Below are 57,671 nucleotides of genomic sequence, written 5' to 3' on the forward strand. Positions count from 1 at the left end.
GCGGCGCGGCGGGCCGGCTCTGCGGCGCCGCCGCCACCTGGGCCGGCTGGGTCGTGCGCAGCTCGGCCGGGTCGAGCAGGAAGGTGTATTCGCGCACCAGGCGGCCGTTATTCCAGGTCAGCTCCAGCAGCATGTCGACGAAGGGCTCGTTGAGCGGCTGGGTCGAGCTGACCCGGATCACCTGGCGTCCGCCGCGCTCTTCGACCGCGAAGCGCAGCGACAGCAGGGCCGGGTTGAATTCGATGTTCGCGGCGCGGAAGGCTTCGGGCGAAGCCAGCTTGACCGCCATGCTTGCCGGGTCTTCGCCGGCGCCGGCCGTCAGCTCGATCTCGGCGCGCAGCGGCTGGCCAAGCGCCGACAGCACCGTCAATTTCCCCAGCCCGGCTGCGTTGGCGGCGGAAGTCAGGAACACTGCACTGGCGACGGCGGCGGTGATCGATTTCAGCGCGGTTGCCACGAGCGGAGATTGGTGCGAAGAATGCATAGTTAGCAGCGGAATGAGTTGGCCGAGGGAAAGGCGGTTTCCCGGAGTCTCAACATAACATCATGCTCTGGAGCACGCAAGGTCTCGACGCACCCGGACGACCGGAGTATGCGCCTTCTGTAAAACAAATGCCCCGCTAGCGGGGCATTCGATACTCGGATTGCATGTCAGTTGCCATCAAGGCAACAGGAAAGATTATCGCTCGAGCACGATGCGCAGCATGCGGCGCAGCGGTTCGGCGGCGCCCCACAGCAGCTGGTCGCCGACCGTGAAGGCCGACAGGTAGTTGTCGCCCATCGACATCTTGCGCAGGCGGCCGACCGGGATGCCCAGGCCGCCGGTGACGGCTGCCGGCGACAGGTCGCGCATCGACGCTTCGCGGGTGTTCGGCACTACCTTCACCCACCCGTTGTGCTGCGCGATGATGTCGTTGATCTCGTCCAGCGGCACATCCTTGGTGAGCTTGATGGTCAATGCCTGCGAGTGGCAGCGCATCGCGCCGATGCGCACGCACAGGCCGTCGACCGGGATTGCCTTGGTGTCGAAGCCCGCGCCGCGGCCCAGGATCTTGTTGGTCTCGGCGCCCGCCTTCCACTCTTCTTTCGACTGGCCGTTGCCCAGGTCCTTGTCGATCCACGGGATCAGGTTGCCGGCCAGCGGCACGCCGAACTGCTTCGTCTCGTCGGCCGAGAGACCATGCTGGGTCGCCAGCACGGTGCGGTCGATCTCGAGAATGGCCGAGGCCGGATCGTCGAGCAGCGACTTCACCGAATTGTTGATCGTGCCGAACTGGGTCAGCAGTTCGCGCATGTGCTGGGCGCCGCCGCCCGATGCCGCCTGATAGGTCATGGAGGTCATCCACTCGACCAGGCCCTGCTCGAACAGGCCGCCCAAGCCGATCAGCATGCACGACACGGTGCAGTTGCCGCCGATGTAGTTTTTCACGCCTTTCGCCAGCGCGGCGTCGATCACGCTGCGATTGACCGGATCCAGCACGATGACGGCGTCATCGTTCATGCGCAAGGTCGACGCGGCGTCGATCCAGTAGCCGTTCCAGCCGGCCGCGCGCAGTTGCGGGAACACCTCGCTCGTATAGTCGCCACCCTGGCAGGAGATGATGATCTCGCATTTCGACAGTTCAGTAATGTCGGTCGCGCTTTTCAGGGTGGTTTCGTTTTTCGCCATCTTCGGCGCGGCGCCGCCCGGATTCGAGGTGGTGAAGAACACCGGCTCGATGTGGTCGAAATCGCCTTCCTCTTGCATGCGCTGCATGAGGACCGAGCCGACCATGCCGCGCCAACCTACCAGACCAACTAATTTCATCATCTTCTTTCAGGGTTAACTAAACGTTATGCGAGCGCCGCGACCACCGCGTTGCCCATCTCTTCGGTGCCCACTTTCGTGGAACCTGCTTCGAAAATATCCGGCGTACGCAGCCCTTGTGCCAGTACGCGCTTGACGGCGTTCTCGATGCGGTCCGCCTGGTCGAGCAGGCCGAGCGAGAAGCGAAGCATCATCGCCGCCGACAGGATCGTCGCCAATGGATTGGCCACGCCCTGCCCCGCGATGTCGGGCGCCGAGCCGTGCGACGGTTCGTACAGGCCCTTGTTGTTGGCGTCGAGCGAGGCCGACGGCAGCATGCCGATCGAACCGGTGAGCATCGCCGCGGCATCCGACAGGATATCGCCGAACATATTACCAGTAACGATGACATCGAACTTTTTCGGGGCGCGAACGAGCTGCATGGCCGCGTTATCGACATACATGTGTTCGAGCGCGACGTCCTGGTATTCCTGGTGCACCTCGGTGACGATGTCGCGCCAGAACTGGAAGGTTTCCAGCACATTGGCCTTGTCGACGCTGGTCACGCGCTTGTCGCGCTTGCGGGCGGCCTGGAAGGCGACGTGGGCGATGCGGCGGATCTCGCCTTCGGCGTAGCGCATGGTGTCGAAGCCTTCGCGCTGGCCCTTGAATGGACCGTCCGGGCACTCGCGCACGCCGCGCGGCTTGCCGAAATAAATGTCGCCCGTCAGTTCGCGGATGATCAGGATGTCGAGGCCAGAGACGACTTCGGGCTTCAGGGTCGAGGCGCCGGCCAGTTCCGGATACAGGATCGCCGGACGCAGGTTGGCGAACAGGTTCAACTCGCGGCGCAGGCCGAGGATGGCCTGTTCCGGACGCAGCGCGCGCTCGAGCGTGTCGTACTTGTAGTCGCCGACGGCGCCGAACAGCACCGCATCGGCCTGTTTCGCCAGCTTCAGGGTGCCTTCCGGCAGCGGATGGCCGTGGGCCGCATAGCCGGCGCCGCCGACTTCCGCGCTTTCCATCTCGAACGATTCGCCGAGGGCGTTCAATACCTTCACTGCTTGCGCGGTGATCTCCGGGCCGATGCCGTCACCCGGCAGGATCGCGATTTTCATTCAGCTGCTTTCTATCAGATGGTGTTGGCGAGCCACGGCTGGGCCGCGACGTGGCGCTGCTCGAAGGCGCGGATCTCGTCGGCATGGCGCAGGGTCAGGCCGATGTCGTCCAGGCCGTTGAGCAGGCAGTACTTACGGAACTCGTCGATGGCGAAAGCGAACGACAGGCTGCCGTCCTGGGTGCCGATCAGCTGCTGCTCCAGGTCGATCACGAGCTGGAAACCTTCATTGCTTTCCACCGCCTGGAACAGCGCCTCGACTTCTTCTTCGGAGAGCGCGATCGGCAGCAGGCCGATCTTGAAGCAGTTGTTGAAGAAGATGTCGGCGAAGCTCGGCGCGACCACGGCGCGGAAACCATACTGCTGCAGCGCCCACGGCGCGTGCTCGCGCGAGGAACCGCAGCCGAAGTTCTTGCGCGCCAGCAGGATCGAGGCGCCGGCGTAGCGCGGCTGGTTCAGCACGAAGTCCGGGTTGACCGGACGCGTGCTGCAATCCTGGCCCGGCTCGCCGTGGTCCAGGTAGCGCCACTCGTCGAACAGGTTCGGGCCGAAGCCGGTGCGGCGGATCGATTTCAGGAACTGCTTCGGGATGATGGCGTCGGTATCGACATTGGCGCGGTCGAGCGGCGCCACCAGGCCCTGGTGTACGGTGAATTTATCCATCTGAACGCTTACTTTCCGCCGGCGCTGGTGACGACCTGGCCCACTTTCGACACGTCGCGGCCAATGCCCGAGATGGTGTTGCAGCCGGCCAGCAGAACAGTGATGAGGGACAGTGCGAGTGCTTTTTTCATGATCTTCCTGTTACTTGATATACGGTCGTGTCCGGTTAACGCATCAGAGCGCGCGCACGTCGACAAAGCGGCCGGCGATGCCCGCCGCCGCCGCCATCGCTGGCGACACCAGGTGGGTGCGTCCGCCCTGGCCCTGGCGGCCTTCGAAGTTGCGGTTCGAGGTCGAGGCGCAGCGCTCGCCCGGCTCCAGGCGGTCGGCGTTCATCGCCAGGCACATCGAGCAGCCCGGCTCGCGCCATTCGAAGCCGGCATCGACGAAGATGCGGTCCAGCCCTTCGCGCTCGGCCTGCTCCTTGACCAGGCCCGAACCCGGCACCACCATGGCCAGCTTGACGTTCGGCGCGCGGTGCCGGCCGCGCACCACCTCGGCGGCGGCGCGCAGGTCTTCGATGCGCGAATTGGTGCACGAGCCGATGAATACCTTGTCGATCGCGATGGCGTCGATCGGTGTGTTCGGCGCCAGGTCCATATAGGCCAGCGCCTTTTCGATGGCGCCGCGGCGCACCGGGTCGGGCTCACTTTGTGGATCGGGCACGCGGCCGTCGATCGCGGTGACCATCTCGGGCGAGGTGCCCCAGGTGACCTGCGGCCGGATGTCCTTGGCGTCGAGTTCGACCACGGTGTCGAACACCGCGCCCTCGTCCGTGTGCAGGGTGCGCCAGTAGGCGACGGCCTGGCTCCACTGCTCGCCCTTGGGCGAGAACGGACGGTCCTTGACGTAGGCGATCGTGGTGTCGTCGACCGCCACCATGCCGGCGCGCGCGCCCGCTTCGATCGCCATATTACAGACCGTCATGCGGCCTTCCATCGACAGCGCGCGGATGGTCGAACCGCCGAATTCGATGGCGTAACCGGTGCCGCCGGCCGTGCCGATCCTGCCGATCACGGCCAGCACGATGTCCTTGGCGGTCACGCCGGGATTGAGTTCGCCCTCGACCTTGACCAGCATCGATTTCGATTTCTTGGCCAGCAGGGTCTGCGTGGCCAGCACGTGCTCGACTTCCGAGGTGCCGATGCCGTGCGCCAGGCAGCCGAAGGCGCCGTGGGTCGAGGTATGCGAATCGCCGCAGACGACGGTCATGCCCGGCAGGGTCGCGCCCTGCTCCGGCCCGATCACGTGCACGATGCCCTGGCGCTTGTCGTTCATGTCGAAGTACGTGAGGCCGAACGCTTTGGTGTTGGCGTCGAGCGTCTCGACCTGCAGGCGCGAGGTCGGATCCGCGATGCCCTGGGCGCGGTCGGTGGTCGGCACGTTGTGGTCGGCCACGGCCAGGTTCGCGGACACGCGCCATAGTCCACGCCCCGCCTCGCGCAGGCCGTCGAAGGCTTGCGGGCTGGTGACTTCGTGCACCAGGTGGCGGTCGATATAGAGGACTGTGGTGCCATCGGCGTCGGCACGCACGACATGGGAATCCCAGAGTTTGTCGTAGAGCGTTTTTTGCATGGTCGATCCAGTGTTGCGGTGAAGTGAAGCGCGGCCCGCCATCGTGCGACAGGCGGGACGGTTTTCGATTATGCCATAGTTGTGCAGTGCCGCACCAAGGCGGGGCAGCGCCAGTTTATGCCAACGACCTTACCACGCAGCAAATAATATTTGCAAGGGGTTTGCTGGATGCAAATAAAAAAAGCCTGTGTCGAGGACACAGGCTTTTGTCTGCGCTTTTGGCGCGGATCGCGATATTGCGAATTACCTCAGGCTGCGAGCCTGACGCTGCTGCGGCAGCCATCCATCAGGAACGACAGGCCAACGACCAGCACCAGCTCGCCCTCGGCCGAGCGCGCGGTGCCGGTGATGCCTTCGACCGTCAGCGCGGTCATCGGCTTGATCACCAGGTCGGCGGTGCCGTCCACCGCTTCCATCGCCAGGATGTAAGGCTGCGGCGCGTTGATGACGATGCCGACCTTCTCGGAAGCGGCCTCGTAGCCCAGCGCCAGCGCCAGCGAACGCACCGGCAGCGGGCGGCCCTGGTCCTTCAGCACCGGGGCGCCGCCGACGCAGGCGAAATCGTCCGGCAGCTCGACCACGCGCTCGACGACGGCCATCGGCAGCGCCAGTTGCGCGCCCGAGGTCGACACCAGCATGGTCGGCACGATCGACAGCTCGATCGGCAGGCGGATCGCGAAGCGCGTGCCCTTGCCCAGCGAGGATTCGATACGGATCGCGCCGCGGTTCTTCTCGACCGCGGTCTTGACCACGTCCATGCCCACGCCGCGGCCCGACACCGAGGAAGCCACTTCCTTGGTCGAGAAGCCCGGCAGGAACACGAGCTGGTAGGCGTCTTCGTCGCTCTGGGCGCCGTTCTCGCCGATCAGGCCCTTGTCGACCGCCTTCTTGCGCAGCTTGACCGGATCCATGCCCTTGCCGTCGTCCTGCAGCACGATCATGACGCTGTTGGCCTCTTGCCAGGCTTTCAGCAGGATGAAGGCCTTGGCCGGCTTGCCGGCGGCGACGCGTTCCTCGGGCGATTCGACGCCGTGGTCGAGCGCGTTACGCAGCATGTGCACCAGCGGATCGTACAGGCTGTCCACCACCACGCGGTCGACTTCGGTCTCGGCGCCTTCGATGGTCAGCTCGACGTCCTTGCCCAGGTCTTTCGCCAGCTCGCGCACGAGGCGCGGGAATTTCTGGAACAGGCGGCCCACCGGCTGCATGCGGGTCGCCAGCGTGGCGCGCTGCAGCTCGGCCGAGTAGCGCGAGGCGCGCTCCAGGGTTTCGGTGAGCGTGGCGATCAGCACGGCAGCCTGGCCTTCGAACTTGAACTGCTGCAGGCGTTCCAGCAGCACGGCGGCCTGGTTGGCGGCCTGCACCGACTCGCCTGCCACTTCGAGCAGCGCGTCGAGCTTGACCGCGTCGATACGGATGCTTTCGTCCTTGGCCGGCGCGGCGGCGGCGGGCTTGGTGTCGGTGCGGCGCTCGACGCCGTCCCAATTCTTGGCGGGCGCGGCAGCGGCAGGGGCGGCAACCGGGGCGGCGACGGCAACCGCGGCAGCAGCGGGGGCGGCAGCAGGGACAGCCGCGGTTGCGGCGCTTGCATCGATCGCGTTCGCGGCCGGGACCACGGCGTTGTACATGCCGGTCCAGTCCAGGCCATCCTCGCCGGCGGCAGCGGGCGCAACCGGAGTGGCCTGGGCAACCTCGGCCGCCACCGCGACGACCGGCGCCGGCGCAGCTGCGGGCGCCGGCGCGGCAGCCGCCGGGGCGCTGTCCTTGCCTTCGATCGCATCCATCAGGATGCGTTCGAGGTCGCCCGGCATCTGCGCCAGGCCTTCCGGCGGCGTGCCGTTGTTCAGGTCGCCCAGCTGGTCGGCCACGAAGCCCGACGCCTGCAGCGCGGCCTCGACCGCGAGCGGCGTCACCGGCGCGGCGCCGGTGCGCAGCGCGTCGAACAGGTTCTCGGTCAGGTGGCAGGCCGCGACCAGCGCGGGCAGGCCCATGAAGCCAGCGCCGCCCTTGATCGTGTGGAACGACCGGAACACCGCGTTCAGCGTTTCCTTGTTATCGGGGTCGCGTTCGAGGCGCAGCAGGTGCTCTTCTACGTTTACCGCCAGATCCATCGCCTCGACGACGAAATCCTTCAGCATATCGTCCATTAGAATCCCAGATCGGCAAGAAGATCGTCAACACTATCCTGGTTCAGCGCCGCTTCGGGCACCGACGGGCCTTGCATCAGCGGCGCGGGAGCTGCTGGCTGTTCCTTCTTGGCCAGCTTTTCCTTGATGTCCGGAGGCGCATTGTCGCGCAGCAGCTGGGCCAGTTCGCTCTCGACGGTCTGCGTGATCTTGACCACCTTCTTGATCAGCTGGCCGGTGATGTCCTGGAAGTCCTGGGCCATCATGATCTCGAGCAGGCGCGCGCGCTCGGCTTCGGTCGCTTCGTTGACGAGCGCGGCGAACTGGCGCGAATCGCCGGCCAGGGCCTTGAATTCGTCCAGGCTCAGCTTGCCCTCGAACAGGTCGGCCCAGCGGGTTTCCATGTCCTTGGCCTGCTTTTGCAGCTTGTCTTGCGCCGGCATGCCCTCGTCCAGGGTGTTGAGCACCTTGTTGGCGGCCTGTTCGGTCAGCGTGGCGACGTATTCCAGCCGGTCCTGGGCATCGACGATCTGCGACGACGCCTCGGTCAGCGCCTTGTCGTAGCCCAGCTCGCGCAGCGAGTCGTGCAGCAGGCGGACGATGCCGCCCAGGCGTTCGAACATGCCGTGTTCCTGGCCATCTTCGGCATGGGTGCCGGTCGCTGGCGCAGCGGCCGGCGCCACGGTGGCGACGGCGGCAGTGGCGGCCACGGCGGCGGCGGCCGGCGCGGCGGTGGCGGAAACCTGATCGAACAGGGATTCCAGGTCGTCCTCGTCATTGCTGGCCGCGGCTGGGGCCGGCTCGGCCGCAGGACCGGGCGGTGCGCTGGTGCGCTGCGCCGCCACTTCCTCGAATAGTGCGTCGAAATCGTCAGCGGCGTCGGTCATAATCCCTGCTTCTCCATAATGTATAAATGTGCAATCAGCTCTGCAATCCGGGGGTTCTGCTGCATCCACCGGGCCGGTTCGGCCGTAAAAAGTGCGGTGGAGTAATTGAAGCGAGTGTAGCAGTGTGGTTGCCGTAGGTAAATCTCAGAGAAGGCAATGCAACAAAATGGACAGGGAAACTTAATTCCGCGACAATTAAAACCGGGTGTTCCTGATGCTTTTCATAAGCATGGTGTTGTATTTTGTAATCGTAGGTCGGTTTTCCCGTCGCAGCGCAGCAGTGTTTGTTCATTTGATAGACCTCAACTGTTTGCGTCTCAGAAATCGCCATCCTGCACTGAGTCGTCAGAATGGGCGTGGCAAGGAGGAGGAAACATCATGTACCGCAAGATCCTGATCACCACCGACGGTTCGGCCGTGTCGCAGCACACCGCCTGCGCCGGCGTCAAATTCGCGCAGCAGATGGGCGCCGAGGTGCTGGCCCTGTTCGTCGCTCCCGAGTACCAGTACCCCGTCTACGTCGAGATCATCCCGCCCTCCTATCCCAGCGAAGAGGATTACATCGCCCAGATGCGGCGCATGGGCGAGGAATACATGGGCAAGATCACGCGCTCCTGCGCCGGCGCCAATCTCCAGTACCAATGCATGACGGCGTTTTCCGATTCGGCGGCGCTCAAGATCGTCGACGTCGCCGAGCAGGAAGGCTGCGACCTGATCTTCATGGGCTCGCACGGCCGCAGCGGCTGGAACCAGCTGCTGCTGGGCAGCGTCACCAACAAGGTGTTGTCGCATACGACCAAGCCGGTGCTGGTGCACCGCCTGATCGCCGAGCCGGCGGCTTCCTGACCCCGCCGCCCACGCGCTCTTGTATTTACAGCTACAATAGTTTTTTTGCTGATCAGGGTAGGAAACCGCTTCAGGCTCGAGGAAACGATAATGGTAAGAATCGTCATCGCCGATGACCACACGATCATGCGCGAAGGCCTCAAGCGCATCCTGGACGGCGCCGAGGAAGTCGACATCGTGGGCGAAGCCACCAATGGCTTCGAAGTCTTGTCGCTGGTACGCCAGGGCGGTTTCGACCTGCTGCTGCTCGACCTGTCCATGCCCGGCCGCAGCGGCGTCGACCTGATCCGGCAGGTGCGCAGCGAAGCGCCCAAGCTGGCCATCCTGATCCTGACCATGCACGAAGAAGAGCAGTACGCGGTGCGCGCGATCCGGGCCGGCGCCCAGGGCTATCTCACCAAGGAAAGCGCCGGCACGCAGCTGGTGGGGGCGATCCGCAAGGTCGCCTCGGGACGCCCGTACATCAGTACCGAAGTGGCCGAACAACTGGCGCTGAACATCATGGCGCCAAGCGAACAGTTGTTGCACAAGCAGTTGTCGGACCGCGAATTCGAGGTATTCTCGCTGCTGGTCAGCGGCAAGTCGATTACCGAGATCGCCAACGGCCTGCACCTGTCGGTGAAAACCGTCAGCACCCACAAGACCCGCATCATGCAGAAAATGGGCATGAGTTCGCTGTCCGAAATGGTGCAATATGCCGTCGCACACCGCCTGTTGTCGCCACTGAAGGCGTGACTCGCTGATTTCCTTTGACCGCCGCGCGTGGTTTTCGTGCGGCGCGCGCCTCTTTTCGCAGGCTGGCGCCGACACCCGGACACACCCCATCTGTTTCTGTTGTGCCACCTTCCGTCATTCGGGCGGCGTTCCTGGTAGTAGGAGTATTCCTACAACCGCACCATCTGTCCTACCTACATATTCAGGCAACGCTGATATTCGTGCCGGACTCGTGTTGGCATACTGAATTCAGCGTTTCGACTTGCTTGCGATCCAAGTCACGGCGTCAGCCATATAAAACCATGGCATGGCAGACGCGCTTTCCGCACGCTGCCGTGCCGCCGGGGTCGCGTGAAACCTGAGTTCCTTACCGGAGATGAGCATGCAGTCCCAGCCACCGTCAGATCAACGCAACGTTACCCAGCCTACCCTGCATTCCCCGATGGAAGCCGGACGCCAGCGCCAGGGTCGCCTCTGGTCCAACCTGAAAGAAGTGTGCGACCTGCTCCGTATTCCAGCCAGCGTGTCGGTGAGCTCCGAAGAATTATTGTTCCAGCACGTGCAGTTCAAGACGGGCCAGCGCGTGCACACGATCGGCCAGGCCTTCGACACCCTGTACATCGTCAACTCGGGCTTCCTCAAGACGGTGCTGATCGACGAATTCGGCAACGAACAGGTGCTGAGCTTCCCCATGAAGGGCGATATGCTCGGCGTCGACGGCATCCACACGCGCCACTACGCCTCCGAGGCCGTGGCGCTGTCCGACTGCGACCTGATCCTGCTGCCGTTCAAGAAACTGACCGCACTGGGTCGCGTCCACAGCGAGCTCGAGAACATGATGTACGGCGTGATGAGCCGCGAACTCGTGCGCGAGCAGACCATGATCGGCATGCTCGGCGCCCTGTCGGCCGAGGCGCGCGTGGCCCGCTTCCTGGTCTCGCTGGCCGACCGCTTCGCCGCGATGGGTTATTCCAGCAAGCTGTTCAACCTGCGCATGACGCGCCACGAGATCGGCAGCTACCTCGGCCTCACGCTCGAGACCGTCAGCCGCACCCTGTCGGCCTTCAACGAAATCGGCCTGATCACCGTCGACCAGCGCACCATCGGCATCAAGGATGCCGAATCGCTCAAGACGCTGCGCCGCCTGCCGCCCTCGCGTTCGCGCACCAAGGGCAGCGCCAAGCAGAAGGCCGAGCTCGACCAGCCCGGTGACGACCAGGTGCTGGCCACCGTCTGACTATCCCTCATCGAGCCAACGACGATGCCCGCCCGCCAAGGCGGGCATTTTCATTGCCGCCTGCCTTACTCCTTGTCGAGCGACAGCACCCCGTCATTGACACGCACCCGGTCGCCCTTGCGGTAGCCCGGGTTGTTGTCGTATTCGATCGCCTGCGTCGCTTCCGTGGTGTCGAAGCGAACGGTTACCCTGTAACGCTGGGCGGCCTGCACGTCGCTGGCCAGTGGCCGCGCTGCCCCGGTTGCCTCACGTACGATCTCGACCTTCTCGACGACCGCGCAACTGGTGCAGTAGCGCGCCACGCGCGGACGCTCGGTCGTGCGCGGCGGTGGCGGTGGCGCGGCGCCCGGTGCCGCGCTGGCGACGCCGGCCTCCTTCGAGGCCAGTTGCCGCGCGGGTTCTTGCGCCTGCGCCGAGGCCGCCGCGCCGCTCACCAGGCCGTCGCGCAGCACGGTGGTGGCGACCTGGCTGCCCAGCCGCATTTCGGCGGTTACCGGGCTGTTCGGCTGGAAGCGGTCGTGGTTGCCGATCACATAGCTGCCGCTGTACTGGCCGGGATCGGTTTCCTGCATCTGGACGCCGCGGGTGGCGCCATCGATGGTCACGTTCACCGATGCGTTCCGGGTGCCGTAGACATGGAAGTGCAAGGCGGCGCCCTGCTCCAGGCGCGCGACCTTCTCGACGTGGAAGCCTTCGATGGCGGGCGTCACGGTGCGGCCGGGCGGCGCGGTCTGCGCCAGGGCCGTGCTGCTCGTCGCCAGCAGCATGCCGGCCGGCGCCAGGGCAGCCACCAGCGAACACATCAGGATGCGTTTTTTCATGGCAATCTCCTTCGGTTGGCAGACGGCATTACACCGCCTTCAGTTCCAGGAGACAGTACCTGTACGAAAGAGCCAGGTCCGTACGGTTACGAACCAATAGCCTCAGCGCACGGCGTGGACCGCATCGCCCGACGTCACGTAGATGCGGTCGCCCGGCCCCGGCTTGACCGCGTGGCCGCCGGTAAACGCGCCGAAGGACGGCAAGATCAGTCCCTGCTCGCCGACCACGAAACATGGCAGGCGCAGCGCATCGAAGCGGGTCGCCAGCACATACACCGGGTGCACGTGGCCGGCCAGGCCATAGCCGGGCGCGTCGACGCCGGGATGGTGGCAGAAGGCGAACGGCCCGATCGCATGCGGCTCGTCCACCAGCGCGATTCCCAGCGCCGCCGCCGGGTCGCCCGCATGCAGGTCGTGGTTGCCGCGCACCAGCATCAAGCCGAGATCCGGATGGCGCTGGCGCCAGGCCAGCATCGCCAGCTGGGTCGAGCTGGTGTGCGCGGCGCGCGCATGCAAGAAGTCGCCCAGGAAGGCCACCTGGCGCGCGCCGTGGGTGGCCACCAGGGCGTCGAGGCCGGCCAGGTTTTCCGAGGTCGTGCCGCGCGGCACCGGCACCCCGAGCGAACGGAAGGCGGCCGCCTTGCCGAAGTGGATGTCGGCGATGATCAGCATCCGTTCGCGCGGCCAATAGATCGCCTTCTCCGGCAACAGCAGGAGCGATTCGCCGGCCACCTGCACCATCGCGCCGCTCATGCCGCCGCCTTCTCGAGTTCGCGCAGCATGCGCGCCACGCGGTCATTGAGCTTCTCGGTGCTGACCTTTTCGCGGAAGCGCTCGACCATCAGGGCGAAACCGAACGGCGTCGCGCGCTTCACCTCGCGATAGGCGATCCTTCGCGCGTGCAGCTCGGCCAGCGTGTCGCGCAGGCGCGTCAGTTCGAGTTCCTGCTCCATCACCTCGCGCTCGGCCTGGGTGAGCAGCAGGTTGCCGGCATCGTGCTTGCGAAACACCTCGAAGAACAGCGAGGACGAGGCCTGCAGCTGGCGGTTCGACTTCGGCTGGCCCGGATAGCCTGAGAACACCAGGCCGGCGATGCGCGCCACCTCGCGAAAGCGCTGCTGCGACAGCTGGGTCGCGTTCAGGCTGTCGATCACGTCTTCCAGCAGGCGCGCCGTATCGAACAGGTCCACGCCGGCGCCGGTCGGCGCGTCGAACATGCGCGCCCAGTCGACCGGTTCGGGCGCCATCAGCTCGAAGCCGTAGTCGTTGATGGCGATCGAGAACGTGATCGGCTGCGCGCGGCCGACCCGAAAGGCGATCAGCGACGCCAGGCCCATGTGCACCGAACGGCCCGCGAACGGATACACGAACAGGTGGTAACCCTCGCGGCTCTTCATCGACTCGAGCACCAGCACCTCGCTCGTGGGCAGCGCCGACCAGCGCTGCTGGATGGCGATGAGCGGCTCGATGGCGCGCATCTCGGGGCCGTCGAACACGCCCCCGTCGGCCAGGCGCAGCTCTTCCAGCGCGGCGTGGGCCAGCTCGTTCGACATCGGCATCTTGGCGCCCTGCCAGCGCGCGATGGCGCCGCGGCTGCCGCTGGCGCGTTTCACGAAGGCGGTCAGCTCGTGCACGCGCACGAATTCCAGGATGCGCCCGCCGAACAGGAAGCGGTCGCCGGGCTTGAGGCGCGAGATGAAGGATTCCTCCACGCTGCCGATGCGCCCGCCGCTCATGTACTTTACCTGGATCGTGGCGTCCGACATGATGGTGCCGATGCCCATCCGGTGCCGGCGGCCGATGGCGCTGTCGGGCACGCGGTAGACGCCCTCGTGGTCCGGCAGCACGCGGCGGTATTCGGGATACACGGTCAGGCTCTGGCCGCCGCGCGCGACGAAGTCGAGCGCCCACTGCCATTCTTCCTCGGTCAGGTGGCGGTAGGACCAGGCCCGGCGCACCTCTTCATACAACTCTGCGGAGCGAAAGCCGCCGCCCAGCGCCACCGTCACCAGGTGCTGCACCAGCACGTCGAACGGTTTATTCGGCACGTAACGGCCTTCGATGCGGCGCGCCGCCACCGCCTTCTTCGCGCCGGCCGCCTCCAGCAATTCCAGGCTGTTGGTCGGCACCAGGGTCACGCGCGAGACCCGGCCCGGCGCATGGCCGCTGCGGCCGGCGCGCTGCAGCAGGCGCGCCACGCCCTTGGCGCTGCCGATCTGCAGCACGCGCTCGACCGGCAGGAAATCCACGCCCAGGTCCAGGCTGGCGGTGCAGATCACCGCCTTCAGGATGCCGTTCTTGAGGCCCAGCTCGACCCACTCGCGCACCTCGCGGTCGAGCGAGCCGTGGTGCAGCGCGATCACGCCGGCCCAGTCGGGCCGCGCCTCCAGGATGTTCTGGTACCAGATCTCGGCCTGCGAGCGGGTATTGGTGAACACCAGCGTCGCCTCGTGCCCCTCGATCTCGTCGATCACCGGTTGCAGCATCTGCAGGCCCAGGTGGCCGCCCCAGGGAAAGCGCGAGACGTTCTCGGGGATCAGGCAGTCGACCACGATCTTCTTGCGCGTATCGCCTTCGACCAGGACACCCGCGTCCGCTCCTTCCTCGCCTCCCAGCAGCACCTGGCGCGCGAGGTCGAGATTGCCCATCGTCGCCGACACGCCCCATACCAGCAGTTCGGGACGCCAGCGCCGCAGCCTGGCCAGCGCCAGCTGCACCTGCACGCCGCGCTTGCTGCCCATCAGCTCATGCCACTCGTCGACGATGACCATGTCGAGATGGCGGAACTGTTCATGGGCGGCGGCATTGCTGATCATGAGCGACAGGCTCTCGGGCGTCGTCACCAGGGCCGCCGGCATGCTGCGCGTCTGGCGCGCCCGCTCGGCCGACTTGGTGTCGCCGGTGCGCGCGCCGATGCGCCACTCGGGCAGCAGCTCGGCGGCGGAGTCTTCCAGCGCGCGCTGGGTATCGGCCGCCAGCGCGCGCATCGGCGTGATCCACAGCACGCGCAAGCCCGCCCTGGCCCTTCCCGTGTCGAGCCCGGCGCGTTGCAGCGCCGCGAACCAGACCGCGAAGGTCTTGCCGGCGCCGGTATTCGCATGCAGCAGGCCCGATTCGCCCTTCAGCGCGGCCTTCCACACCGCGCGCTGGAAGGGAAAGGCGGTCCAGCCGCGGCTGGACAACCAGGCGTCGATGCGGGCGCTGACAGGGTTACGGCTCATGCGGTGGCCGCCTCCAGCAAGCCCTTGAGCGTGTCGAGCGTATCGGCTTCTTCCACCGGCTTGTCAAGACGCCGGCGCAGGATGCGCGGAAAGCGCACCGCGATCCCCGCCTTGTGGCGCGGCGACAGCGCAATGCCCTCGAAGCCGATCTCGAACACCATGGTCGGCTTGACCGAGCGCACCGGGCCGAATTTCTCGATGGTCGTGCGCCGGATCGTGTTGTCGACCTGGGCGATCTCGGCGTCGGTCAGGCCCGAATAGGCTTTCGCGAACGGCACCAGCTTGCGCTCGGCGCCTTCGCCATCCCACACGGCGAAGGTGTAGTCGGTGTAGAGCGAGGCGCGCCGGCCGCTGCCCGGCTGGGCGTACAGCAGCACGGCGTCGATGGCGTAGGGGTCGATCTTCCACTTCCACCAGGTGCCGACATCCTTGGTGCGGCCGACGCCATAGTGGGCCGTGCGGCTCTTGAGCATCATGCCTTCGACGCCGCGCGCGCGCGAGCCGGCGCGCAGCGTCGCCAGCGCTTCCCAGCTGTCGGCGCGGACCAGCGGCGACAGGCGCAGCTGCGGCTGGTCGAGCTTCGCCACCTCCACTTCGAGCAGCGCGCGCCGCTCGTGCTGCGGCAGGCCGCGCAGGTCGACGCCGTCGAGCTCCAGCAGGTCGTAGCAGCACAGCACGGCCGGCAGCTCACCCAGCAACTTGGCGGACAAGGTCTTGCGCCCGATGCGCTTCTGCAGGTCGGCGAAGGGCGACGGCATGTCGCACCCCGGCTGCCAGATCAGCACCTCGCCGTCGAGCACCATCCCGTCGGGCAGGCGCGCCGCCGCCAGCTCGGGAAAGCGTTCGGTGATCAGGTCTTCGCCGCGCGACCATAGAAAGCTCTGGCCGTCGCGCCGCACCAGTTGCGCGCGGATGCCGTCGTACTTCCACTCCACCAGCCAGTCATCCAGCTCGCCCAGGGTGGCCGGGTCGCCATTCAGTTGGTGCGACAGGAAGAAGGGATACGGCTGGCCGCCGCGTAGCTTGTGTTCCTCGTCCGACTGTTCGGCGATCAGTTGCAGGAAGCCTGTCGCTATGGGTTTCACGCGGCCGTCGGTCCAGCCCATCAGGCGCTGGGCAATCAATTTGCTGTCGACCGCCGCGATCGCCGCCAGCGCGCGCGTGACCAGCAGCTTCGAGACGCCGACGCGGAAGCCCCCGCCGATCAGTTTCACCAGCAGGAAGCGCTCGCGCCAATCCAGCTCGTTCCAGTAGGTGAACAGCGCTTCGCGGATGCGGCCCGGATCGGCGCCGCGCAAGGGCCCGATGCGCTGCTCCATCCACTCGGCCAGGCCGACGTCCGAACGCTCAGTCGGCGGCGGCAGGATGTGGGCGATGGTTTCGGCGAAATCGCCCACCGCGTGGTAGGACTCATCGAACAGCCATTCGTCCAGGCCCGCGTACTCGATCGCGAACTGGCGCAGCAGCTTGGTCGGCACCGCCTGGCGCGGTTTGCCGCCGGCCAGGAAGTAGACAGCCCAGGCCGCGTTCTCGGGCGCGGCATTGGCGAAATAGCCCTGCAGCGCGTCGAGCTTGCGGGTGGTCGACGTGGTTTCGTCGAGGTCGGCGTACAGGCGGGCGAATTCACGCATCGGCTGCTCCTGCTGCCGGCGGCGATGGCTTCTCCACTGCGTCGTCCTCTTCCTCGTCGCCATATTCGGTTTCGAAGCCCGACGCATCCAGCCCGTTCTGGCACAGCCAGCGCACCAGGATCGGGATCGAGCCGTGGGTGACGATCACGCGTTCGGCCTCGGTCGACTTGATGGCGCTCATCAGGCCTGGCCAGTCGGCGTGGTCGGACAGCACGAAGCCACGGTCGACGCCGCGCCGGCGCCGCGCGCCGCGCAGCAGCATCCAGCCGCTCGCGAAGGAATCGCTGTAGTCGCCGAAGCGCTTCATCCACGGCGAGCCGCTGGCGGACGGCGGCGCCACCACCAGCGCGCGCCGCAGCGCCGCCTTGTCGACGTCGCTCACCATCACGGTCGGCGGAATCTCGACGCCTTCCGCGCGGTAGGCGCGGTTGAGCGGCTCGACCGAGCCGTGGCAGACGATGGGACCGATCGATGGATCGAGCCCGGCCAGGATGCGCTGCGCCTTGCCGAAGGAATAGGCGAACACCACGCTGCAGCGGCCCTCCTCGGCGTTCTTGCGCCACCAGGCATTGATCTCGTCCATCACCTGCTGCTCCGGCTGCCAGCGGTAGATCGGCAGGCCGAAGGTCGATTCGGTGATGAAGGTGTCGCAGCGCACCGGCTCGAACGGCGCGCAGGTCTTGTCCGGTTCGACCTTGTAGTCGCCCGACGCCACCCAGACCTCGCCGCCGCACTCCATGCGCACCTGGGCGGAACCAAGCACATGGCCGGCCGGGTGCAGCGAGATCGTCACGCCGTTATGGGTGACTTTCTGGCCATAGTCGAGCGCATCGACCGAGATATCGCCCAGGCGCGACTTGAGCACACCGATCCCGGGCGCCGCCGCCAGGTAGTGGCCGTGGCCGACGCGCGCGTGGTCGCCGTGGGCGTGCGTGATGACGGCGCGCGCCACCGGCCGCCACGGGTCGATATAGAAATCCCCCGGCACGCAGTACAGCCCCTCCTTGCGGACGACGACCATGTCTCCCATCGGCATCCCTTAGGCTTCCACCTGTTCGAGAAAGTCAGCCATGAAGCTGCGGCTTTCCCCGTCCGCAAAGTCCACCGTCACCTGCTCGCCGGCGATGGCGACCACCACCCCTTCGCCATACTTGGCCGACCGGGCGCGCGCGCCGACCTCGAATCTGGGCTTGACCGGCTCAGGCGCAGGCTCGCGATCGAACTCATCGTCGCGGATGACGATGTCCTCGGTCAGGCTCATGGCCGGCGGGTTCAGGCAGTTATCGCACTTGCAGCATTTCTCGAAACCGGGCGCCTGGTCGCCGAAGTAATCGAGCAGCAGCTTCCAGCGGCAAAAGCCGCTCACCGCGTAGCTCACCATCTGGTCCAGCGCTTCCTTGTCGCGCTCCTGCTTCTGGACATACACCTGGGCCAGGCGCGCATACACGCCAGGGCGCGGCTCGGCCGCGCTGGGCAGGTATTCCAGCTTGCGGTTCTGGCGCACCAGCTTGGCGTCCTTGAGCAGCTTGAGGCAGACCTTGATATTCGACTCGGCGATGTCTTCCAGCGCCTGTTCGAGACGGCGGCCCGTCACGGGGCCGTCCTCGTGCAGGGTGCGCACGGTCTCGTGCACCAGCTGCAGCTCTTGCGCATCCGGATAGTGCTTGACCAGGAAGAACTGCTGGATGCGCTTGTCGTCCTGCAGGAACAGCAGGGTGCACTCGGCGTCCAGGCCGTCGCGGCCGGCGCGGCCCGATTCCTGGTAATAGGATTCGAGGTTGGCCGGGATCTGCAGGTGGATCACGAAGCGGGTATCGCTCTTGTCGATGCCCATGCCGAAGGCATTGGTGGCCACCATCACGCGCCGCTCGCCCTCCATGAACAGGTCCTGGTTCATCTTTCGCTCGGCTGCCGACAGCTTGCCGTGGTAGAGCGTAACCGATTCGCCGGCTTCTTCGAGCACGGCCAGCATCTCCTCGGCCACCTTGACGGTGGCGGCGTACACGATGCCGACGCCTGGCGTCTGCTGCACCAGGCGCAGCGCCTCCTGGTATTTCTCCCTGGCGCTGGTGACTTGCCGCACGCGGTAATGCAGGTTGGGCCGGTAGATGCCGGTATTGATCACGTTCAGCTTGCGGCCCAGCTGCTTGCCGATGTCGGCGATCACCTCGTCGGTGGCGGTGGCCGTGAGCGCCAGCACCGGCGGGCGGCCGATCGCCTCGATCGCGGCGGCCAGGCCAATATAGGCCGGGCGGAAGTCGTGGCCCCATTGCGAGATGCAGTGCGCCTCGTCGATCACGACGATGTCGAGCGTGACCTTGCGCAGCACGTCGATGAATTCGGGCGAGACCAGGCGTTCCGGCGTGCAGAACACGATTTCGCAGGATTCGCTGGCGATCGCCTCGAGCGCCGCGTGTTCTTCTTCGGCGCACAGGCTGCTGTTGACCTGGACCGAGCGGATGCCGATCTCTTCCAGCTTCTCGAGCTGGTCCTTCATGAGGGAGATGAGTGGGGAAACAACGACCGTGATCCCCTCCAGCATCTTGGCCGGGATCTGGTAGCACAGCGACTTGCCGCCGCCGGTAGGCATGATGGCCAGGGTGTCCTTGCCGTCGAGCACGCTGTCGATCACGCGCTGCTGGCCTTCGCGCAGCTGCGCGATGCCGAACACGGCGTTCAGGAGGCGTCGGATGGTATTGCGGCGCACGGCGAGCAGGCCGCGGTGCATGAGGGTGGGATCGTGTCGGGTCATGATGACGCCGACTTTATTAGTACGGCGACAACTCGACTATAGGACGCCACCTACTTCAAGCGTAGGAGGTCAACTTTTGGCGGGGTCGTCACGTTATGGGTGTAGTGCCACGGCTACTTGTGTCAATTGTGCGACACAAATTCTCGACAAGGTTTAGTCCTACAACCCGACGGATATTTGACCGATGCCGGGTGTCCAGCTAGACATTTACTATTGTGACCATCATTCACCTATCCGCCATCTTCAGGAGAACCATCATGTCGCGCCGCCCTATGACCTGGACCGCAGTCCACCTGGCCCTTGCCAGCGCGGCCACCTGGTTCCTGCTGGAGTCCGGCGCGCTGTCGTCGGCCTTGCTGTTCTCGTTCCACTAATTCTCACTGCATAAAAAACGCCGCCTTCCCAAGGGAAGACGGCGTTCATTTCCTTGACATGGCGGGCCGCGTGGCCCGCCCGGTCATCAAGCAGCTTTCTGCTCTTCCTCTTCCACCGGCAGGCGGATCAGGTGGTCAAAAGCGGCCAGCGATGCCTTGGCGCCCTCGCCCACGGCGATCACGATCTGCTTGAACGGCACCGTGGTCACGTCGCCGGCGGCGAACACGCCCGGCAGCGAAGTGTGGCCGCGGGCATCGACTTCGATCTCGCCGTGCGCCGACAGGTCGATCGTACCCTTGAGCCATTCTGCGTTCGGCACCAGGCCGATCTGCACGAACACGCCTTCCAGGTCCAGCTTGTGCAGCTCACCGGTATTGCGGTCCTTGTAGCTCAGGCCATTGACGATCTTGCCGTCGCCGTGGATCTCGGTGGTCTGGGCCGACTTGATTACCTTGACGTTCGGCAGCGAGTAAAGCTTGCGCTGCAGGACCGCATCGGCGCGCAGTTCATTGCCGTATTCGATCAGGGTCACTTCCTTGACGATGCCCGCCAGGTCGATCGCCGCCTCGACGCCGGAGTTGCCGCCGCCGATCACCGACACGCGCTTGCCCTTGAACAGCGGGCCGTCGCAGTGCGGGCAGTACGCCACGCCGTGGTTCTTGTACTCTTTCTCGCCCGGCACGTTGATCTCGCGCCAGCGGGCGCCGGTCGCCACGATCACGGTCTTCGACTTGAGCACCGCGCCGCTCTCGGTATGCACCTCGATCATCTTGCCGCCCACCAGCTTGCTGGCGCGCTGGGTGTTCATGATGTCGACGTCATATTCCTTGACGTGTTCTTCCAGGGCGACAGCGAATTTCGGACCGTCGGTGGCCTTCAGCGACACGAAGTTCTCGATCGCGAGGGTGTCCAGCACCTGGCCGCCGAAGCGGTCGGCCAGCACGCCGGTACGGATGCCCTTGCGAGCTGCGTAGATCGCGGCTGCCGCGCCGGCGGGGCCGCCGCCGACGATCAGCACGTCGAATGGGTCTTTCTGGCTCAGTTCAGCAGCCTTGCGCTCACCGCCCTTGACGTCGATCTTCGACAGGATCTCTTCGACGTTGGTGCGGCCCTGGCCGAAATGCTGGCCGTTCAGGAACATCATCGGCACGGCCAGGATCTGCTTGTCTTCCACTTCCTTCTTGAAGACGCCGCCATCGATCGTCACGACCTTGATGCGCGGGTTGATGACCGACATCGTGTTCAGTGCCTGCACGACTTCCGGGCAGTTATGGCACGACAGCGAGATGTAGGTCTCGAAAACATAATCGCCGTCCAGGGCTGCGATCTGGTCGATGACGGCTTGTTCCAGCTTGATGGTGTGGCCGCCGACGTGCAGCAGGGCCAGCACCAGCGAGGTGAATTCGTGGCCCAGCGGAATGCCGGCGAAGCGCACGCCGATATCGGTGCCGACGCGGTTGATCGCGAACGACGGGGTGCGCTCGTTGGCTTCCTGACGCACGGTGATCTTGTCGGACAGGGCTGCGATCTCGTTCAGCAGCTCGTCCATTTCGCGCGATTTTGGCGAATCATCCAGCGATGCAACCAGCTCAATCGGCTGCACCACTTTTTCCAGATAGGCTTGCAACTGTTTCTTGAGGGTTGCGTCCAGCATGATGTTTTTCCTTTTGTTTATTTCACTTAACTTGCACAGACCGGGCGTGCAACGGGCCGCCGCAGCGGCCCGTTCACGGGTGCTACTTAACTACAGGTATTGCTTAGATCTTGCCGACCAGGTCCAGCGACGGGGTCAGGGTTTCTGCGCCTTCGGTCCACTTGGCTGGGCAGACTTCGCCTGGGTGCGAAGCGACGTACTGGGCTGCCTTGACTTTGCGCATCAGTTCCGAAGCGTCGCGGCCGATGCCGTTGTCGTGCACTTCCATGATCTTGATCTGGCCTTCCGGGTTGATCACGAAGGTGCCGCGCAGTGCCATGCCTTCTTCTTCGATCATGACTTCGAAGTTACGCGACAGGACGCCGGTTGGGTCGCCGATCAGCGGGTAGTTCACTTTCTTGATCGCGTCCGAGGTGTCGTGCCATGCCTTGTGAGCGAAGTGGCTGTCGGTCGAGACGCCGTACACATTGACGCCCAGCTTTTCGAATTCCGGCTGGAATGCGGCCAGATCTTCCAGTTCGGTTGGGCAGACGAAGGTGAAGTCTGCCGGGTAGAACATCACCACCGACCAGGTACCCTTGAAGTTCTCTTCGGTCAGGTCGATGAACTTGCCGTTGTGGTAAGCGGTTGCTTTGAACGGCTTGATCTGGGTGTTGATGAGGGACATGTAATCTCCTGTTTGGGGGTTGATGAAACGTATGACAAGCAGTTTACCGCCCCGCTCGTCGTTTGTGAAATTGATTGATTCGATACTCTTGATTGATTTTGGCTATCAGTCAAGTGCGGTCTTGCCGTCCTGATAAAGGAGGGCCTCGAAGCAAACCCGGACAGTGTGTCGTAAATGGCAAGCGGGTGCAACCGGCGTCTCTCCAGGACGCCACATGCACCCGCCTATGGATGGGTCAAACGTCGGCTTCGGCGCACACCGGGACGTCGGTGCACGGCAGCACCAGGCTGAACACCGAACCTTCGCCGGGCTTGCTCGTCACGCGCAGTTCGCCGCCGTGCGAGATGGCCAGCTGGCGCGAGATGTACAGGCCCAGCCCCAGGCCTTTCGGCTCGCCATTGCGGGCGCCCCGTTCGTAAGGCTCGAAGATGCGTTCCAGGTCGGACGAAGCGATGCCCTTGCCCTGGTCGCGCACGTCGATCCGCACCATGTCGCCGCTGCGCTCGACGCTGACCTCGACCGGCTGGCCGCAGCCATAGCGCAGCGCGTTGGTCAACAGGTTGACGATCACCTGCTCGACGCGGAATTCGTCCCAGCAGCCGGTCACGCCGTCGTGCGGGCGCAGGGTCAGCGAACTGCCGGTGGTGGCGGCCTGCAGCGACAGGTCGCTCACCACCCGTTCCAGCAGGTTCATCAGCTCGACCTGGGCCGGGCGGATCGACAGCTTGCCGCTGCGCATGCGCGAGACGTCGAGCATGTCGTCGATCAGCCGGATCATCGACTTGATCTGGCGCTCGTCGCGCTGGATCATCGCTTCCATCTGCTGGGCGCCGAAGGCGGCCGTGTTGCCGCGCTTGAGCTGCAGGCTGCGCATCTGCGTTTCCAGGAACAGCGTGTTGAGCGGCGTACGCAGCTCATGCGCCACCAGCGACATGAATTCGTCGCGCATGCGCAGCGAGCGCTGCAGCTCCTGCTGGGTCTGGTTCAGCTCGCGCAGCAGCACCTCTTGCTCCTGCCGGCTCTGTTCCAGCGCCAGCATCTGGCGCCGCGTCTCGCGCCGCTGCTGGTCGAGCGCCACGAAGACGTTGACCTTGCTGCGCACCGCGTCGGCGTCGAGCGGCTTGTACATGAAGTCGACCGCCCCGCTCTCGTAGCCCTTGAAGGCGTAATCGAGTTCGCGCCCGGCGGCCGAGACGAACACGATCGGAATGTGGCGGGTGCGGGTGGTCGAGCGCATCACCTCGGCCAGCTCGAAGCCGTCCATGCCCGGCATCTGCACGTCGAGGATCGCCAGCGCGAACTCGTGCTCGAGCAGCAGCGCCAGCGCCTGTTCGCCGGACCCCGCCTGGTAGATGACGCGCTGCTCATGGCGCAGCAGCGCCTCGAGCGCCTGCAGGTTTTCCGGCAGGTCGTCGACGATCAGTATCTTGCTTGGGTCCTGGTTCATGGGGTCTCCAACAGGGGCAGCACGGTGCGGATGCCGGCCAGCGGCAGCACCAGGTGCGGGGCACAGCGCCGGATCGCCTCTTCGGGCATCGTACTGGCCTGTGCTTCTTCAGGGTCTTGGACGATGGTCAGGCCGCCGCGCTCGCGGATGCGGCACATGCCGTCGGCGCCGTCGTAATTGGCGCCGGTCAACAGTATACCCGCCAGCGCCGGACCATACACGTCGGCGGCGGATTCCATCAGTATATCGATCGCCGGCCGGGCGAACTGCACCGGCGGCTCGCAGCTGAGCGAAAAGCTGCGGTCCTGTTCTATCGACAGGTGGTAGCCGGAACCGGCGAAATACACGGTGCCGGGCTGGATCGGTTCCTTGTCCTGCGCTTCGCGCACCGGCAGCGCCGCGCGCATGGCGAACAGCTCGGCCAGGCGGCTGTCGCGGTCCGGCGGCACGTGCAGGATGCAGGTCACGGCCGGGCCGAACCCGGCCGGCAGCGCCGGCACCAGGCCGACCAGCGCGTCGACGCCGCCCGCCGAGCCGCCGATGACGACCATCTCGATCCGGCGCGAACCCATGGCCGCGGCCAGTTGCTGTGCGGGGCTCATGGGGACACCTTGCGGAACAGGCGCTCGCGCTTGGCCAGCGCCTCGAAGCGGTCGGCGTAGCTGGAAAAGTCGATGCTTTCCTTGCTGCCCAGGCCCAGGAAGCCGCGGTGGCACAGCGAGTCGTGGAACAGGCCGAGCACGCGATCCTGCAGGCGCCGGTTAAAGTAGATCAGCACGTTGCGGCAGCTGACGAAGTGGGTTTCCGAAAATACGCTGTCGGTCGACAGGCTGTGGTCGGCGAAGGTCACGTTGTCCATCAGGCTGCGCTCGAACAGCGCGCCGCCATAGGCGGCCGTGTAATAGTCCGAGAACGCGGCCTTGCCGCCGGACTTCTGGTAGTTCTCGGTGTACAGGCGCATGCGCTCCAGCGGGAACACGCCGCGCCGCGCCGCTTCCAGCGACTCGGGATTGATGTCGGTCGCATAGATGATGCTGCGCTCGAGCAAGCCCTCTTCCTTGAGCAGGATGGCCAGCGAATACACCTCCTCGCCGGTGCTGCAGCCGGCCACCCAGATCTTGAGCGACGGGTAGGTCTTGAGGAAAGGCGCCACCTGCTCGCGCACCGCCAGGAAGTACTCCGGGTCGCGGAACATCTCGGTGACGGGGATCGTCAGGTATTGCAACAGCTGGGCGAAACCGTTCGGCTCGTGCAGCACCTTCGACTGCAGTTCCGACACCGTGTCGCATTCCATCTCGCGCATGGCGACCAGCACCCGGCGCTTCTGCGAAGCGCCGGTGTAGTCGCGGAAATCGTAGTTGTACTTCAGGTAGACGGCTTCGACGAGCATCCGCAGCTCGATGTCGAAGTCGCTCGGGGGTTGGCTCAAATTCGCTCCAGGGTAGGCATCCAGACCCGCAACAGCGAGTACAGGCGGGAGAGGTCAATCGGTTTGGCCAGGTAATCGTTGGCGCCGGCGGCCAGGCACTGCTCCTGGTCGTCCTTCATGGCCTTGGCGGTGATGGCGATGATCGGCAGGCGGTCGAAGCGTCCGTCGGTGCGAATGCGGCGCGTCGCTTCCAGGCCATCCATGCCCGGCATCATGATATCCATCAGCACCAGGTCGATCCCCGGCACTTCATCCAGTTTTGCAATCGCTTCGAATCCATTCCGGCCGACTTCGATCTTCGCCCCCCGCTGCTCCAGCGCGGACGTCAAGGCGAACACATTGCGCACGTCGTCGTCGACCAGCAGGATGGTGCGGCCTTCGAACACGCGGTCGCGTCCGCGCACCGCCTTGAGCATGCTCTGGCGCTCGGTCGACAGCTCGGACTCCACCTTGTGCAGGAACAGCGTCACTTCGTCCAGCAGGCGCTCCGGCGAGCGCGCGCCCTTGATGATGATCGAGCGCGAATAGCGCAGCAGTTCGGCCTCTTCGTCGCGCGTGAGGTTGCGGCCGGTGTACACGATCACCGGCGGGAACGAGCACAGCTCTTCATGCGACATGCGCTCGAGCAGCTCGCCGCCCTGCATGTCGGGCAGCTTGAGGTCGATGATCATGCAGTCGAAGACTTCGTTCTTCAGGTGCGTGAGCGCCTCGCTGGCGGTGCCCACGGCCGCGATCTCGACGTCGTCGTCGGCGATCAGGGCCACCACGCTCTCGCGCTGGCGCTCGTCGTCCTCGACCAGCAGCACGCGCTTGATCTTCTGGCTCGATTTCTCTTGCAGCTTGCGGAACACGTCTTCCAGCTCTTCGCGGCTGGTCGGCTTGAGCGCATAGCCGATGGCGCCCAGGTGCAGCGCTTCGCCGCCGTTCTCGATGCTCGAGATGACGTGCACGGGAATGTGACGGGTCGACGGATTGTCCTTCAGTTGCTGCAGCACGGTCAGGCCCGAGCGGTCCGGCAGGCGCACGTCCAGCAGCACGGCGTCCGGACGCTGGCTGACGGCCAGCGCCAGGCCCTCGTCGGCGCTCATCGCCACCAGGCAGCGGTAATCGAGTTCGCGCGCCAGGTCGTACAGGATGCGCGCGAACGGCGCTTCGTCTTCCACCACCAGCACGGTGCGGCGGCCGTCGGCCGGCTTGTCGCGGTCGTCCGGGAAGCTGTTGACCGGCTCAAGGCTGGCCGCGGGCGCGGCGGACGCCGGAGCGCTCGGCGCCGGCGCCGGCGTGTAATGCGGCAGCGGGGCCGAGGCGACCGGCAGCTCGGCCGGCGCCGGCACCGCCGGAATCCCGCGTGGCAGGACCAGGGTAAACACGCTGCCCTCGTTCGGCGCGCTCGACACGGCCACGCTGCCGCCCAGCAGGCGGGTCAGGTCGCGCGTGATCGACAGGCCCAGGCCGGTGCCGCCGAAGCGGCGGCTGGTGGTGCCGTCGGCCTGGTGGAAGGCGTCGAAGATCTTGTCCTGCTGGTCGGGCGCGATGCCGATGCCGGTGTCCTGCACGCGGAAGGCGATGTCGCCCTCGGGCGTGGTCGACACCGACAGGCTGACCGCGCCGACCTCGGTGAACTTCACCGCATTCGACAGCAGGTTCTTGAGGATCTGCTCCATGCGCTGGCGGTCGGTATGCAGGCTGGCCGGCACGCCCGGCTCGACGGCGATCCTGAACTCGAGCTGCTTCTGGCGCGCCAGCGGCTCGAAGGTGCGGGCCAGGCCCTCGACCACGCGCCGCACCGGCACGTCTTCCGGCACCAGTTCCAGCTTGCCCGCCTCGACTTTCGAGATGTCGAGGATGTCGTTAATCAGCTGCAGCAGGTCGTTGCCGGCCGAGTAGATCGTCTGGGCGAAGCGCACCTGTTCGTCGGACAGGTTGCCGCTGGTGTTGTCGGCCAACAGCTTGGCCAGGATCAGGGAGCTGTTCAGCGGCGTGCGCAGCTCGTGCGACATATTGGCCAGGAATTCGGACTTGTAGCGGCTCGCGCTTTCGAGTTCGACCGCGCGCTGGTGCAGCTGCTCCTGGGCCGATTGCAGGGCCGAGTTCTTCATGTCCAGGTTCAGCGCCTGCTCGGCCAGCTGGTCGTTGGTGGTGCGCAGCTCGGCCTGCTGGTTTTCCAGCGCCGACTGCGACTCTTCCAGCGCGCGCGACTGTTCTTCCAGCTCTTCGTTGGCGGTGCGCAGCTCTTCCTGCTGCACCTGCAATTCCTCGTTCAGGGTCTGGCTTTCTTCCAGCGCGTCCTGCAGGCGCTGGCGGTACAGCACCGCAGCCATGGCGGCGCCGACCGATTGCGCGATGAAGCCCAGGAACTCGCGGTCGCGCTGCTCCACCGGACGCAGGAAGGCGATTTCGAACACGCCCTTGACCTTGCCGTGGTTGTGGAACGGCGCGATGACCACGGTGCGCGGCGGCGTGTCGCCCAGGCTCGAACTCACCTTGATGTAATCGGGCGGCAGCTGGTCGAGCACCATCAGGCGGTTCTCTTCGGCGGCCTTGCTGGCCAGCGTGGCGCCCGGCGCGATGATCTCGGCGCGCTCGGTGTCCGTGTGCTTGAAACCATAGGCGCCGATGCGGCGCATCGCGCCGTCGTCGCTACGCACGTACATGGCGCCGATCACGCCGTCGAGGTACTTCACCACGTAGGGCAGCACGGCCTCGGCCAGCGGCTCCAGGTTGATCTGGCCGGCGCTGCGCACATTGAGTTCGTTCTGGCCGGTGCGCAGCCAGTCCTGGTGGCGCAGCTTGTCGTTGTGCTCGGCCTCGTGCCGCAGCACCTCGTTATAGGTGTCGGACAGGCGCACCAGCTGGCGCCGGCCGAAGGCGGCCAGGCTGCCGCCGACGATCGCGGACAGGAGCAGGAAGGCCGCCACCGACCAGAACGTGGTGCTGCGCGCCGAATCGCTGCGTTCCTGCAGCAAGCGCATCTCGGAGGCCAGCACCAGGTCGAAGTTGCGGCGCATCTCGTCGGTCAGCGCCTTGCCGCGGCCGCTGCTGACCGCATCGATATAGCCGATGTCATTGGCCCGGCGGCGATCGATCATCTCCTGGGCGAAGGCTTCCCACTGCTTCTGGATCTGGGTGATGCGGGTCAGCCGCTCGGCCTGGGCGAGGTTATCCTCGACCAGTTCGCCCAGCGAATCCAGGCTGGACGCCATGCGCTGCCTGGACAGGACGTAGGGAGACAGAAATTCCTCGTCGCCCGCCAGCAGGTAGCCGCGCATGCCCGATTCCATCTCGGCCGACAACTTGCGGATTTCATGGGCGCCGCCGATGACTTTCTGGGAATGCTCGACCCAGGTCAGGCTGTTGATCAGGTAGGCGATGATGCCCACAAACACGATCGCGCTAACAATACTCATGCCCAGCGGCAGCGCGACGTTACGGGTGAGAATGCGGCGAAACTCGCTGTTTTCGATGGTTGGACCGGCCATGCCTGTTGTTCTGTTAGAAAAAAAATATCCTAAGTGTAACGCAAACGTGAAATATCGCGCACACGAAAGCGGCACGGTCGTGCGCAAGCGCGTCCCGACTGGCGAAGGAACGATCTTATCAAAATGCACACAAAACCGGCGCACCGCTCGGCTCGCCGGTTTCCATTACTTTCATTAAGTTATCTGCGCAGCCAGGTAGCGCGCAGTGCGACTTTTCTTGTTGCGTGCGACTTCCTGGGGTGGACCGGAAGCCACCACCGAACCGCCTTCGTCGCCGGCGCCGGGGCCGACGTCGATCACCCAATCGCTGCCGGCCACCACCCGCATCGTGTGCTCCACCACGATCACGGTGTTGCCGGCATCGACCAGGCGGTTCAATTGCACCATCAGGCGGTCGGCGTCGACCGGGTGCAGGCCGGTGGTCGGTTCGTCCAGCACATACAGCGCATTGCCGCGCGTGGCGCGCTGCAGTTCGGAGGCCAGCTTGATGCGCTGCGCCTCGCCGCCGGAGAGCTCCGTGGCCGGCTGGCCCAGGCGCAGGTAGTCCAGGCCGACCTCATTGAGTACTTCCAGCGAGCGCTCGACGGGTGATTCGTCCTTGAAGAAGTCGATCGCCTCGCCCACCGTCATGCCCAGCACCTCGGCGATGTTCTTGCCGCGATAGGTCACCTCCAGCGTCTCGGCGTTGTAGCGCGCCCCTTCGCAGGTCGGGCATGGCGCGTAGACGCTGGGCAGGAACAGCAGTTCGACCATCACGAAGCCCTCGCCGGCGCAATGCTCGCAGCGCCCCTTGGCGACGTTGAACGAGAAGCGGCCGGCGTCGTAGCGGCGCTTCTTCGCATCCTCCGTCGCGGCAAACAGCTTTCTGACCTGGTCGAACAGGCCGGTATAGGTCGCCAGGTTCGAGCGCGGCGTGCGGCCGATCGGTTTCTGGTCGACCCGCACCAGGCGCCGCACGCCCTCCATGCCGGACACGATGCGGCCTTCGAGCGGCAGTTCCTCGTCGCGTTCCAGGTCCGGCTCGTCCGGCTGCTCGTCCTGCGCCGCGCCGCCCTGCCCCAGGGCCTGGCCCACCAGTTCGACCAGCACCTGGCTCACCAGGCTCGACTTGCCGGAGCCGGACACGCCGGTCACGCTGGTCAGCACGCCGAGCGGGAAAGCGACTTCCAGGTCGTTCAGGTTGTTGCGGTGGATGCCTGCAAGCGTCAGCCAGCCGGTGGGTTCGCGCGGCGTGCGCTGGGGCGGCGGCGCTTCGCCGAACAGGTAGCGCCGGGTCTGCGACTTCTCGACCTTGCGCAGCCCGTCCGGCACGCCGCTGTACAACACCTGGCCGCCACGCTCGCCCGCCAGCGGGCCGACATCGACCAGCCAGTCGGCCTGCCGGATCACGTCCAGCGCGTGTTCGACCACGAACAGCGAGTTGCCGGCCGCCTTCAGCTGGGCCAGCGCGTCGAGCAGGGCTTCGGTGTCGGCCGGGTGCAGGCCGCTCGATGGCTCGTCGAGCACGTAGACCACGCCGAACAGGCTCGATCGCACCTGCGTCGCCAGGCGCAGGCGCTGCAACTCGCCCGGCGACAGGGTCGGCGTGCTGCGCTCCAGCGCCAGGTAGCCCAGGCCCAGCGCCAGCAGCACTTCCAGGCGCGCGGCCAGGTCGGCGGCAATGCGGCGGCGCACGATCAGCTGCTCGTTGTGCAGGTGTCCGTCGTCCTTGTCCTTGCCCTGTGCGTAGGGCTGGAGCAGCTCTGCCAGGCGCGCCAGCGGCAGGCGCGAGATCTCGGCGATATCATGGCCGGCGAAGGTGACCGACAGCGACTCGCGCCGCAGGCGCTTGCCTTCGCATTCCGGACAGGCGGTGCTGACCATGTAGCGCGCCACGCGCTTCTTCATCGAGGCGCTTTCGGTATTGGCGAAGGTCTGCATCACGTAGCGCCGCACGCCGGTGAAGGTGCCCTGGTAGCTGGGCGTGTCCTTGCGCTTCAATGCCGCCTTCGTTTCCTTCGGGCTCAGGCCGGCGTACACCGGCACCGTCGGGCTCTCGTCCGTGTACAGGATCCAGTCGCGGTCCTTCTTCGGCAGCTCGCGCCACGGGGTGTCGACGTCGTAGCCGAGCGTGACCAGGATGTCGCGCAGGTTCTGGCCATGCCAGGCCGGCGGCCAGGCGGCGATCGCCCGTTCGCGGATCGTGAGGCTGTCGTCCGGCACCATCGAGTGTTCGGTCACGTCGTAGATGCGGCCCAGGCCCGAGCAGCGCGGGCAGGCGCCTTGCGGCGTGTTGGGCGAGAACGATTCGGCATACAGCAGCTCCTGCCCTTTCGGATAATCGCCGGCGCGCGAATACAGCATGCGCAGCGAATTGCTCAAGGTGCTGACGCTGCCGACCGACGAGCGCGCGGTGGGCGTGCCGCGCTGCTGCTGCAGGGCGACGGCTGGCGGCAAGCCTTCGATCTCGTCGACCTCGGGCACCGGCATCTGGTGGAACAGGCGGCGCGCATAGGGCGAGACCGATTCCAGGTAGCGCCGCTGGGCTTCGGCGTACAGGGTACCGAAGGCCAGCGACGACTTGCCCGAGCCGGACACGCCAGTGAACACCACCAGCTGCCCGCGCGGGATGTCGAGGTCGACGTTCTTCAGATTGTGTTCGCGCGCGCCGCGCACGTGGACGTAGCCGTCTTCGGCCATGTTTTTTTTCTTGTTGGAAGTTTTGCTGGGCATCTGCCCTCCGGCATGATCGAGAATGCCCTATTGGACGCCTGCCATCGCCCGACGTCGGTGCGCTTGCCAACAATGCGGTCAAGCCAGGGTTTCCAGGCGCGCACAGACCCCATCGACGCCGCCCTGCCCCGCGAAGCGCGCGGCGAGCGCGGTGCTCTGCGCCGCGACCTGCGGGTTCCCGACCACGCGCTGCAAGGCCTTCGCCATGCGCGCCGGCGTGACGCGCGCCGCATGCAGGCTGGCGCCGGCGCCCATCGCCACCACCCGCGCCGCATTGTCGAACTGGTCGTGGGCCAGCGGCACCACCAGTTGCGGCGTGCCCGCGCGCAAGGCTTCGGCCGTGGTGCCGATGCCGCCGTGATGGACCAGGGCCGCCACATGGGGCAGCAAGGCCTTCAACGGGACGTATTCCTGCCAGCAGATGCTGGGGGCGAGCGTGGCCGGCAACTGTTCGACGTGCGGCGTCAGGAACACCGCGCGCAGGCCGAGCTGGGTCACCGCCTGCGCCGCCGCTTCGAAATAGCCGCGCGCCTGGCGGTTGCCGGTGCCGGGCGTGAACACGACCGGCGGCGCGCCGCCGTCAAGAAACGCGCGCAGCCGGACGCTCGGCGCGGCATTCGGGTCCGGGTCATAGAGCGGGAAGCCGGCCTGGTAGAGCGGCCGGGGCCAATCCGGTGGCGGCGCGGCGAACCAGTCGGGGAACAGGGCCAGCGACAGGTCGGGGATGGACGGGATGGTATTAACCATGCTGTCGACTTGCGGCAAGCCCCGTGCCACGCGCGCCGTGTTCAGGCTGGGCAGCGCCACCGGATCGAGGAAGCGCGCCGCCAGCGCACGCCACAGCCAGCGGCGCGCGCCATGCGGCACCCAGGTGGGCACCGGCCAGGGACCGAGCAGCAGCGGATCGTGCAACGTCGGCAGGTTGGAGGGCGCCAGCCAGGCCGCCGCGATCTTCAGGCCGGGACAGGCATGGCGGCACAGGTCGGCTTCCGGCAAGGCCAGCGGATGGACCAGCAGCACGCGCCGCTCGTTCGGCTGTTTGCGGGCGAGCGTCTCGACCACCCGCGGCAGCTGCGCCATCGCCGGCCGCGTCGCTTCCCACACCACGGCCAGGCCGCGGGTCGCGTGCCACAGGTCGGGATGATCGAGCACGGCCATGTCGGCCGGCAAACCGTGGAAGGTGAGTCCGGCTGCCTCGACATACTGCGCATGCTGCTGCGGGCCGAGGAAATCGACCCGGTTGCCGCGCTCGCGCAGCGCGCGGCCGATCCAGAGAAAGGGAAACAGGTCGCCGGCCGAGCCGATCGTCGCCAGGATGAAATGCACCCGTCCTCCTCCCTCTATATATTAGAAGGACAGTGTACCTTCGATCGAATCATCGAGCGTCTTGCCAATCACCGCGCCGACCGCGACCTTGACGCCGGCCACCGCGTCGCCGTGCTTGTTGTCCCAGTAATAGCCGGTCTTGGGCGTGATCTTGATAACGGTGATGCGCGGATCGTCCTCGCCCTCGGTGAACCAGGTCTTGAGCATCGAGTTCCACAATTGCTTGATGCGCGCCTTGTCCTGCGAGATCTCGGCGTGGCCGTCCAGTTCCAGGAAGCCGGAATGCTTGCCCGACTGGAAGAACAGCTTGACGCTCGGATTGGCCTGCAATTCCTGGTTCTTGTGGCTGTCGATGCTGCTGAGGAACCAGATGGCGCCGGCGTCGTCGGTCTCGCGCACGCTCATCGGGCGCACGCCGCGGCTCGGGCCCTGGCCATTACCGGTGCAAAAGAAGCACGAATCGGCGTCGTCGATCATGTCCTTGATGCGCTCGATCGCGTCCACGCCGGCCAGGTCGCGGCGGTTTTCTTCGGGTTGGTTGCGGTTGATGGAATCCATTGTCTTCTCCTGAGCATGGCCATGTGGCCGATGAGGAGACTGTAGCCGGATCGTCAACGCGGGTATGTGGGTGGCCGAACGCTGGATAGTCGAACTGTCCAGCGCCCGGTTCAATACAGGTTCACAGCAGACTTACAAAAAGCGGTCGAGGATCTTGCGGCTGTGCTTGTCGATCTTGAACATATCGCGCACCAGGAAGTTGATGCCGTGGTTGTCCGCCACCAGCAGCGAGGCTTCGCCGATGCGGCGGATGTCCTCGTCCACCTTCAGCACGAACTCGGTGTCGCCGCGGTCGGTTTTCACGAACCAGGTGCAGGGGGTGGCGAAGCTCGACACGTCCATGATGGCCAGGATCTCGGGAATGAACTCGCGGCCTTCGATTTCCTCGCGGATCAGGGTGCGGATCGTGTCCGGCATGTCGGCCAGGTCGTCGATCCAGGCGACTTCCTTGCCGCCGTCGCGCACCAGCGAGATGCCCTTGGTCGGCGCCTGGATCGGGAAGGCGCGCACCGGCGTCACGCCGCCCCATTCCTCGCCGTTTTCCAGGGTAATAATGAGTTTGCCAAAGCTGTCGCGGCGCAGCTGGAAGGCCGTATTCAACGTAGTCGATGTCATTTATGCGTCCTTGTCGTCCAGGTCCTGGTCCACGTTGCGCGCCTGCGCTTCGTAGAGGCGGTGGTAAGCGCCCTCGCGCGCCATCAGCTCGTCGTGGCTGCCTTCCTCGACCACCACGCCGCGGTCCAGCACCACCAGGCGGTCGGCCCGGTGCAGGGTCGACAGTCGGTGCGCGATGGCGATCGTGGTGCGGCCCTGCACGAGGTTGTCGAGCGCCTTCTGGATTTCCTTTTCGGTTTCCGAGTCCACCGACGAGGTCGCTTCGTCCAGGATCAGGATCGGCGGATCGATCAACAGCGCGCGCGCGATCGAGATGCGCTGGCGCTCGCCGCCCGACAGGCCCTGGCCGCGCTCGCCGACCATCGAATCGTAGCCCTGCGGCAGGCGCAGGATGAATTCGTGGGCGTGGGCTGCGCGCGCCGACGCGATGATCTCTTCGCGCGTGGCGTTCGGTTTGCCATAGGCGATATTCTCTGCGATCGTGCCGAAGAACAGGAACGGCTCCTGCAGCACCAGGCCGATATTGCGGCGGTAATCGGCCACCGCGAACGAGCGGATGTCCTGGCCATCGAGCAGGATCGCGCCTTCGGCCACGTCGTAGAAACGGCAGATCAGGTTGACCAGCGTGCTCTTGCCCGAACCGCTGTGGCCCACCAGACCGACCATTTCGCCGGCCTTGATCTTGAGCGAGATGCCGCGGTTGACCGCGCGGTTGCCGTAACGGAAACCGACTTCGCGCAGCTCGATATTGCCCTCGATCTTGTCGACCTTCACCGGATTGACCGGGTCCGGCACGCTCGAGACGTGGTCGAGGATGTCGAAGATGCGCTTGGCGGCCGAGGCCGATTTTTGCGTCACCGACACGATGCGGCTCATCGAATCCAGGCGCACGTAGAAACGGCCGCTGTAGGCGATGAAGGCCGACAGCGTGCCCACCGTGATGTCGCCGCGCGACACCTGCCAGATGCCGAAGCACCAGATCACGAGCAAGCCGAGTTCGGTCAGGAACGACACAGTCGGCGAGAACAGCGACCACACCCGGTTCAGCTTGTCGTTGACCGCCAGATTGTGCTTGTTGGCTTCGCGGAAGCGGGCCGCCTCGCGCTTTTCCTGGGCAAAGGCCTTCACCACCCGGATGCCGGGGATGGTGTCGGCCAGCACATTGGTCACCTCGCCCCAGACGCGGTCGATCTTTTCGAAGCCGGTGCGCAGCTTGTCGCGCACGATGTGGATCATCCACGCGATGAACGGCAGCGGCAGCAGGGTCACCACGGCCAGCCACGGGTTGATGGTAAACAGGATGAGGCCCGTCATGATGATCATCAGGACGTCCGACAGGAAGTCGAGCAGGTGCAGCGACAGGAAGACGCAGATCCGGTCCGAGCCGCTGCCGATACGCGCCATCAGGTCGCCGGTGCGCTTGCCGCCGAAAAATTCGAGCGACAGCCGCATCAGGTGTTCATAGGTGGTCGAGCGCAGGTCCGCGCCGATGCGTTCGGACGCCAGCGCCAGCACATAGGTCTTGGCCCAGCCCAGCAGCCAGGCCAGCAGTGCGGCGCCGAACAGGCCGCCCATGTATAAATAGACAAGACTGGTGTCGATCGCCTGCCCGTTCTGGTACGGGATCAGGACATTGTCCATCAGCGGCATCGTCAGGTACGGCGGGATCATGTGCGCGCCGGTCGAGCCCAGCATCAGCAGGAAGCCCAGCAGCAGCTGCCCTTTATAGGGCTTGGCGAAGCGCCACAGGCGGAACAAGGTCCAGGTCGACGGCGGCGTATGCAGCACTTTTTCGCAGATCGGGCAGTCTTCCTGGTCCGGCTCGAGCGGTGCCTTGCAACTTGGACAAGTGTGCTGGTCGGGCGGCAGCACGGGCACGCCGGTGGCCACGCTATGGACCTGGTCGCGGAACTGGTCGGCGACGCGGATCGCGTGCAGGTTCTGGCCCAGGGTGAAGCGCCAGGCGGCCAGTAATCCGCCTTCGTCGACCAGCTCGAGATGCCCGACGCCGGCGTGGTCATGGTGGCGCAGCGCGGTGCCGGCGCGGTGCGGCCAGTCACGCCACGCGGTCTCGCCCGGCGCGCGCGCCAGCAGGCGGCGATTCGTCACCAGCAACAGGCCTTTTGAAAAATGTAATTTCGCGTCGAGGTCAACCTCCACGCTGCTTAAAACGTTTTCCCCTGGTGCAAGCTGTTTCGCGACGTCACTTTGCCACCGTTCAGGTACGGAACTGGCGGCTACCGCAAGCGACGGTGGAATAGCAGGTTGTTGAGTTGTCATGTATTGCGCCCGATAACAGGCTTTTGTTCTCTAAGGGTGGACATGGCGCCGAACCGGCGATGCACAAGGACCGTCGTTACGCCGTTGCGTGAAACGCTCCACAGAGCGCTAGAACGTTTGTGCGTATCGTTTGGATGACACGAGAAACGTGTTAGTAGGAATGTTGCGGCGCAGCAGGCCGGCAAGTGTACCTGTATTCGGCGGGTCGCGGCCGCTTTCGGCACCGTTTTGAAAGTCGGGCAGACAAGGACAAGTCGCCAGCGCGAGAGAGGCGCCAGGTGGCAAAAGTGATTACATGACCAAGAAGAATGACATCAAATTCCTGCGCGTGAGCTACCTGCGCGGACCGAATATCTGGACCTACCGTCCGGTACTCGAGGCCTGGCTCGACATCGGCGAGCTGGAAGACTACCCCTCGAATCTTCTTCCCGGCTTCACCGAGCGCCTGATCGCCTGGCTGCCCGGATTGGTCGAGCACCACTGCGGCGTCGGCTACCGCGGCGGCTTCCTGGAGCGCCTGCGTGACGGCACCTGGGCCGGCCACATCCTCGAACACATCGTGCTCGAGGTGCAGAACCTGGCCGGCATGAAGACCGGCTTCGGCAAGACCCGCTCGACCGGCGAGCACGCCATCTACAAGATGGCCTTCCGCACCCGTGATGAAACGGTCGGCCGCGCCGCGCTCGACGTCGCCCACCGCCTGATGATGGCCGCGATCAACGACGAGCCGTTCGACCTTTCCAGTGAAGTCGCGCGCCTGACCGACATGGTCGACCGTCACTGCCTGGGTCCGTCCACCGCCCACATCGTGGACGCCGCCACCGATCGCCGCATCCCCTCGATCCGCCTCACCGACGGCAACCTGGTGCAGCTCGGCTATGGCGCGGCACAGCGCCGCATCTGGACCGCCGAAACCGACCGCACCAGCGCGATCGCCGAAGGCATCGCCAGCGACAAGGACATGACCAAGTCCCTGCTCGCCTCCTGCGGCGTGCCGGTGCCGGAAGGCGCGATCGCGCGCAGCCCGGACGACGCCTGGGAAGAAGCCCAGGACATCGGCCTGCCGGTGGTCGTGAAGCCGATCGACGCCAACCACGGCCGCGGCGTGTCGCTCAACCTGATGACCGAGGCCGAGGTCAAGGCCGCCTACACCATCGCGTCGCTGGAGGGTGAGAGTAAATCCGTGCTGGTCGAGCGCTACGTCACCGGCAACGAACACCGCCTGCTGGTGGTCGGCCGCAAGGTGGTCGCTGCCGCGCGCGGCGAATCGGTCTGGGTGACGGGCGACGGCCGGAGCAACGTGGCCGCGCTGTGCGACACCCAGATCAATATCGACCCGCGCCGCGGCGAGAGCGAAGAATTCCCGCTCAGCCCCGTCAAGCCGCGCGAGAGCGAAGAAAACCAGCTGCAACTGCAGCGCCAGGGCCTCACGCCCGACTCGGTTCCGCCCGAAGGCCAGAAAGTGCTGATCCAGGTGAACGGCAACGTCGCCGACGACGTGACCGACCTGGTGCACCCCGACGTCGCCCACGCCGCCGCCCTGGCCGCGCGCATCGTCGGCCTGGACATCGCCGGCATCGACCTGGTGTGCGAAGACATCTCGCGTCCGCTCGAGGAACAGCGCGGCGCCGTCATCGAAGTCAACGCCAGCCCGGGCCTGCTGGCCCACATGAAGCCGGCCAGCGGCACAGCGCGCAACGTCGGCAAGGACATCGTCGACCACCTGTTCGCCGATGGCGAAACGGCGCGCATCCCGGTGGTCGGCGTGACCGGCTCGAAGGGCTGCAGCCTGATCACGCGCCTGGTCGGCTGCCTGGTCAACATCACGCGCAAGGAAGTCGGCGTCGCCAACGGCGAAGGCCTGTACCTGAACGCGCGCGCCATCTCGCACCGCGATTCGACCGGCGTCGAAGCGGCCCAGCGCATCCTGATCAACCGCAACGTGCAAACCGCCGTGTTCGAATCGAACGCGCGCTCGATCCTGCAGGAAGGCCTGCCCTACGACCGCTGCACGGTCGGCGTGGTGACCGACATGAACGGCATCGAGGACGTGGCCGAGTTCTACGTGCGCGACGAGGATGCGATGCGCAACGTGATCCGCAGCCAGGTCGACGTGATCCTGCCGGACGGCGTGGCGGTGCTGAACGCGGCCGACGAACGAGTCGCCGGCCTGGCCGAGCTGTGCGACGGCAGCGTGATCTATTACGCCGCCGACGAGACCAACCCGATCCTGGCTGCGCACCGCCAGAACGGCGAACGCGTCGTGTTCGCGCGCGACGGCCGCATCGTGCTGGCCGCGGGCGAGCAGGAAACGCCGCTGATCGCGCTGTCGGCGATGAAGCCGTCGACCGTGAAGTACCCGGAAAACGTGCTGGCGGCGGTGGCGGCCGCATGGGCCCTCGGCGTGCCGAGCGACCTGCTGTGCGGCGGACTGCGCGCCTTCGACGCGACGCCGAAGAAGTAATCCCTCATAAAGGAAGACGGTTTATGGAAGTATCTCGCGTACGGGCCCTGCGTGGCCCCAATCTCTGGAGCCACCACACCTCGGTCGAGGCCATCGTGGCATGCACGCCGGAGGAAGCATCGATCGACGCTCTGGCCGGTTTCGAAGCGCGCCTGCGCGTGCGCTTCCCGCAGATGGGCGCCCTGCAACCCTATGGACATAACGACACGGTGCCGCTGGCGCAGGTGCTGGAACTGGTGGCGCTGACGCTGCAGGCCGAAGCCGGCTGCCCGGTGACCTTCAGCCGCACCACCGCCACGCTGGAAACCGGCATCTACCAGGTCGTGGTCGAATACAGCGAGGAAGACGTCGGCCGCCTGGCTTTGGCCCTGGCGCAGCAACTGATCCAGTCGGCCCGCGACGACACCCCGTTCGACCTGGCCGCCGCGCTCAAGCAGCTGCGCGATACCGACGAAGACGTGCGCCTGGGCCCCTCGACCGGCTCGATCGTGCAGGCCGCCGTGGCCCGCAACATCCCGTTTCGCCGCATGACCGAAGGCAGCATGGTGATGTTCGGCTGGGGCAGCCGCCAGCGCCGCATCCAGGCCGCCGAGATCGACGCCACCGGCGCCATCGCCGAGTCGATCGCCCAGGACAAGGAACTGACCAAGAAGCTGCTCGACGCGGCCGGCGTGCCGGTGCCGCAGGGCCGCAGCGTGGTCGACCCCGACGACGCCTGGGCCGCCGCCCTGGAAATCGGCCTGCCGGTCGTGATCAAGCCGAAGGACGGCAACCAGGGCAAGGGCGTGACGGTCAACGTCACCACCCGCGAGCAATTGGACGCCGGGTTCAGGGCCGCCAGCGAGTTCCGCGACGACATCCTGGTCGAGCGCTACCTGCCGGGCCACGACTACCGCCTGCTGGTGGTCGGCGACAAGCTGGTGGCCGCCGCGCGGCGCGAACCGCCGCAGGTGATCGGCGATGGCAAGCACACGGTGCGCGAGCTGGTCGACGAAGTGAACCGCGACCCGCGCCGCGGCGACGGCCACGCGACCTCGCTGACCAAGATCCGTTTCGACGACATCGCCCTGGGCACCCTGGTGCAGCAAGGGATGAACGCCGACTCGGTCCCGGCCCTGGGCCAGCGCGTGGTCCTGCGCAACAACGCCAACCTGTCGACCGGTGGCACCGCCACCGACGTGACCGACGACGTTCATCCTGAAGTGGCCGAGCGCGCGATCGCCGCCGCCCACATGATCGGCCTGGACATCTGCGGCGTCGACCTGGTGGCCGACAGCGTGCTCAAACCCATGGAAGACGTCGGCGGCGGCATCGTCGAAGTCAATGCCGCCCCGGGCCTGCGCATGCACCTGGCGCCGTCGTTCGGCAAGCCGCGCGCGATCGGCGAAGCGATCATGGACACCCTGTTCAAGGATGGCGACGACGGCCGCATCCCGGTGGTGGCCGTGACCGGCACCAACGGCAAGACCACCACCGTGCGCCTGATCGCGCACCTGCTCACCGCGTCGGGCCTGCGCACCGGCATGACCAACACCGACGGCGTCTACATCGAAGGCCGCCGCATCGACAGCGGCGACTGCAGCGGCCCGCGCAGCGCGCGCAACGTGCTGCTGCATCCGGACGTCGACGCCGCCGTGTTCGAAACGGCGCGCGGCGGCCTGCTGCGCGAAGGCCTGGCCTTCGACAAGTGCCAGGTTGCGGTGGTGACCAATATCGGCGCCGGCGACCACCTGGGCCTGAACTACATCACCACGCTGGAAGACCTGGCCGTGCTCAAGCGCGTGATCGTCCAGAACGTGGCCGTGGGCGGCATGGCGGTGCTCAACGCCGCCGACCCGACCGTGGCGGCGATGGCCGAGAAGACCCGCGGCGAAGTCACCTTCTTCGCCCAGGACGTGAGCAACCCGATCATGGCGATGCACCGCGCCCAGGGCCGCCGCGTCGTCTTCGTCGAGGAAGGTTACCTGGTGGCCGCTCAGGGCAGCTTCGTGGAGCGCATCGACCTGAAGGAAGTGCCGATCACCCGTGGCGGCGTGGTGGGCTTCCAGGTCGAGAACGTGATGGCGTCGGTGGCGGCCGCCTGGGGCGTGGGCACGTCGTGGGACGCGATCCGCCTGGGCTTGAAGACTTTCGTGGGCGAGAGCGACAACGCGCCGGGCCGTTTCAATGTGTTCGACTACCGCGGCGCCACCGTGATCGCCGACTATGGCCACAATCCGGACGCGATCGCGGCGCTGGTCAATGCGGTCGAAGGCATGCCGGCCAAGCGCCGTTCGGTGGTGATCAGCGGCGCCGGCGACCGCCGCGACCAGGACATCCGGCAGCAGACCGAAATCCTCGGCAAGGCCTTCGACGACGTGCTGCTGTACCAGGACCAGTGCCAGCGCGGCCGCGCCGACGGCGAGGTGATCGCGCTGCTGCGCGCCGGCCTGGCCGGCGCCACCCGCACCGGGCACGTGGAAGAGATCAATGGCGAGTTCGTCGCCATCGACCGCGCGCTCGACCGCCTGGACGAGGGCGACCTGTGCCTGGTCCTGATCGACCAGGTCGATGCGGCGCTGGCGCACATCACCAGGCGCGTGACCCAGGCCAAGGCGGCCTGAGTCGTCTTGCCGCCGGGGACGGCCAGTTGCTGGCCGTCCCCGACAATCCGGTCAGGCCGAATTCCTGGCGCGGGTTGCCAGCAACTGCGTTTCCCACGACAGGGCCACCGAGGCGGCGCCGCCGTTTTCGAAAATGAGGTTGGACACGCCCTCGAGCGTGCTCTCGCGCGCATAATCGCGCTGCCATTCGGCCGCCACGGCGAACCAGGTGATCGGCGTGCAGCCGGCTTGGACCATGCGCCGTACGGCCATCTCGTGCGCTTCCTCGCTCACCCCTCCGGATGCATCGGTGACGACGAACACGTCGTAGTCTTCGCCCGCAGCCTGGATGGCGGGCATCGCCAGGCAGATCTCGGTGTACAGCCCCGCGAGCACCAGCTGCTTGCGGCCGCTCTTCTTGACGATGTCGGTCACCTTCGCATCTTCCCAGGTATTGATGAAGGTGCGATCGATCGGCTTTTGTTCAGGGAAGACCGCCTGCAGTTCCTTGATGAGGTAACCGCCACGCTCTTCCAGCACGGTCGTCAGGATCGTTGGCACATCGAATACCTTCGCCGCCTTGGCCAGACCGACCACGTTATTCATGATCATGGTCGGCTCATGGCTTTTCAGGCAGGCGAACTGAAATGGCTGGTGATCGATGAGAACGACGATGCTGTCTTCCGGACGCAGCAGCGCCTTGAGTCCATTCTTGCTCATTTTATCTATCCCTTAAATTGACCAAGCGCCGGGGCGCGCCTGGGATCAATAAGGTAGCAACGCGATGATCGAGCGGCAATGACGGTTCCTGCGGTTTGCAGGCCGATCCTGCTGTGTCGGAACCGGATCATCGCCAGCTAACGGCCGGATCGTAGCGGGTTGGCAACGATGGTATCCTGCGCGGATGAGTCCTGCCCACCTCGCTTCCCTGCCCTCTCTTCCTCCGTTTGGCGCGGCCATGCTGCTGCGGGCGCTGCTCAAGCATCCGGCGCGCCGGCCGACCAGGCAGGTCGGCGCCACCTGGCGCCTCGAGCGGATCGACCTCGATCACGTGCGCCGCTATAACGCCGCGTTCGGATTCTCGGGTGACGCTATTGCGCTTACCTTCCTGTATCTGCTGGCGCAGCGCGCGCAGCTGGCGACCATGCTGGCCTGCCCGATCCCGTTCCGCATTCCGGGCCTGATTCACGTCGAGAACCGGCTGGCGACGCATGGCCCGGTCGTGCCTGACGCGCCGCTGGCGCTGACGACCACCTTGCAATTGCCGCCCCCTGCCCCGAACGGCGCCTTGCATTGCGTGCTGGAGACACGCGCCTTCGACGGCGAGCGGCTGGCCTTTTCTTGCGACAGCACCTATCTGATCCGGCGTGGAAGCCGCTCCGGCCGCGCTACGCCGCCGCCCGAGCCACCACGTGGCCAGGCGCTCGGCGGGTGGACGGTCGCGCATGACGCCGGGCGGCGCTATGCGGCCTTGTCGGGCGACTGCAACCCGATCCACCTGTGGCCATGGTCGGCGCGCCTGATGGGCATGCGCGCGCCGATCATCCACGGGGCGCATACGCTGGCGAAGGCGTGCTCGCTCTTGCAGGCATCGACAGGCCGCGACATCGCCGAGGTCTGGTGCCGCTTCCGTCAGCCGGTGGCGCTGGACGCCGACGTCATCTTGCTTGCGGGTGGCAGCGAGGGCGAGTTCGCGGTCATGTGCGACGGTCGTATCGCCATGGAAGGAAGGTATTCATGAAAGGCTTTCTTGCCATCGTTCTGCTCGCAGCCGCTGCAGCAGGCGCCGCGGCCACGCCGATCGGCGATCGATTCCAGCGCTTCGATGCCGAACTGAAGGCATGGGACGACGCCCAGACGCCGGAAGCGAAGGCGAACAGCGTTTCATTGGCTTACCGGCAGATGAAGAAGGGCCTCGATTACCGGCTCGTCCTGCCTGACGCCGGCACCGCCGACCTGCACCTGCTGTTCCAGGCTGCGAATGGCGCGCACTTTTACACCCCCTCGAGCGAACATGCGCTCGACATGCTGGCGGTGGCGCGCGAGCTGGCGGCGCGCCGGGCCGCAAGCGCCAGGCAATTCGACGACACGTACTACGCACTCATCGCCGCTCGGGAGTACGGGGCCGCGCGCGCATGGCGCACCCAGCATGCGCTCGCGGTGGATCAGGTGGCGTTGCACGAGGTGGACCTGCCGCCACTGCCGCCCGGCCAGGCGGCCGAGCTGCTCTTCACGGACGGCAAGCGCAGCGCGCGCACGTTTTCCTTTCCAAGCGGCGCTTACGTGATCGTCGTCGCCGATCCGCATTGTGGCTTCACGCGCGATGCCGTTGCCCGGATCACGGCGGACCAGCCCTTGATGGCCGCGCTGGAGAACCGGATCAAATGGCTGGCACCGCAGCAGACCGAACGTTCGCTGCAAGCCTACCTGGACTGGAACGGGCGCTATCCGCAGGCCCCGATCTCGCAGGCCTACAAGAACGAGGACTGGGATGCGCTCAGGAACAGGCAGTTCCCGGTGTTTTACTTTTACCGCGACGGCGCCTTGCAGACGCATTTCGCGGGGTGGCCGAAGGAAGGCCGCATGCGCGAACTCACCGAAGCACTTGAATTGATCGGGATCGCCGCGCAGCAGTAAGCATCTGGACGATTGTGCGCAGCACGCCACGGTTACTCATTCTTCACCGCGTCGAAGAAAAATCCTTTCCAATACACGACAATCTTGTTGTAGCCCTTGATCAGCGCTTCAGTACACGACAACTCGACAGCTTCCACGGTCGTCGGAATGCCCAGTCGGTCCACCGGCGCGTGCGCGGTTTCCCGGATATATCGTGCGGCGTCCTCGTAATGGCGCGTGAATGTGGGACGTTTGCGGCAGCTTTCTCCCGCGACTGTTATCTTGTCCGGCGCGATCACCAGAGCCTTTCCAACCAGGTCTGCGGCCTCTGTATCGTCGATTGATGCGATCGAGGAGGAATCAAGGACTTTTGTAAGGGTCCAGGTGCCCACCAGCTCATTACTATTATTCGATACGTCAGCCCACCCCGCCTGCGATGCAGACGCGATCATCAGGATCACCGTAGCCCGCGACAACGTCTTGGGACGCACAGCTGATTTCAGAAATGACATTGCAGTATCCTCACTTTCCGACGGTCTGCGCTTCAGCGGCTTCCAGGAATGGCGCCGCTTCCTCTCTTCGCCGGTACACCAGACCGCGTGCAATGACCTTCTTGCCCTTGACCGTCGTTCTCGTCATTTTCAAGATGTTGGCGGCGGCGCCTCTGAGGTCACCGCTATCGACCAGATCAAAGGTCGTGCCTGCACCGCGCTCACCAGCGTTGTACGCAAGACTCACCAGGGCGTCGAACTGTGCTTGAGTCAGCGCCTGAGTGATGACGTTCCGACGCACTACCCGTTCCATATAGGCGACCCTGCGCGCAAACTCTGCATCTGCCTCAGCCCGGCTAACCGGCCGGTTTAACTCCTTCTTCGTACAAGGCCCGCGATGCGCCAGGATACCGGCCCCCCATGTACAGTTACCTTTTCCTGGGCCCATATCGTCGTAATAGTTCAATACGACCACCTCTAGCCGTTGCATCCGTTTTCGCGCTTCTCCGCTCATACTCAAATGGTCGTTTGCTCCCCCGATTGCTCCGCTGGCTGCTTGCCCCATAGTTCCTCCTGCAGAATCGCTAGTGGTCCAATCTATCTGCCCTAGCATGCTCGTCTGTTGTGGGGCCACAAGCGATGTTTGCTACTGCTGGCGAATAATTGCAGCCGTACCTGACATAGAGGAGCAAATCGTGGCCATCGATGTATATCTGCAGATTGACGGCATCAAGGGCGAGTCGCAGGATGCCAAGCACAGGGACTGGATAGAGTGTACGAGCGTGCACTGGGGCATTCCTCAACCAAGATCAGCGACTGCTTCGACCGGCGGGGGCCACACTGCGGAACGTGCGGAGTTAAAGGAGATTTCGTTTACCAAGATCGCAGATCTGGCCTCACCCATCCTGATGCAGACCTGCGCCATGGGCAAGACAATCCCCAAGGCAAAGTTCGATTTCATGCGCGCCGACGGCAATGGCGAACCCATCTGCTACTTCCAGATTGAACTGGAAAATGTACTCATCGGAGGTATCGCGCCCGGTATCGAGCCCGGCACCATTCTCGACGAGCACGTCAGTCTCAAATTTTCCAAAGTGAAGTGGCGCTACACCCAACAGAAGATCGGCGGCGGTGGCGGCGGCAGCACTGTCGGCGGATGGGACTTGGCGGCGAACAGAGTCGTGGCATGACCGGCTCACTGCATCTCCACCGCCGCCGACATTAGTGCTAGGACATGGCCGGCGGCGCCGGCGGTGGCGGCGCATCCGGCAACGGAATGAACTCCTTGTCGTCCGCATCCGGCAGCTTCATCCTGCCCGCCTTCCAGTCGGCCGCCGCCTGCGCCAGGCGGTCCTTCGACGACGACACGAAATTCCAGTACAGGTGACGCTCGCCGACCGGCTCCCCGCCCAGCACCATCACCGTCGCGTGCTCCAGCGCCTCGACGCGCGAGGCCGTCGCCCCCAGCACCAGCATCCGGCCGCTCTCGTGGCGCATGCCGTCGAGCTCCACCGCGCCGGTGGCGATGTACAGCGCGCGCTCCTTGTAGCCGCCGGGGATCTCGGCGGTCGATCCCGGCTGCATGTCGAGATGGGCGTAGAACAGCGGCGAACACGTCTTCGCGCCGGCGCAGAGGCCATAGGCGCTGCCGGCGATGAGTTGCCCGGTGACGCCGCCATCCCGCCACTGCGGCAGGTCGGCGCCGGAATGGTGCGAGAACGACGGGTTGACTTCTTCCATCCCGTTCGGCAGCGCGACCCAGGCCTGGATGCCGTGCAGGTGGTCGCCGTGCGCCCGCGCGTGCTCGAAGCGCTCGCTGTGCGTGATGCCGCTGCCCGCGGTCATCCAGTTGACTTCGTGCGGGTGGATCTCCTGTTCGACGCCCAGGCTGTCGCGATGCATGATCCGGCCCGAGAACAGATAGGTCACCGTCGACAGGCCGATATGCGGATGCGCGCGCACGTCGACGCTGCGGTCGATGCCCGGGGCCAGGTCGAGCGGTCCGATGTGGTCGAAGAAGATGAACGGCCCCACCATGCGCCGCTTGGCGAACGGCAGCACGCGGCCGACTTCGAAACTGCCGCCCAGGCTGCGGCGGCGCTGCTCGATGATCATGTCAATCATGGTTTTCATGGCTCCATAGTGGATTGAAGGAGCGCTAGGCACGGGGCCAGGCGCGGGCGATCGGCGGCTTGCTGTCGAAATACGCCACCAGCAGATCGGTCAGGATGCGGATCTTGCGTGCCGGATGCTGGCCCGGCGGACGCACGACGTAGGCGCCGGCCGGCGGCGGGGGATAGCGCGTCATGACCGGAACGAGCGCGCCGGCATCCAGGTATTCATGCATCAGGCCATAGGGCAGATAGGCGACGCCCAGCCCCGCTAGCGCGGCTGCGACCAGCGCCGTGCCGTTGTCCGCCTTGAAGCGTCCCTGGGGCCGGACCGACACGATCTTCTCGCCATCCAGGAACTGCCAGGCCTCGGTGCCCTGCATCAGGGCCTGGTGCGACAAGAGCTGGTCTGGCGTCTCGGGCGCCCCGTGGGCCGCGATATAGGCGGGACTCGCGACCGTGAGCCCATGGATCGGCCCGATCCGCCGCGCCACCAGGTTGGAATCCTGCAGGTAGCCGAGCCGTATCGCGCAGTCGTAACCGTCCGCGATGAGGTCCACGTTGTGGTCGCTGTAGCAGGTGTGGATGTGCAGCCTCGGGTGGAGGCGCGCCATGTCGGCCAGCACCGGCGCGAAGTGGGTCGGTCCGAACGACAGCGGCGCGGCGATGCGCAGGCGGCCGCGCAGTTCGCCGGCGGGCAGGATCGTTTCGCGCGCCAGGGCGATCTCGGCGCAGACCCTGGCCGCATAGTCGCGGAAGGTCGTGCCGGCTTCGGTGAGCGCCGCGCCGCGCGTGGTGCGCGACAGCAGCTGGATGCCCAGCTCTTCCTCGAGGCGGGCGAGGCGCCGGCTGACGATCGACTTCGATACGCCCAGCCGCAGCGCCGCCGCCGAAATGCCGCCGGCATCGGCAACTTCCACGAATGTCTGCAACTCTTCGATATCCACTTGCCTGCTCCCGGTTGTGCCACACGGCGTCGCTGAGATGATACTGCCGTCTAGGCCGCGGGCTTGCCGAGCGGCTCAGGCATGACGGGCAGGTGCAGGTGGTCGCGGCCCGACAGCTCGTCGCCGTGGATCTGCTCGGACAGCCGCTCGGCGTCGCGCCGGCGGATGTCGAGCGACGCCTCCTGGACGTCGGCTTCGGCAAAGCCCAGCGCGCGCAGGCCCTCGGCGCCCATCAGGTAGGCCGATTCGACGGTCTCGCGCACCTGGACATCGACGCCGGCGCGGATCAGGGTGATGGCGTGCCCGCGATCGTAGCTGCGCACCAGCAGCCGGGCCTGCGGGAACTCGCGCCTGGCCAGCGCCACGATGTCGTTCGCGGCCTTGGGCTCGTCGACGCACACCATGATCGCATCGGCTTCGGCGGCGCCGGAATGGCGCAGGGTATCCATCCTCGTGCCTTCGCCAAAGAATACCTTGAAACCGAAGCGCTGCGCATCGCGGATGCGGTCGGGGTCCTTGTCGATCACCGTCAGCTTGACCCTGCTCGCCAGCAGCACCTGCGAGGCGATCTGGCCGAAGCGGCCGAAGCCGATGACGAGCACCCGCCCCTTCAGGTCGCGCGCATGCTCGACGCCGTCCATCGACTTTTCATGCCGCAGCAGGCGGTCGGTCACGAGCGTCAGGAGGGGCGAGAGCGCCATCGAGAGGATCACGACGGTGGCGAACAAGGCGTTCTCGCGTTCGCCCAGCACGCCGGCCGAGAGCGCGGCGGCATACAGCACGAAGGCGAACTCGCCGCCCTGCAGGAACATCGAGGTGCGGTGCAGGGCCTGGTGGTTGCTGGCGCCGAACAGGCGCGCGACCACGTGGACGACGATGCCCTTCGCGACCATGAAGCAAAACAGCATGGCCAACAGCAGCCGCCATTCGGCCGCGACGATGGCCAGGTCGAGCGACATGCCCACCGCCAGGAAGAACAGCCCCATGAGCAGGCCGCGAAACGGCTCGATATCGCTTTCGACCTGGTGCCGGTAGCTCGAACTCGACAGCATCACGCCGGCCAGGAAGGCGCCCATCGCCATCGACAGGCCGGCGAATTCCATCAGCAGCGCCGCGCACAGCACGACCAGCAGCGCACCCGCGGTCAGGACTTCGCGCGTGCGCGACCTGGCCAGCAGGGCGAAGAACGGGTCGAGCCCCCAGCGCGCCACGGCCAGCAGCCCCGCCAGGGCGGCGATCGCCAGCAGCAGGCCGGACCAGCCCTGCCCCTGCTGCCCGGGAAGCTGCGGCGCCAGGAAGGCGACCACCGCCAGCAGCGGCACGATCATCAAGTCCTCGAACAACAGGATGGCGACCGACTTCTGCCCCTGCTCGCTCGCGATCTCGCCCCGGTCCTGCAGCGCGGTCATGATGACGGCGGTCGAGGACAGGACGAAGCCCGCGCCGGCGACGAAGGCGGCCGGCCCGGACAGGCCGAACAGCGCATGGCCGGTCAGCGCCAGCGCGGCGGTCGCAGCGAAAACCTGGGCCAGGCCCAGGCCGAAGATCTGGCCGCGCATCGCCCACAGCTTGTGCGGCCGCAGTTCCAGCCCGATCACGAACAGGAACATCACCACGCCGAGCTCGGAGAAATGCAGGATCGAGCGCGCATCGGTGACCAGGCCCAGCACCGACGGTCCCACCAGGATGCCCGCCCCAAAATAGCCGAGGACCGCTCCCAGGCCGAGCCGCCTGAACAACGGCACGGCGATCACGGCCGCCCCCATCAGGACGACCACGGGGCCGATCGTCTGCCCCAGGCTTGCTCCAGCCATCAACTCTCCTCGCTCATCTCATTCATTCGATGCATTCATCTGCTATCGCGCCACGCGCAACGGCAGGCGCAGGCGTTCCCGATTGCGCAACACAGCGTGTCCGGGAACGGCACTAGCGCGTACGCCGCATGGCCAGCAGAATCGTTCTTGCGCCCAGGCGTTGGAGACAGAACGATACCAATCCGATATCGGCGCGGCAATGTTCAATCCTGCTATCGATGGTTCATTCCTGCTGCGCCGGATCCACAATGACAGTCTTAGGAGAACATTATTCCCGCCCCAATGGTCATAGACTCGCTCCCCGCCAACGTGACCGGCCTGACGCAGGCGCAGCGCGGGTGGAGCGGCGTCCAGCTCGTCGTCACCGGCTACGACTGTGACGGCGAAGGCACGAGCCCCTTGCCGCATCGCGACCAGCCGCGCCTGAGCGTGGTGCTGGAAGAGCACGGCGGCGCATGCGAGCCACGGTTTCATCCGGATCGTCCCTGCCCCGTCGAGCATGTGCCGCGACATATGTATTTCGCGCCGGCCGGCATGGAGATCTGGGGCTACACGAAAAATGCGCGGCGTGTCGTCGATGCCGTGCTCGTATTCGACACCGATATCCTGAGCGAACGCCTGAAAATGCCATTGGACCCGGGCAGGACCGGCGTCCCGAGACTGCGCTTTGCCAATGACCGGATCTGGAACCTGGTCAAGCTGCTTGCCGAGGCGGTCCATCACCCCGACCCGTCGATGCATTTATATGGCGACGGCATCATCACCGCCGTGTCGTCCCAGCTGTTCGCGGCGCCGCGCATCACGGAGTTCAAAACGGGCGGACTCGTGCCATGGCAGCTGCGGCGGGTGATCGACTACATGGAAGCGCATCTCCCACACCGCATCGAGCTGGAAACCCTGGCGGGACTGGTCAATCTCTCGCAAGCCCACTTCAGCCGCGCGTTCAAGAGATCGACCGGGCTCGCACCCTACCAATGGCAGCTCGACGCCCGCATCCGACGGGCGCAGCAGTTACTGTCCGCTTCCGATGCGACCCTGGGCGAGATCGCGCACGCCATGGGCTTCGCGGACCCGGTCCACTTCGGCAGGACGTTCCGAAAAATGATCGGCGCGTCGCCGGGCGCATGGCGAACCGAACACAAACGATAGACGCTCCGGCTTCGCAACGTCGAATAAATAAATCAAATTGACTTATCATTCGCCTTGCTCTATAATTCATGCCCACTAGACAATAGTTACTCTTAGCAACACCCCTGCTGCACCATATTTGCCATCCGCTGGGTGGGAAATAGCTCTTAGGCCAAGCGCCTACATCCCGACATCGTTTGACGACACTCTCGTCAGCATCCGTCGCGCCGGCAAAGCGTGCCTGCCCTTTCCGCCGCCTGGGCGCTTATCGCGCCATTCGCACCGCCGACGGCTCGGGGCCATCGATTCCCATGAACGCCAATGGCTGCAGGGTTTCATTCCATTCGCCAAATCGAAGGAGAACAACAACGTGGCAAAACAAATCATCATCGACCATGTCTTCAAGGTGTACGGCGACCAGACCGACGACGCCCTGGCGCTGGTCCGCCAGGGCGCCAACAAGCAAGACATCCTGGCCAAGACCGGCTGCACGATCGGCGTGTTCGACGCCACCTTCACCATCGAAGCGGGCGAGATCTTCGTGATCATGGGCCTGTCCGGCTCGGGCAAGTCGACCCTGGTGCGCATGCTGAACCGCCTGGTCGAACCCACCGACGGCCGTATCCTGGTCGACGGCAACGACATCAACACGCTGCCGGACGCCGAGTTGCGCGCCTTGCGCCGCAAGGACATCAGCATGGTGTTCCAGTCGTTCGCGCTGCTGCCCCATATCACCGTGCTCGACAACACCGCCTTCGGCATGGAGCTGGCCGGCATTCCCAAGGCCGAGCGCCATGCGCAGGCCCGGCAGGCACTGGAGCAGGTTGGCCTGGCGGCCTATGCCGCCAGCTATCCCGACGAGCTGTCGGGCGGCATGCAGCAGCGCGTCGGCCTGGCGCGCGCGCTGGCCAGCGATCCATCGATCCTGCTGATGGACGAGGCGTTTTCGGCGCTCGACCCCATCATGCGCACCGAGATGCAATCCGAGCTGCTGCGCCTGCAGCAGATCAAGCGCCGCACCATCGTCTTCATTTCGCACGACCTCGATGAAGCAATGCGCATCGGCGACCGGATCGCCATCATGAAGGATGGGCACGTGGTGCAGGTCGGCACGCCCGAGGAAATCCTGCGCAAGCCCGCCAACGACTACGTGCGCAATTTCGTGCGTGGCGTCGACGCGGCGGCGGTCTTCAAGGCCGGCGACATCGCCCGCAAGAGCCAGATCGTGGTGTCGGAATCGCCGAGCCGCGGTTCGCGCGCGGCGCTGTCGATGCTGGAGGAGCAAGACCGCACCTATGCCTACGTCGTCAATCCGCAGCGCGAATTCCTCGGCCTGGTGTCGGTCGATTCCCTGCGCAGCGCCCTCGACGGCCATACCGGCCCGCTGGGCCTGGCGCATGCCTTCCTGCCGGACGTGCAGACCATCAAGGCGGACGAACCCGTTGCCGGCCTGTTCGGCCAGGTGGCGCAACTGCCGTACGCAGTGCCGGTGGTGGCCGACGACGGACGCCTGTGCGGCGCGATCAGCAAGACCACCTTGCTGAAATTCCTCGACCCCGACACGCCCGCCATCCCCGAGGCCTCGACTCAGAAAGGACAAGCATGAGCACGACCGACAACAGCATCACCGCAGTACAGCCGGCCGCAGCGCAGGCTGCAGACACGGCGGCCCAGGCCAACCCCTGGCTGCCGACGCCGCCGAGCGACACCTCCTGGCTCGACGCCGCGGCGCCGGCCGCCGCGCCCGAACACGCCAGCAGCTTCGACCTGGCGCACGCCCTCGACGGCGCGCTGCCGCTGCAATCCTGGATCAACGACGGACTGGGCTGGGTGGTCGAGCATTTCCGCCCTTTCTTCCAGGCCGTGCGCGCGCCGATCGATGCGACGCTGACCGGTTCCAGCGAGCTGCTGCTGGCCGTGCCCTCCCTCGTCCTGATCGCCATCATCGGCCTGCTGGCATGGCAGTTCACCAACCGCGCGCTGGCCGTCGGCACCGTGCTGGCGCTGGTGGCGGTCGCCATGCTGGGCGTGTGGCCTGAAGCGATGATCACCCTGTCGCTGGTGCTCACCTCGCTGGTGTTCTGCCTGATCATCGGCCTACCGCTGGGGATCTTCCTGGCCAGCAGTGACCGCGCGCAAAACATCCTGCGCCCGCTGCTCGACGCCATGCAGACGACGCCCGCCTTCGTCTACCTGGTGCCGGTGGTCATGCTGTTTGGTATCGGCAATGCGCCTGGCGTGATCGTCACCATCATCTTCGCGCTGCCGCCGCTGGTGCGCCTGACCAACCTCGGCATTCGCCAGGTACGTCCCGACCTGATCGAAGCGGCGCGCGCCTACGGCGCCTCGCCCTGGCAGCTCTTAACGCGCGTGCAACTGCCGCTGGCAATGCCGTCGATCATGGCCGGCATCAACCAGTCGCTGATGCTGTCGCTGTCGATGGTGGTGATCGCCTCGATGATCGCGGTCGGCGGCCTCGGCCAGATGGTGTTGCGCGGCATCGGTCGCCTGGACATGGGCCTGGCCACCGTGGGCGGCCTCGGCATCGTCCTGCTGGCCATCATGCTGGACCGCCTGACCCAGGCCATGGGGCAACCGCGCCGCGGTGTGCGTCACTGGTACCAGACCGGTCCGGTGGGCTTCGTCCTGCGCCGGATTGGCAGCGGCGGCGCGCGCACCGATGCGGCGCCAGACACCAAGCCCGCCACCGCACAATAAGACAAGAAAGGATACCGATGCGTCAAACCGAACACTTCAACGCCACCTATAAAACGCAGCGCGCGTTCCGCTGGATCTCGGCCCTGGTGCTTGCCGGGCTCGCCCTGAGCACCGGCATCGCGACGGCGCAAACGCCAGGCGCCGACCTGCCCGGCAAGGGCGTCAAGGTGCAGGCCCTGCAGGGCCCGCTGGCCGAGGAAACCTTCCAGACCATGCTGGCCAATCGCGCCTTGGCCCAGCTGGGTTACGAAACGCAGCCGATCAAGGAAGTCGCCTACCCGACCGCGCACATCGCGATCGGCAACGGCGACGCGACCTTCCTCGCGGTGCACTGGGACCCGCTGCACAGCGACTATTACGACAATGCCGGCGGCGACGCCAAGCTGCTGCGCACCGGCCAGTATGCCGGCCCGGCCGCCCAGGGCTACCTGATCGACAAGGCCACGGCCGAGAAGCACAACATCACCAATATCGACCAGCTGCGCGATCCGGCCATCGCCAGGCTGTTCGACCACGACGGCGACGGCAAGGCCGACCTGACCGGTTGCGATCCGGGCTGGGGCTGCGAGGCGATGATCGAGTACCACATGGACGGCTACAAGCTGCGTTCGACGGTCACGCATGTGCAGGGCAGCTATTCGGCGCTGATCGCCGATACGATCGGCCGCTACCAGCGCGGCGAATCGATCCTGTACTACACCTGGACGCCGTACTGGGTGAGCAGCGTGCTCATCCCAGGCAAGGACGTCGTGTGGCTGCAGGTGCCGCACTCGTCGAATCCACAGAACGCCGATACCCGGATGGCCGATGGCAGCAATTATGGCTTCTCGGTCAACACCACGCGCTTCGTCGTGAACCGCGCCTGGGCCGAGAAGAATCCGGCGGCGGTCAAGCTGTTCGAAGTGATGCGCCTGCCGATTGCCGACATCAATGCGCAGAACGAGCGTGTGCGTAATGGGCAGGGGTCGCAGGAAGACATCGCGCGCCATACGGCGGGGTGGATCAAGTTCCACCAGGCGCTGTTCGATAGCTGGATCGCGCAGGCGAAGGCTGCGGCGAAACCGTAATCGTTGGGAAGATGGCCGGCTGATGCCGGCCACCGACGTTCCGGACGAAAAACTCCCGTCGTCCAAGCGGTGAGCTATCGGGACGCGACCATGACCAGGGAGTGCGCGACCACTAGCGCGGCGAGAAGTCCCAGCCATGCTGGCAATGACCGCCTCCGGCCGCCAAACACAAATGCACTAGCCGCGAACACGACACTTGGGCCGGCCCAGACCGCAAGCCGCAGAATATTCAGGCGCTCATCGCCCTCGCACACGTCGATGGGGCAGTAAATGGCCGCGACACAGACGAAGAAACGCGCGCAAAGCCACTGGCTCACCACGTCAGCCACCAGCAGGCTGGCGACGCCCAGCAGCGCGAACACCATGCCGATGGCAAGCCGATTGGCCTGGTGGATCATTCGATCTCCCAGAACAGGATCTCGGACGATCTTCCCAGATCTGAATAGCCCCACGACGTTCCCGCACCAAGCGAATCGAGGCCGAGGCGCCGGCCCATCGTGGAAAAGAAGCTCATGCCCGTCGCGGTCAGCCTGGCCCCATTCCACAGGTCGATGTGATCGCCGGTGGGCTTGCCACTGGCCTTCTCCCTGCCGTTTCTGGCCCAATAGTCCGCAAAGTACACAATGCCCGTCCGGCCGCGGATCTTGTTCTGCCAGTCGGCGCCGGTCACATTCTCCGCCGACGTTGGCAGGCCGCAGAACGGCTGCTGTTTCAGCCAGGCTGCCAGTTGGGACGCGAGCAATGCGGCGGGCAGGCCGTTCACCTTTTCGGCCGCGCCGCGGAACGACTTCATTTCGACGCCGACGCCGTGAATCGCTACGCTCACCTTGATCGCGCACTGGTTCTCGTAGCCTGGTGGCGGCTTGCCCGTCCTGGGATCGACGAAGGGAGGGTTGTCCGGATAGGATGCCCACAACGTCGAGAACTCGACCGCTTTCACCAGGACACTGCACACCGATTCCTTCCTGGTGTTGGTGCGGACCCTGGCCTTCTGGACCAGCGTGCTATTCATGCGTCGGCTCTTCCTGCAGCTTGGCCAGGGCGTCGTCGCCCCACAGGACTGTGTATTCATCCTCACCAAAGGTATCGACCCGTGGCAGCAAACCGTCCGGCCCGATCCGGCCTGAAAAGACACGGCCGTCCATCGTTTCGATATGGTAAGGCAGCCCGTCGGCGCGCTGGTGCATCAACAAGACCTGCTCGTCGTAAGAGTGCTCGCCGAGCGCCGGCGCGGCGTCCGTCCAACGGCCGTCCGCATTCATGAAGAAGCTGGTCGCGACCGGACCACCGTGGTTGCTCACGCCGTTCAGGTCGTTAAGGGTCGACACCAGTGGGCAACCGCCGCTCGTTCGCATGCCATGGATGACCGAGGCGCGACCATTCATGAGCATGCGGCGGCTGAGTCCGTCCGTGATCGAGCACTTCTTCGTGCAGGCCATCTGGGCACCCTGGAATGCGTAAGCCAGGCCCTGCCCGCGGCATAGCGGGTCTCCCTCGGCCACCACGCCACCGCAAGCCGCTTTGTCTCCTTCCCGAATCCAGCCGATGATCTTCATGCGTCCGCCCATTGGTCAAGACTGAAAAACCAATCTATCGGAACGTGACGACAATTCATTACTCATGCGCAAAAAGCCAGCGCATTGACGCCGCACACCACCATATGGATCATTCGGCAAAAAACTCTTGAGCAACAACGATCTTTGCAGCGAGCTGCCGGGTCGATCGGGTTAAAATGTCAAGTCCTGGCCTTTCACGCGCCAAGCCGTACCGAATCACGAAGACATGACCACCGCCCCCAAAGAAATCAACGCCGCCGCCATCAAGAACAGCGCGACGGAAAAGCTCACTCCGATGATGCAGCAATACATGAGCATCAAGGCAAATTATCCGACCATGCTGGTGTTCTACCGCATGGGCGACTTCTACGAGCTGTTCTTCGACGACGCCGAAAAAGCCTCGCGCGTGCTGGGCATCACCCTCACCGCGCGCGGCAAGTCGGGCGACCAGCCGATCAAGATGGCCGGCGTGCCCTTCCATTCGCTGGACGGCTACCTGGCCAAGCTGGTCAAGCTGGGCGAATCCTGCGCCATCTGCGAGCAGATCGGCGACCCGGCCCTGTCGAAGGGTCCGGTCGAACGCAAGGTGGTGCGCGTAGTCACCCCCGGCACCCTGACCGATTCCGACCTGCTGCCCGAAAAGGCCGAACGCCCGCTGCTGGCGCTGTGCCTGATCAACCAACGCAAGACCGTCACCGCAGGTCTCGCCTGGCTGTCGCTCGCCAGCGGCAACCTGCGCCTGATGGAATTCTCGGGCGACGCGCGCGCCGTCGAACAGCGCCTGGCGCACGAACTCGAACGCATCTCGCCGGCCGAGATACTGCGCGCCGATTGCGCCGACATGTTCGAGACTGATGGTTCCAATGCCCACCTCCAGCGTGTGCCCGAATGGCATTTCGACGTGCTCAAGGGCCACGGCGCCCTGCTCGAGCAACTGGGCGTGGCCACCCTCACCGGCTTCGGCGCCGACGGCATGGGCGCCGCCTTCGGCGCGGCCGGCGCGCTGCTGCGCTATGCGCAATCGACGCAAGGCCGCGGCCTGCAGCACGTGCGCGGCCTCGCCTGCGAAACCGAGAATGAATACATCGGCCTGGACGCCGCCACCCGCCGCAACCTGGAACTCACCGAGACCATCCGCGGCCAGGAGTCGCCGACGCTGTTCTCGCTGCTGGACGGCTGCCGCACCGCGATGGGCTCGCGCCTGCTGCGCCACTGGCTGCACCATGCGCGCCGCGACCAATCCGTGGCGCGCAGCCGCCACCAGTCGATCGCAGCGCTGATCCAGGCCGAGGCCATTGATGCGCTGTCGTCGACCCTGGCCCAGGTGCCGGACATCGAACGCATCACGACGCGCGTGGCGCTGCTCACCGCGCGCCCGCGCGACCTGGCCGCCCTGCGCGATGGACTGAAAGCCCTGCCGGTGGTGCGCGAACAGGTGGCGCGCTGCTTCGTCCCAGGCGACACCTGCCTGCTGCGCGAGATCCACGACGACCTGGCCACGCCGGGCGAATGCGTCGACCTGCTCACGCGGGCCGTGATGGAGGAACCCGCCGCGATGGTGCGCGACGGCGGCGTGTTCGCGCGCGGCTTCGACGCCGAACTCGATGAACTGCGCGCGCTGTCCGAGAACGCCGGCCAGTTCCTGGTCGACCTCGAGACGCGCGAGCGCGCCCGCACCGGCATCGCCAACCTGCGGGTCGAGTACAACAAGGTGCACGGCTTCTACATCGAAGTCACCAACGGCCAGGCCGACAAGGTGCCGGACGACTACCGCCGCCGCCAGACCCTCAAGAACTGCGAACGCTACATCACGCCCGAACTGAAGGCCTTCGAAGACAAGGCCCTGTCGGCGCAAGACCGCGCGCTGGCGCGCGAAAAAATCCTGTACGACCAGCTGCTGGCCGACCTGGCGCCGCACATCGGCGTTCTACAGACCATCGCGCGCGCGCTGGCCCAGGTCGACGTGCTGGTGGCCCTGTCGAGCCACGCGCTGCGCCATAACTGGTGCGCGCCGGTCCTGAGCGACGCGCCGTGCCTCACCATCGTCGAAGGCCGCCATCCGGTGGTGGAAAACCAGATCGAGCGCTTCATCGCCAACGACTGCAAGCTGTCCAACGACAGGCGCCTGCTGTTGATCACCGGCCCGAACATGGGCGGTAAATCGACCTTCATGCGCCAGGTGGCCCTGATCACCCTGCTGGCCTACGTCGGCAGCTACGTGCCGGCCACCAGTGCCACGATCGGCCCGATCGACCGCAT

The 57,671-nt window shown here is 65.6% G+C and carries 47 protein-coding genes (1 of these 47 running past the window's edge); 13 read left to right on the plus strand and 34 right to left on the minus strand.

Annotated features, from left to right (window positions below; translation table 11 throughout):
- The 8 genes from HMPREF9710_RS00030 to HMPREF9710_RS00060 form a co-directional block, all read right to left on the minus strand.
- On the minus strand, nt 1–457 hold a 457-nt coding region (locus HMPREF9710_RS00030; RefSeq protein ID WP_040774802.1), incomplete at its 3' end, for a type IV pilus assembly protein FimV.
- 222 nt (nt 458–679) lie between these two features.
- Nucleotides 680–1,807, minus strand: a complete 1,128-nt coding sequence (gene asd / locus HMPREF9710_RS00035; protein WP_081589881.1) for an aspartate-semialdehyde dehydrogenase — start codon at nt 1,805–1,807, stop codon at nt 680–682.
- Nucleotides 1,808–1,833: 26 nt separating this feature from the next.
- Entirely contained in the window at nt 1,834–2,904 is a 1,071-nt protein-coding gene (gene leuB, locus HMPREF9710_RS00040; RefSeq protein WP_005662695.1) for a 3-isopropylmalate dehydrogenase, read from the minus strand.
- A 14-nt stretch (nt 2,905–2,918) separates the two neighbouring features.
- Entirely contained in the window at nt 2,919–3,566 is a 648-nt protein-coding gene (gene leuD, locus HMPREF9710_RS00045; protein WP_005662696.1) for a 3-isopropylmalate dehydratase small subunit, read from the minus strand.
- A gap of 8 nt (nt 3,567–3,574) precedes the next feature.
- Nucleotides 3,575–3,697, minus strand: a complete 123-nt coding sequence (locus HMPREF9710_RS26835; protein WP_005662697.1) for an entericidin A/B family lipoprotein — start codon at nt 3,695–3,697, stop codon at nt 3,575–3,577.
- A gap of 43 nt (nt 3,698–3,740) precedes the next feature.
- The gene (leuC, locus tag HMPREF9710_RS00050) at nt 3,741–5,141 is read right to left on the minus strand and encodes a 3-isopropylmalate dehydratase large subunit (protein ID WP_005662698.1); all 1,401 of its coding nucleotides are present in this window, start codon (nt 5,139–5,141) and stop codon (nt 3,741–3,743) included.
- 248 nt (nt 5,142–5,389) lie between these two features.
- The gene (locus HMPREF9710_RS00055; RefSeq protein WP_005662699.1) at nt 5,390–7,288 is read right to left on the minus strand and encodes a chemotaxis protein CheA; all 1,899 of its coding nucleotides are present in this window, start codon (nt 7,286–7,288) and stop codon (nt 5,390–5,392) included.
- Nucleotides 7,288–8,154 (minus strand): protein phosphatase CheZ, encoded by an 867-nt coding sequence (locus tag HMPREF9710_RS00060; RefSeq protein ID WP_005662700.1) that lies wholly within the window; start codon nt 8,152–8,154, stop codon nt 7,288–7,290. Before HMPREF9710_RS00060 ends, HMPREF9710_RS00055 begins: the two co-directional genes overlap by 1 nt.
- A 378-nt stretch (nt 8,155–8,532) precedes the next feature.
- Between HMPREF9710_RS00060 and HMPREF9710_RS00065 the strand changes: the two genes are divergently transcribed.
- From HMPREF9710_RS00065 to HMPREF9710_RS00075, 3 genes are all read left to right on the plus strand, one after another.
- The gene (locus tag HMPREF9710_RS00065) at nt 8,533–9,000 is read left to right on the plus strand and encodes a universal stress protein (RefSeq protein WP_005662701.1); all 468 of its coding nucleotides are present in this window, start codon (nt 8,533–8,535) and stop codon (nt 8,998–9,000) included.
- A 90-nt stretch (nt 9,001–9,090) separates the two neighbouring features.
- Entirely contained in the window at nt 9,091–9,735 is a 645-nt protein-coding gene (locus HMPREF9710_RS00070) for a response regulator (protein ID WP_005662702.1), read from the plus strand.
- A 421-nt stretch (nt 9,736–10,156) separates the two neighbouring features.
- Nucleotides 10,157–10,951 (plus strand): Crp/Fnr family transcriptional regulator, encoded by a 795-nt coding sequence (locus HMPREF9710_RS00075; RefSeq protein ID WP_040774805.1) that lies wholly within the window; start codon nt 10,157–10,159, stop codon nt 10,949–10,951.
- A 65-nt stretch (nt 10,952–11,016) separates the two neighbouring features.
- Here HMPREF9710_RS00075 and HMPREF9710_RS00080 read toward each other — a convergent pair whose 3' ends face one another.
- The 17 genes from HMPREF9710_RS00080 to HMPREF9710_RS00160 all read right to left on the minus strand — a co-directional run bounded on the left by HMPREF9710_RS00080 (nt 11,017) and on the right by HMPREF9710_RS00160 (nt 35,918).
- The gene (locus tag HMPREF9710_RS00080; protein ID WP_005662704.1) at nt 11,017–11,772 is read right to left on the minus strand and encodes a hypothetical protein; all 756 of its coding nucleotides are present in this window, start codon (nt 11,770–11,772) and stop codon (nt 11,017–11,019) included.
- Nucleotides 11,773–11,874: 102 nt separating this feature from the next.
- Entirely contained in the window at nt 11,875–12,525 is a 651-nt protein-coding gene (pdeM, locus tag HMPREF9710_RS00085) for a ligase-associated DNA damage response endonuclease PdeM (protein WP_005662705.1), read from the minus strand.
- On the minus strand, nt 12,522–14,993 hold the full coding sequence (locus HMPREF9710_RS00090; protein WP_005662706.1) for a ligase-associated DNA damage response DEXH box helicase: 2,472 nt from the start codon (nt 14,991–14,993) through the stop codon (nt 12,522–12,524). Before HMPREF9710_RS00090 ends, pdeM begins: the two co-directional genes overlap by 4 nt.
- Nucleotides 14,990–16,624, minus strand: a complete 1,635-nt coding sequence (locus tag HMPREF9710_RS00095; protein ID WP_005662707.1) for an ATP-dependent DNA ligase — start codon at nt 16,622–16,624, stop codon at nt 14,990–14,992. The genes HMPREF9710_RS00090 and HMPREF9710_RS00095 overlap by 4 nt, the downstream gene beginning before the upstream one ends.
- A complete protein-coding gene (locus tag HMPREF9710_RS00100) occupies nt 16,617–17,654 on the minus strand; it encodes a ligase-associated DNA damage response exonuclease (RefSeq protein WP_040775306.1) in 1,038 nt (345 codons plus the stop codon). The genes HMPREF9710_RS00095 and HMPREF9710_RS00100 overlap by 8 nt, the downstream gene beginning before the upstream one ends.
- Nucleotides 17,655–17,663: 9 nt before the next feature.
- The gene (locus HMPREF9710_RS00105) at nt 17,664–19,376 is read right to left on the minus strand and encodes a RecQ family ATP-dependent DNA helicase (protein WP_005662709.1); all 1,713 of its coding nucleotides are present in this window, start codon (nt 19,374–19,376) and stop codon (nt 17,664–17,666) included.
- 460 nt (nt 19,377–19,836) lie between these two features.
- Nucleotides 19,837–21,405: an alkyl hydroperoxide reductase subunit F gene (ahpF, locus tag HMPREF9710_RS00110; protein ID WP_005662711.1), complete on the minus strand. Its 1,569-nt coding sequence runs from the start codon at nt 21,403–21,405 to the stop codon at nt 19,837–19,839.
- Nucleotides 21,406–21,508: 103 nt separating this feature from the next.
- Nucleotides 21,509–22,072 carry an alkyl hydroperoxide reductase subunit C gene (ahpC, locus tag HMPREF9710_RS00115; protein WP_005662712.1) on the minus strand — a complete coding sequence of 188 codons (564 nt, stop codon included), beginning with the start codon at nt 22,070–22,072 and terminating at the stop codon, nt 21,509–21,511.
- A 235-nt stretch (nt 22,073–22,307) separates the two neighbouring features.
- Complete coding sequence (locus HMPREF9710_RS00120; RefSeq protein ID WP_005662713.1) at nt 22,308–23,519, minus strand: hybrid sensor histidine kinase/response regulator; 1,212 nt, start codon at nt 23,517–23,519, stop codon at nt 22,308–22,310.
- The gene (locus HMPREF9710_RS00125) at nt 23,516–24,121 is read right to left on the minus strand and encodes a chemotaxis protein CheB (RefSeq protein ID WP_005662714.1); all 606 of its coding nucleotides are present in this window, start codon (nt 24,119–24,121) and stop codon (nt 23,516–23,518) included. The genes HMPREF9710_RS00120 and HMPREF9710_RS00125 overlap by 4 nt, the downstream gene beginning before the upstream one ends.
- Nucleotides 24,118–24,909, minus strand: coding sequence for a CheR family methyltransferase (locus HMPREF9710_RS00130; RefSeq protein WP_051205044.1), 792 nt, complete (start codon nt 24,907–24,909; stop codon nt 24,118–24,120). The genes HMPREF9710_RS00125 and HMPREF9710_RS00130 overlap by 4 nt, the downstream gene beginning before the upstream one ends.
- A gap of 35 nt (nt 24,910–24,944) precedes the next feature.
- Complete coding sequence (locus HMPREF9710_RS00135) at nt 24,945–28,427, minus strand: response regulator (RefSeq protein ID WP_005662716.1); 3,483 nt, start codon at nt 28,425–28,427, stop codon at nt 24,945–24,947.
- Nucleotides 28,428–28,601: 174 nt separating this feature from the next.
- Complete coding sequence (gene uvrA, locus HMPREF9710_RS00140; protein ID WP_005662717.1) at nt 28,602–31,139, minus strand: excinuclease ABC subunit UvrA; 2,538 nt, start codon at nt 31,137–31,139, stop codon at nt 28,602–28,604.
- A gap of 78 nt (nt 31,140–31,217) precedes the next feature.
- Nucleotides 31,218–32,465: a glycosyltransferase gene (locus HMPREF9710_RS00145; protein WP_005662718.1), complete on the minus strand. Its 1,248-nt coding sequence runs from the start codon at nt 32,463–32,465 to the stop codon at nt 31,218–31,220.
- Between the two features lie 21 nt (nt 32,466–32,486).
- Entirely contained in the window at nt 32,487–33,023 is a 537-nt protein-coding gene (locus HMPREF9710_RS00150; protein WP_005662721.1) for a pyridoxamine 5'-phosphate oxidase family protein, read from the minus strand.
- Between the two features lie 132 nt (nt 33,024–33,155).
- A complete protein-coding gene (locus HMPREF9710_RS00155; protein ID WP_005662724.1) occupies nt 33,156–33,638 on the minus strand; it encodes a cyanophycin metabolism-associated DUF1854 family protein in 483 nt (160 codons plus the stop codon).
- On the minus strand, nt 33,639–35,918 hold the full coding sequence (locus HMPREF9710_RS00160) for a cyanophycin metabolism-associated ABC transporter (RefSeq protein WP_081589822.1): 2,280 nt from the start codon (nt 35,916–35,918) through the stop codon (nt 33,639–33,641).
- A gap of 295 nt (nt 35,919–36,213) precedes the next feature.
- Here HMPREF9710_RS00160 and HMPREF9710_RS00165 point away from each other — a divergent pair, with 295 nt between their 5' ends.
- On the plus strand, nt 36,214–38,382 hold the full coding sequence (locus tag HMPREF9710_RS00165; protein WP_005662728.1) for a cyanophycin synthetase: 2,169 nt from the start codon (nt 36,214–36,216) through the stop codon (nt 38,380–38,382).
- A 23-nt stretch (nt 38,383–38,405) separates the two neighbouring features.
- Nucleotides 38,406–40,985 (plus strand): cyanophycin synthetase, encoded by a 2,580-nt coding sequence (cphA, locus tag HMPREF9710_RS00170; protein WP_005662730.1) that lies wholly within the window; start codon nt 38,406–38,408, stop codon nt 40,983–40,985.
- 51 nt (nt 40,986–41,036) lie between these two features.
- Here cphA and HMPREF9710_RS00175 read toward each other — a convergent pair whose 3' ends face one another.
- Nucleotides 41,037–41,684: a hydrolase gene (locus HMPREF9710_RS00175; protein WP_005662732.1), complete on the minus strand. Its 648-nt coding sequence runs from the start codon at nt 41,682–41,684 to the stop codon at nt 41,037–41,039.
- A gap of 184 nt (nt 41,685–41,868) precedes the next feature.
- Here HMPREF9710_RS00175 and HMPREF9710_RS00180 point away from each other — a divergent pair, with 184 nt between their 5' ends.
- Together HMPREF9710_RS00180 and HMPREF9710_RS00185 are read left to right on the plus strand one after the other, a co-directional pair.
- Nucleotides 41,869–42,705: a MaoC/PaaZ C-terminal domain-containing protein gene (locus tag HMPREF9710_RS00180; RefSeq protein WP_157225394.1), complete on the plus strand. Its 837-nt coding sequence runs from the start codon at nt 41,869–41,871 to the stop codon at nt 42,703–42,705.
- Complete coding sequence (locus HMPREF9710_RS00185; protein ID WP_005662736.1) at nt 42,702–43,601, plus strand: hypothetical protein; 900 nt, start codon at nt 42,702–42,704, stop codon at nt 43,599–43,601. Before HMPREF9710_RS00180 ends, HMPREF9710_RS00185 begins: the two co-directional genes overlap by 4 nt.
- A gap of 32 nt (nt 43,602–43,633) precedes the next feature.
- Here HMPREF9710_RS00185 and HMPREF9710_RS00190 read toward each other — a convergent pair whose 3' ends face one another.
- The gene (locus HMPREF9710_RS00190) at nt 43,634–44,092 is read right to left on the minus strand and encodes a hypothetical protein (protein WP_005662738.1); all 459 of its coding nucleotides are present in this window, start codon (nt 44,090–44,092) and stop codon (nt 43,634–43,636) included.
- A gap of 10 nt (nt 44,093–44,102) precedes the next feature.
- The gene (locus tag HMPREF9710_RS00195; protein WP_051204999.1) at nt 44,103–44,636 is read right to left on the minus strand and encodes a lysozyme; all 534 of its coding nucleotides are present in this window, start codon (nt 44,634–44,636) and stop codon (nt 44,103–44,105) included.
- Between the two features lie 130 nt (nt 44,637–44,766).
- On the opposite strand from HMPREF9710_RS00195, the gene HMPREF9710_RS00200 reads away from it, so the two are divergent.
- Nucleotides 44,767–45,261 (plus strand): Hcp family type VI secretion system effector, encoded by a 495-nt coding sequence (locus HMPREF9710_RS00200; RefSeq protein ID WP_005662741.1) that lies wholly within the window; start codon nt 44,767–44,769, stop codon nt 45,259–45,261.
- A gap of 37 nt (nt 45,262–45,298) precedes the next feature.
- Here the strand turns inward: HMPREF9710_RS00200 and HMPREF9710_RS00205 are convergent, their stop codons facing one another.
- The 3 genes from HMPREF9710_RS00205 to HMPREF9710_RS00215 are packed head-to-tail and all read right to left on the minus strand — an operon-like array spanning nt 45,299 to nt 48,943.
- On the minus strand, nt 45,299–46,195 hold the full coding sequence (locus HMPREF9710_RS00205; RefSeq protein WP_005662744.1) for a pirin family protein: 897 nt from the start codon (nt 46,193–46,195) through the stop codon (nt 45,299–45,301).
- Nucleotides 46,196–46,229: 34 nt separating this feature from the next.
- A complete protein-coding gene (locus HMPREF9710_RS00210) occupies nt 46,230–47,129 on the minus strand; it encodes a LysR family transcriptional regulator (protein ID WP_005662745.1) in 900 nt (299 codons plus the stop codon).
- A gap of 50 nt (nt 47,130–47,179) precedes the next feature.
- Nucleotides 47,180–48,943: a monovalent cation:proton antiporter-2 (CPA2) family protein gene (locus HMPREF9710_RS00215; RefSeq protein WP_005662747.1), complete on the minus strand. Its 1,764-nt coding sequence runs from the start codon at nt 48,941–48,943 to the stop codon at nt 47,180–47,182.
- Nucleotides 48,944–49,252: 309 nt separating this feature from the next.
- Between HMPREF9710_RS00215 and HMPREF9710_RS00220 the strand changes: the two genes are divergently transcribed.
- The 4 genes from HMPREF9710_RS00220 (at nt 49,253) to proX (ending at nt 53,856) form a co-directional block, all read left to right on the plus strand.
- Entirely contained in the window at nt 49,253–50,092 is an 840-nt protein-coding gene (locus tag HMPREF9710_RS00220; protein ID WP_218918175.1) for an AraC family transcriptional regulator, read from the plus strand.
- A 349-nt stretch (nt 50,093–50,441) separates the two neighbouring features.
- Nucleotides 50,442–51,677, plus strand: coding sequence for a glycine betaine/L-proline ABC transporter ATP-binding protein ProV (gene proV / locus HMPREF9710_RS00225; protein ID WP_005662750.1), 1,236 nt, complete (start codon nt 50,442–50,444; stop codon nt 51,675–51,677).
- Nucleotides 51,674–52,789: a glycine betaine/L-proline ABC transporter permease ProW gene (gene proW, locus HMPREF9710_RS00230; protein ID WP_005662752.1), complete on the plus strand. Its 1,116-nt coding sequence runs from the start codon at nt 51,674–51,676 to the stop codon at nt 52,787–52,789. The genes proV and proW overlap by 4 nt, the downstream gene beginning before the upstream one ends.
- 17 nt (nt 52,790–52,806) lie before the next feature.
- Nucleotides 52,807–53,856, plus strand: a complete 1,050-nt coding sequence (gene proX, locus HMPREF9710_RS00235; protein WP_005662754.1) for a glycine betaine/L-proline ABC transporter substrate-binding protein ProX — start codon at nt 52,807–52,809, stop codon at nt 53,854–53,856.
- A 74-nt stretch (nt 53,857–53,930) separates the two neighbouring features.
- Here the strand turns inward: proX and HMPREF9710_RS00240 are convergent, their stop codons facing one another.
- From HMPREF9710_RS00240 to HMPREF9710_RS00250, 3 genes are read right to left on the minus strand one after another with little or no spacing between them, the layout of a single operon-like run.
- Complete coding sequence (locus HMPREF9710_RS00240; protein WP_005662756.1) at nt 53,931–54,254, minus strand: hypothetical protein; 324 nt, start codon at nt 54,252–54,254, stop codon at nt 53,931–53,933.
- Nucleotides 54,251–54,868, minus strand: a complete 618-nt coding sequence (locus HMPREF9710_RS00245; RefSeq protein ID WP_005662758.1) for a T6SS effector amidase Tae4 family protein — start codon at nt 54,866–54,868, stop codon at nt 54,251–54,253. Before HMPREF9710_RS00245 ends, HMPREF9710_RS00240 begins: the two co-directional genes overlap by 4 nt.
- Nucleotides 54,861–55,412, minus strand: a complete 552-nt coding sequence (locus HMPREF9710_RS00250) for a PAAR domain-containing protein (RefSeq protein WP_005662760.1) — start codon at nt 55,410–55,412, stop codon at nt 54,861–54,863. The genes HMPREF9710_RS00245 and HMPREF9710_RS00250 overlap by 8 nt, the downstream gene beginning before the upstream one ends.
- A gap of 226 nt (nt 55,413–55,638) precedes the next feature.
- Between HMPREF9710_RS00250 and mutS the strand changes: the two genes are divergently transcribed.
- Nucleotides 55,639–57,671, plus strand: partial view of a DNA mismatch repair protein MutS gene (mutS, locus tag HMPREF9710_RS00255; RefSeq protein WP_005662762.1) — the 5' portion only. It continues 640 nt past the right edge of the window; the window shows 2,033 of its 2,673 coding nt (coding positions 1–2,033); the start codon lies at nt 55,639–55,641; the stop codon falls past the right edge of the window.

This window comes from Massilia timonae CCUG 45783 (assembly GCF_000315425.1).
GTDB lineage: Bacteria > Pseudomonadota > Gammaproteobacteria > Burkholderiales > Burkholderiaceae_D > Telluria > Telluria timonae.

What these genes read in the sequence shown, in the direction of transcription:
- proX (WP_005662754.1), top strand. Translation starts at nt 52,807, where the DNA reads ATGCGTCAAACCGAACACTTCAACGCCACCTATAAAACGCAGCGCGCG.
- HMPREF9710_RS00080 (WP_005662704.1), bottom strand. Translation starts at nt 11,772, where the DNA reads ATGAAAAAACGCATCCTGATGTGTTCGCTGGTGGCTGCCCTGGCGCCG.
- HMPREF9710_RS00070 (WP_005662702.1), top strand. Translation starts at nt 9,091, where the DNA reads ATGGTAAGAATCGTCATCGCCGATGACCACACGATCATGCGCGAAGGC.
- HMPREF9710_RS00165 (WP_005662728.1), top strand. Translation starts at nt 36,214, where the DNA reads ATGACCAAGAAGAATGACATCAAATTCCTGCGCGTGAGCTACCTGCGC.
- HMPREF9710_RS00240 (WP_005662756.1), bottom strand. Translation starts at nt 54,254, where the DNA reads ATGATCCACCAGGCCAATCGGCTTGCCATCGGCATGGTGTTCGCGCTG.
- HMPREF9710_RS00055 (WP_005662699.1), bottom strand. Translation starts at nt 7,288, where the DNA reads ATGGACGATATGCTGAAGGATTTCGTCGTCGAGGCGATGGATCTGGCG.
- proW (WP_005662752.1), top strand. Translation starts at nt 51,674, where the DNA reads ATGAGCACGACCGACAACAGCATCACCGCAGTACAGCCGGCCGCAGCG.
- HMPREF9710_RS00065 (WP_005662701.1), top strand. Translation starts at nt 8,533, where the DNA reads ATGTACCGCAAGATCCTGATCACCACCGACGGTTCGGCCGTGTCGCAG.
- HMPREF9710_RS00195 (WP_051204999.1), bottom strand. Translation starts at nt 44,636, where the DNA reads ATGGGGCAAGCAGCCAGCGGAGCAATCGGGGGAGCAAACGACCATTTG.
- leuB (WP_005662695.1), bottom strand. Translation starts at nt 2,904, where the DNA reads ATGAAAATCGCGATCCTGCCGGGTGACGGCATCGGCCCGGAGATCACC.
- HMPREF9710_RS00100 (WP_040775306.1), bottom strand. Translation starts at nt 17,654, where the DNA reads ATGGGAGACATGGTCGTCGTCCGCAAGGAGGGGCTGTACTGCGTGCCG.
- HMPREF9710_RS00250 (WP_005662760.1), bottom strand. Translation starts at nt 55,412, where the DNA reads ATGAAGATCATCGGCTGGATTCGGGAAGGAGACAAAGCGGCTTGCGGT.
- uvrA (WP_005662717.1), bottom strand. Translation starts at nt 31,139, where the DNA reads ATGCCCAGCAAAACTTCCAACAAGAAAAAAAACATGGCCGAAGACGGC.
- HMPREF9710_RS00075 (WP_040774805.1), top strand. Translation starts at nt 10,157, where the DNA reads ATGGAAGCCGGACGCCAGCGCCAGGGTCGCCTCTGGTCCAACCTGAAA.
- HMPREF9710_RS00205 (WP_005662744.1), bottom strand. Translation starts at nt 46,195, where the DNA reads ATGATTGACATGATCATCGAGCAGCGCCGCCGCAGCCTGGGCGGCAGT.
- HMPREF9710_RS00125 (WP_005662714.1), bottom strand. Translation starts at nt 24,121, where the DNA reads ATGAGCCCCGCACAGCAACTGGCCGCGGCCATGGGTTCGCGCCGGATC.
- ahpC (WP_005662712.1), bottom strand. Translation starts at nt 22,072, where the DNA reads ATGTCCCTCATCAACACCCAGATCAAGCCGTTCAAAGCAACCGCTTAC.
- HMPREF9710_RS00190 (WP_005662738.1), bottom strand. Translation starts at nt 44,092, where the DNA reads ATGTCATTTCTGAAATCAGCTGTGCGTCCCAAGACGTTGTCGCGGGCT.
- HMPREF9710_RS00155 (WP_005662724.1), bottom strand. Translation starts at nt 33,638, where the DNA reads ATGACATCGACTACGTTGAATACGGCCTTCCAGCTGCGCCGCGACAGC.
- HMPREF9710_RS00090 (WP_005662706.1), bottom strand. Translation starts at nt 14,993, where the DNA reads ATGAGCCGTAACCCTGTCAGCGCCCGCATCGACGCCTGGTTGTCCAGC.
- HMPREF9710_RS00135 (WP_005662716.1), bottom strand. Translation starts at nt 28,427, where the DNA reads ATGGCCGGTCCAACCATCGAAAACAGCGAGTTTCGCCGCATTCTCACC.
- cphA (WP_005662730.1), top strand. Translation starts at nt 38,406, where the DNA reads ATGGAAGTATCTCGCGTACGGGCCCTGCGTGGCCCCAATCTCTGGAGC.
- HMPREF9710_RS00180 (WP_157225394.1), top strand. Translation starts at nt 41,869, where the DNA reads ATGAGTCCTGCCCACCTCGCTTCCCTGCCCTCTCTTCCTCCGTTTGGC.
- HMPREF9710_RS00120 (WP_005662713.1), bottom strand. Translation starts at nt 23,519, where the DNA reads ATGAACCAGGACCCAAGCAAGATACTGATCGTCGACGACCTGCCGGAA.
- HMPREF9710_RS00130 (WP_051205044.1), bottom strand. Translation starts at nt 24,909, where the DNA reads ATGCTCGTCGAAGCCGTCTACCTGAAGTACAACTACGATTTCCGCGAC.
- HMPREF9710_RS00060 (WP_005662700.1), bottom strand. Translation starts at nt 8,154, where the DNA reads ATGACCGACGCCGCTGACGATTTCGACGCACTATTCGAGGAAGTGGCG.
- HMPREF9710_RS00105 (WP_005662709.1), bottom strand. Translation starts at nt 19,376, where the DNA reads ATGACCCGACACGATCCCACCCTCATGCACCGCGGCCTGCTCGCCGTG.
- leuC (WP_005662698.1), bottom strand. Translation starts at nt 5,141, where the DNA reads ATGCAAAAAACGCTCTACGACAAACTCTGGGATTCCCATGTCGTGCGT.
- HMPREF9710_RS00095 (WP_005662707.1), bottom strand. Translation starts at nt 16,624, where the DNA reads ATGCGTGAATTCGCCCGCCTGTACGCCGACCTCGACGAAACCACGTCG.
- ahpF (WP_005662711.1), bottom strand. Translation starts at nt 21,405, where the DNA reads ATGCTGGACGCAACCCTCAAGAAACAGTTGCAAGCCTATCTGGAAAAA.
- HMPREF9710_RS00160 (WP_081589822.1), bottom strand. Translation starts at nt 35,918, where the DNA reads ATGACAACTCAACAACCTGCTATTCCACCGTCGCTTGCGGTAGCCGCC.
- HMPREF9710_RS00185 (WP_005662736.1), top strand. Translation starts at nt 42,702, where the DNA reads ATGAAAGGCTTTCTTGCCATCGTTCTGCTCGCAGCCGCTGCAGCAGGC.
- pdeM (WP_005662705.1), bottom strand. Translation starts at nt 12,525, where the DNA reads ATGAGCGGCGCGATGGTGCAGGTGGCCGGCGAATCGCTCCTGCTGTTG.
- HMPREF9710_RS00245 (WP_005662758.1), bottom strand. Translation starts at nt 54,868, where the DNA reads ATGAATAGCACGCTGGTCCAGAAGGCCAGGGTCCGCACCAACACCAGG.
- HMPREF9710_RS26835 (WP_005662697.1), bottom strand. Translation starts at nt 3,697, where the DNA reads ATGAAAAAAGCACTCGCACTGTCCCTCATCACTGTTCTGCTGGCCGGC.
- HMPREF9710_RS00150 (WP_005662721.1), bottom strand. Translation starts at nt 33,023, where the DNA reads ATGGATTCCATCAACCGCAACCAACCCGAAGAAAACCGCCGCGACCTG.
- leuD (WP_005662696.1), bottom strand. Translation starts at nt 3,566, where the DNA reads ATGGATAAATTCACCGTACACCAGGGCCTGGTGGCGCCGCTCGACCGC.
- asd (WP_081589881.1), bottom strand. Translation starts at nt 1,807, where the DNA reads ATGAAATTAGTTGGTCTGGTAGGTTGGCGCGGCATGGTCGGCTCGGTC.
- HMPREF9710_RS00215 (WP_005662747.1), bottom strand. Translation starts at nt 48,943, where the DNA reads ATGGCTGGAGCAAGCCTGGGGCAGACGATCGGCCCCGTGGTCGTCCTG.
- HMPREF9710_RS00175 (WP_005662732.1), bottom strand. Translation starts at nt 41,684, where the DNA reads ATGAGCAAGAATGGACTCAAGGCGCTGCTGCGTCCGGAAGACAGCATC.